General features: G+C 60.1%; 51 protein-coding genes and 1 pseudogene (1 of these 52 running past the window's edge). 32 read left to right on the top strand and 20 right to left on the bottom strand.

The features are described 5' to 3' along the window. The 3 genes in view from ACZ495_RS00500 to ACZ495_RS00490 are tightly spaced (at most 60 nt apart) and all read left to right on the top strand, a layout consistent with a single transcriptional unit that may run on beyond the window. Positions 1 to 750: the final stretch of a hypothetical protein gene (locus ACZ495_RS00500; RefSeq protein WP_464262458.1), read on the top strand. The gene continues 2,313 nt to the left of window position 1, outside the view; 750 of the gene's 3,063 nt are visible here — the last part of the coding sequence; its start codon lies off the left edge, out of view; its stop codon occupies positions 748 to 750. Between the two features lie 60 nt (positions 751 to 810). Next, positions 811 to 1,185 (top strand): hypothetical protein, encoded by a 375-nt coding sequence (locus ACZ495_RS00495; protein ID WP_296986296.1) that lies wholly within the window; start codon positions 811 to 813, stop codon positions 1,183 to 1,185. Next, positions 1,158 to 1,802 carry a GntT/GntP/DsdX family permease gene (locus tag ACZ495_RS00490; RefSeq protein WP_464262457.1) on the top strand — a complete coding sequence of 215 codons (645 nt, stop codon included), beginning with the start codon at positions 1,158 to 1,160 and terminating at the stop codon, positions 1,800 to 1,802. Before ACZ495_RS00495 ends, ACZ495_RS00490 begins: the two co-directional genes overlap by 28 nt. Here the strand turns inward: ACZ495_RS00490 and ACZ495_RS00485 are convergent. Beyond that, positions 1,799 to 2,739 (bottom strand): annotated as a pseudogene (locus ACZ495_RS00485) (IS481 family transposase). The gene ACZ495_RS00490 and the pseudogene ACZ495_RS00485 sit on opposite strands and share 4 nt — an antisense overlap. Before the next feature lie 491 nt (positions 2,740 to 3,230). Between ACZ495_RS00485 and ACZ495_RS00480 the strand changes: the two are divergent. After that, positions 3,231 to 4,397 carry a glycerate kinase gene (locus tag ACZ495_RS00480; protein ID WP_464262456.1) on the top strand — a complete coding sequence of 389 codons (1,167 nt, stop codon included), beginning with the start codon at positions 3,231 to 3,233 and terminating at the stop codon, positions 4,395 to 4,397. Next, on the top strand, positions 4,394 to 4,696 hold the full coding sequence (locus tag ACZ495_RS00475; protein WP_012625481.1) for a hypothetical protein: 303 nt from the start codon (positions 4,394 to 4,396) through the stop codon (positions 4,694 to 4,696). The genes ACZ495_RS00480 and ACZ495_RS00475 overlap by 4 nt, the downstream gene beginning before the upstream one ends. A 358-nt stretch (positions 4,697 to 5,054) precedes the next feature. Here ACZ495_RS00475 and ACZ495_RS00470 read toward each other — a convergent pair whose 3' ends face one another. From ACZ495_RS00470 to ACZ495_RS00425, 10 genes are all read right to left on the bottom strand, one after another. Continuing rightward, positions 5,055 to 5,696: a TetR/AcrR family transcriptional regulator gene (locus ACZ495_RS00470; protein WP_072311959.1), complete on the bottom strand. Its 642-nt coding sequence runs from the start codon at positions 5,694 to 5,696 to the stop codon at positions 5,055 to 5,057. Positions 5,697 to 5,768: 72 nt separating this feature from the next. Then, positions 5,769 to 6,479 carry a DUF134 domain-containing protein gene (locus ACZ495_RS00465; protein WP_072311958.1) on the bottom strand — a complete coding sequence of 237 codons (711 nt, stop codon included), beginning with the start codon at positions 6,477 to 6,479 and terminating at the stop codon, positions 5,769 to 5,771. A gap of 370 nt (positions 6,480 to 6,849) precedes the next feature. After that, positions 6,850 to 7,230: a NifB/NifX family molybdenum-iron cluster-binding protein gene (locus ACZ495_RS00460; RefSeq protein WP_464262455.1), complete on the bottom strand. Its 381-nt coding sequence runs from the start codon at positions 7,228 to 7,230 to the stop codon at positions 6,850 to 6,852. Positions 7,231 to 7,243: 13 nt separating this feature from the next. Next, complete coding sequence (locus ACZ495_RS00455) at positions 7,244 to 8,164, bottom strand: ATP-binding protein (RefSeq protein WP_464262454.1); 921 nt, start codon at positions 8,162 to 8,164, stop codon at positions 7,244 to 7,246. Continuing rightward, positions 8,152 to 9,207 (bottom strand): nucleotide-binding protein, encoded by a 1,056-nt coding sequence (locus ACZ495_RS00450; RefSeq protein ID WP_012625486.1) that lies wholly within the window; start codon positions 9,205 to 9,207, stop codon positions 8,152 to 8,154. The genes ACZ495_RS00455 and ACZ495_RS00450 overlap by 13 nt, the downstream gene beginning before the upstream one ends. 6 nt (positions 9,208 to 9,213) lie before the next feature. Beyond that, positions 9,214 to 9,564, bottom strand: a complete 351-nt coding sequence (locus ACZ495_RS00445; protein ID WP_012625487.1) for a NifB/NifX family molybdenum-iron cluster-binding protein — start codon at positions 9,562 to 9,564, stop codon at positions 9,214 to 9,216. Positions 9,565 to 9,762: 198 nt separating this feature from the next. Further along, a complete protein-coding gene (gene amrB, locus ACZ495_RS00440; protein WP_072311955.1) occupies positions 9,763 to 10,659 on the bottom strand; it encodes an AmmeMemoRadiSam system protein B in 897 nt (298 codons plus the stop codon). A 270-nt stretch (positions 10,660 to 10,929) separates the two neighbouring features. Beyond that, complete coding sequence (locus ACZ495_RS00435; RefSeq protein ID WP_394027166.1) at positions 10,930 to 12,396, bottom strand: NAD-dependent succinate-semialdehyde dehydrogenase; 1,467 nt, start codon at positions 12,394 to 12,396, stop codon at positions 10,930 to 10,932. A 29-nt stretch (positions 12,397 to 12,425) separates the two neighbouring features. Beyond that, positions 12,426 to 13,688 carry a dihydroorotase gene (locus ACZ495_RS00430; RefSeq protein WP_407844026.1) on the bottom strand — a complete coding sequence of 421 codons (1,263 nt, stop codon included), beginning with the start codon at positions 13,686 to 13,688 and terminating at the stop codon, positions 12,426 to 12,428. Then, on the bottom strand, positions 13,685 to 14,641 hold the full coding sequence (locus tag ACZ495_RS00425; RefSeq protein ID WP_012625491.1) for an aspartate carbamoyltransferase catalytic subunit: 957 nt from the start codon (positions 14,639 to 14,641) through the stop codon (positions 13,685 to 13,687). Before ACZ495_RS00425 ends, ACZ495_RS00430 begins: the two co-directional genes overlap by 4 nt. A 387-nt stretch (positions 14,642 to 15,028) precedes the next feature. On the opposite strand from ACZ495_RS00425, the gene ACZ495_RS00420 reads away from it, so the two are divergent. The 4 genes from ACZ495_RS00420 to ACZ495_RS00405 all read left to right on the top strand — a co-directional run bounded on the left by ACZ495_RS00420 (position 15,029) and on the right by ACZ495_RS00405 (position 19,044). Next, positions 15,029 to 15,826, top strand: coding sequence for a sulfite exporter TauE/SafE family protein (locus ACZ495_RS00420; RefSeq protein WP_012625492.1), 798 nt, complete (start codon positions 15,029 to 15,031; stop codon positions 15,824 to 15,826). 26 nt (positions 15,827 to 15,852) lie between these two features. After that, entirely contained in the window at positions 15,853 to 16,719 is an 867-nt protein-coding gene (locus ACZ495_RS00415; RefSeq protein ID WP_012625493.1) for a YitT family protein, read from the top strand. Positions 16,720 to 16,727: 8 nt separating this feature from the next. Further along, on the top strand, positions 16,728 to 18,026 hold the full coding sequence (locus ACZ495_RS00410; RefSeq protein ID WP_464262453.1) for an amidohydrolase family protein: 1,299 nt from the start codon (positions 16,728 to 16,730) through the stop codon (positions 18,024 to 18,026). Between the two features lie 679 nt (positions 18,027 to 18,705). Beyond that, positions 18,706 to 19,044, top strand: coding sequence for an Hpt domain-containing protein (locus tag ACZ495_RS00405; protein WP_012625495.1), 339 nt, complete (start codon positions 18,706 to 18,708; stop codon positions 19,042 to 19,044). A 368-nt stretch (positions 19,045 to 19,412) separates the two neighbouring features. On the opposite strand, the gene ACZ495_RS00400 is transcribed toward ACZ495_RS00405, so the two are convergent. Continuing rightward, on the bottom strand, positions 19,413 to 21,782 hold the full coding sequence (locus tag ACZ495_RS00400) for a heavy metal translocating P-type ATPase (protein ID WP_464262452.1): 2,370 nt from the start codon (positions 21,780 to 21,782) through the stop codon (positions 19,413 to 19,415). Between the two features lie 162 nt (positions 21,783 to 21,944). On the opposite strand from ACZ495_RS00400, the gene ACZ495_RS00395 reads away from it, so the two are divergent. The 11 genes from ACZ495_RS00395 (at position 21,945) to ACZ495_RS00345 (ending at position 35,076) form a co-directional block, all read left to right on the top strand. Continuing rightward, complete coding sequence (locus ACZ495_RS00395; RefSeq protein ID WP_012625497.1) at positions 21,945 to 22,142, top strand: heavy-metal-associated domain-containing protein; 198 nt, start codon at positions 21,945 to 21,947, stop codon at positions 22,140 to 22,142. Between the two features lie 478 nt (positions 22,143 to 22,620). Continuing rightward, positions 22,621 to 24,009, top strand: a complete 1,389-nt coding sequence (locus ACZ495_RS00390) for a M14 family metallopeptidase (RefSeq protein WP_464262451.1) — start codon at positions 22,621 to 22,623, stop codon at positions 24,007 to 24,009. A 122-nt stretch (positions 24,010 to 24,131) separates the two neighbouring features. Then, positions 24,132 to 25,130: an NAD(P)H-dependent glycerol-3-phosphate dehydrogenase gene (locus ACZ495_RS00385; RefSeq protein WP_012625499.1), complete on the top strand. Its 999-nt coding sequence runs from the start codon at positions 24,132 to 24,134 to the stop codon at positions 25,128 to 25,130. A gap of 877 nt (positions 25,131 to 26,007) precedes the next feature. Then, a complete protein-coding gene (locus tag ACZ495_RS00380) occupies positions 26,008 to 29,745 on the top strand; it encodes a complex I subunit 5 family protein (RefSeq protein WP_072311456.1) in 3,738 nt (1,245 codons plus the stop codon). Then, positions 29,742 to 30,713 carry a respiratory chain complex I subunit 1 family protein gene (locus ACZ495_RS00375; protein ID WP_012625501.1) on the top strand — a complete coding sequence of 324 codons (972 nt, stop codon included), beginning with the start codon at positions 29,742 to 29,744 and terminating at the stop codon, positions 30,711 to 30,713. The genes ACZ495_RS00380 and ACZ495_RS00375 overlap by 4 nt, the downstream gene beginning before the upstream one ends. 25 nt (positions 30,714 to 30,738) lie before the next feature. Continuing rightward, the gene (locus ACZ495_RS00370) at positions 30,739 to 31,173 is read left to right on the top strand and encodes an NADH-quinone oxidoreductase subunit B family protein (RefSeq protein ID WP_041724975.1); all 435 of its coding nucleotides are present in this window, start codon (positions 30,739 to 30,741) and stop codon (positions 31,171 to 31,173) included. Between the two features lies 1 nt (position 31,174). Next, complete coding sequence (locus ACZ495_RS00365; RefSeq protein WP_012625503.1) at positions 31,175 to 31,753, top strand: 4Fe-4S binding protein; 579 nt, start codon at positions 31,175 to 31,177, stop codon at positions 31,751 to 31,753. A 22-nt stretch (positions 31,754 to 31,775) separates the two neighbouring features. Beyond that, on the top strand, positions 31,776 to 32,312 hold the full coding sequence (locus ACZ495_RS00360; protein ID WP_012625504.1) for an NADH-quinone oxidoreductase subunit C: 537 nt from the start codon (positions 31,776 to 31,778) through the stop codon (positions 32,310 to 32,312). Further along, on the top strand, positions 32,309 to 33,391 hold the full coding sequence (locus ACZ495_RS00355) for a hydrogenase large subunit (protein ID WP_012625505.1): 1,083 nt from the start codon (positions 32,309 to 32,311) through the stop codon (positions 33,389 to 33,391). Before ACZ495_RS00360 ends, ACZ495_RS00355 begins: the two co-directional genes overlap by 4 nt. Positions 33,392 to 33,539: 148 nt before the next feature. After that, a complete protein-coding gene (locus tag ACZ495_RS00350) occupies positions 33,540 to 33,923 on the top strand; it encodes a hydrogenase maturation nickel metallochaperone HypA/HybF (RefSeq protein ID WP_012625506.1) in 384 nt (127 codons plus the stop codon). Beyond that, positions 33,916 to 35,076, top strand: coding sequence for a 4Fe-4S dicluster domain-containing protein (locus ACZ495_RS00345; protein WP_232088678.1), 1,161 nt, complete (start codon positions 33,916 to 33,918; stop codon positions 35,074 to 35,076). The genes ACZ495_RS00350 and ACZ495_RS00345 overlap by 8 nt, the downstream gene beginning before the upstream one ends. A gap of 146 nt (positions 35,077 to 35,222) precedes the next feature. Here ACZ495_RS00345 and ACZ495_RS00340 read toward each other — a convergent pair whose 3' ends face one another. From ACZ495_RS00340 to ACZ495_RS00330, 3 genes are read right to left on the bottom strand one after another with little or no spacing between them, the layout of a single operon-like run. Then, positions 35,223 to 36,263, bottom strand: a complete 1,041-nt coding sequence (locus ACZ495_RS00340) for an SEL1-like repeat protein (protein ID WP_012625508.1) — start codon at positions 36,261 to 36,263, stop codon at positions 35,223 to 35,225. A 3-nt stretch (positions 36,264 to 36,266) separates the two neighbouring features. Then, positions 36,267 to 38,000, bottom strand: coding sequence for an LIC12162 family transferase (locus tag ACZ495_RS00335; protein WP_464262450.1), 1,734 nt, complete (start codon positions 37,998 to 38,000; stop codon positions 36,267 to 36,269). A gap of 2 nt (positions 38,001 to 38,002) precedes the next feature. Next, positions 38,003 to 39,073, bottom strand: coding sequence for an N-acetylneuraminate synthase family protein (locus ACZ495_RS00330; protein ID WP_012625510.1), 1,071 nt, complete (start codon positions 39,071 to 39,073; stop codon positions 38,003 to 38,005). Between the two features lie 273 nt (positions 39,074 to 39,346). On the opposite strand from ACZ495_RS00330, the gene ACZ495_RS00325 reads away from it, so the two are divergent. The 3 genes from ACZ495_RS00325 to ACZ495_RS00315 all read left to right on the top strand — a co-directional run bounded on the left by ACZ495_RS00325 (position 39,347) and on the right by ACZ495_RS00315 (position 42,200). After that, the gene (locus ACZ495_RS00325; RefSeq protein ID WP_296984857.1) at positions 39,347 to 40,252 is read left to right on the top strand and encodes a DMT family transporter; all 906 of its coding nucleotides are present in this window, start codon (positions 39,347 to 39,349) and stop codon (positions 40,250 to 40,252) included. Positions 40,253 to 40,285: 33 nt separating this feature from the next. Next, the gene (locus tag ACZ495_RS00320) at positions 40,286 to 40,915 is read left to right on the top strand and encodes an XTP/dITP diphosphatase (RefSeq protein WP_012625512.1); all 630 of its coding nucleotides are present in this window, start codon (positions 40,286 to 40,288) and stop codon (positions 40,913 to 40,915) included. A gap of 316 nt (positions 40,916 to 41,231) precedes the next feature. Continuing rightward, a complete protein-coding gene (locus ACZ495_RS00315; protein ID WP_464262449.1) occupies positions 41,232 to 42,200 on the top strand; it encodes an ABC transporter ATP-binding protein in 969 nt (322 codons plus the stop codon). Positions 42,201 to 42,434: 234 nt separating this feature from the next. Here the strand turns inward: ACZ495_RS00315 and yedF are convergent, their stop codons facing one another. Next, entirely contained in the window at positions 42,435 to 43,064 is a 630-nt protein-coding gene (gene yedF / locus ACZ495_RS00310; protein ID WP_072311462.1) for a sulfurtransferase-like selenium metabolism protein YedF, read from the bottom strand. Positions 43,065 to 43,164: 100 nt separating this feature from the next. Here yedF and ACZ495_RS00305 point away from each other — a divergent pair, with 100 nt between their 5' ends. Then, the gene (locus ACZ495_RS00305; RefSeq protein ID WP_012625515.1) at positions 43,165 to 44,844 is read left to right on the top strand and encodes a bacteriohemerythrin; all 1,680 of its coding nucleotides are present in this window, start codon (positions 43,165 to 43,167) and stop codon (positions 44,842 to 44,844) included. Positions 44,845 to 45,286: 442 nt separating this feature from the next. Here ACZ495_RS00305 and ACZ495_RS00300 read toward each other — a convergent pair whose 3' ends face one another. The 3 genes from ACZ495_RS00300 to pdxS all read right to left on the bottom strand — a co-directional run bounded on the left by ACZ495_RS00300 (position 45,287) and on the right by pdxS (position 47,417). Further along, a complete protein-coding gene (locus ACZ495_RS00300) occupies positions 45,287 to 45,679 on the bottom strand; it encodes a TraR/DksA C4-type zinc finger protein (RefSeq protein ID WP_157735131.1) in 393 nt (130 codons plus the stop codon). Between the two features lie 280 nt (positions 45,680 to 45,959). Further along, complete coding sequence (pdxT, locus tag ACZ495_RS00295; protein WP_012625517.1) at positions 45,960 to 46,535, bottom strand: pyridoxal 5'-phosphate synthase glutaminase subunit PdxT; 576 nt, start codon at positions 46,533 to 46,535, stop codon at positions 45,960 to 45,962. Then, positions 46,536 to 47,417, bottom strand: a complete 882-nt coding sequence (pdxS, locus tag ACZ495_RS00290) for a pyridoxal 5'-phosphate synthase lyase subunit PdxS (protein WP_012625518.1) — start codon at positions 47,415 to 47,417, stop codon at positions 46,536 to 46,538. A 203-nt stretch (positions 47,418 to 47,620) separates the two neighbouring features. Between pdxS and ACZ495_RS00285 the strand changes: the two genes are divergently transcribed. The 7 genes from ACZ495_RS00285 (at position 47,621) to ilvC (ending at position 53,404) form a co-directional block, all read left to right on the top strand. After that, the gene (locus tag ACZ495_RS00285) at positions 47,621 to 48,457 is read left to right on the top strand and encodes a hypothetical protein (RefSeq protein WP_096152601.1); all 837 of its coding nucleotides are present in this window, start codon (positions 47,621 to 47,623) and stop codon (positions 48,455 to 48,457) included. Then, the gene (locus tag ACZ495_RS00280) at positions 48,454 to 49,119 is read left to right on the top strand and encodes an HAD family hydrolase (protein ID WP_394027154.1); all 666 of its coding nucleotides are present in this window, start codon (positions 48,454 to 48,456) and stop codon (positions 49,117 to 49,119) included. Before ACZ495_RS00285 ends, ACZ495_RS00280 begins: the two co-directional genes overlap by 4 nt. A 66-nt stretch (positions 49,120 to 49,185) precedes the next feature. Then, positions 49,186 to 49,488: a YggT family protein gene (locus tag ACZ495_RS00275; protein WP_464262448.1), complete on the top strand. Its 303-nt coding sequence runs from the start codon at positions 49,186 to 49,188 to the stop codon at positions 49,486 to 49,488. A gap of 54 nt (positions 49,489 to 49,542) precedes the next feature. Then, on the top strand, positions 49,543 to 49,773 hold the full coding sequence (locus tag ACZ495_RS00270) for a YdcH family protein (RefSeq protein WP_012625522.1): 231 nt from the start codon (positions 49,543 to 49,545) through the stop codon (positions 49,771 to 49,773). A 21-nt stretch (positions 49,774 to 49,794) separates the two neighbouring features. Beyond that, positions 49,795 to 51,486, top strand: a complete 1,692-nt coding sequence (gene ilvB / locus ACZ495_RS00265; protein ID WP_464262447.1) for a biosynthetic-type acetolactate synthase large subunit — start codon at positions 49,795 to 49,797, stop codon at positions 51,484 to 51,486. Positions 51,487 to 51,496: 10 nt separating this feature from the next. Continuing rightward, the gene (gene ilvN / locus ACZ495_RS00260; RefSeq protein ID WP_012625524.1) at positions 51,497 to 51,988 is read left to right on the top strand and encodes an acetolactate synthase small subunit; all 492 of its coding nucleotides are present in this window, start codon (positions 51,497 to 51,499) and stop codon (positions 51,986 to 51,988) included. Between the two features lie 414 nt (positions 51,989 to 52,402). Then, positions 52,403 to 53,404, top strand: a complete 1,002-nt coding sequence (ilvC, locus tag ACZ495_RS00255) for a ketol-acid reductoisomerase (protein ID WP_012625525.1) — start codon at positions 52,403 to 52,405, stop codon at positions 53,402 to 53,404. 247 nt (positions 53,405 to 53,651) lie between these two features. Here ilvC and ACZ495_RS00250 read toward each other — a convergent pair whose 3' ends face one another. Beyond that, on the bottom strand, positions 53,652 to 53,945 hold the full coding sequence (locus ACZ495_RS00250; protein WP_464262909.1) for a hypothetical protein: 294 nt from the start codon (positions 53,943 to 53,945) through the stop codon (positions 53,652 to 53,654). 108 nt (positions 53,946 to 54,053) lie between these two features. Between ACZ495_RS00250 and ACZ495_RS00245 the strand changes: the two genes are divergently transcribed. After that, positions 54,054 to 56,330, top strand: a complete 2,277-nt coding sequence (locus ACZ495_RS00245) for a hypothetical protein (protein ID WP_464262446.1) — start codon at positions 54,054 to 54,056, stop codon at positions 56,328 to 56,330. The last annotated feature ends 491 nt before the right edge of the window (positions 56,331 to 56,821 follow it).

The raw sequence follows: 56,821 nt of genomic DNA, 5'->3' as shown, positions 1-56,821 counted from the left end.
CTGATGGGCATAACCGTGCAGGACAATGCGGTCATGGTCTATACGGTCATTGCCCTTGTAAACAGCATCTATATTTCCGGGCACAACATCTTCCGGGGCCTGCCCAAGGAGGCTGTGGTCGGCAACCTGTTCCGCAGCGCCCTGTCCATACCGCTGTCCATGCTGCTCGGGCACGCGCTTCTGCAGTTTTTCATTTTCCTGCAACTGCCGGATCCCATGATACTGCTGCAAAACTGCGCGGCCATTGTGTCCAAGTGCTCTTCAGATCTCGTGGCGGCCGTTATTGAGGGCTTTGCCGACCGCAACCATTACCTGCGCATGCGGCAAAGCGATTACGACAGCAAATTTGCCCAGATTTTCAAAAGCCTCGCCACCCAGGAACTGCTTTTTCCCCACCGCAACCTGGCAAAAATGCTGCAACATCCCCAGGAATACTGGAAAAAGCTCTATAAAAATGACCCTGTAGCGGCAAAACAGGCCCTGGAGCACATGCTGGACATGATGTACATGTGGTACTTCAAGCCCCGCGCCAGGCAGGTTTTCTGGCAAAAAATCAATAGCATCCCGCCAGAAGAAAAGCAGGGCATCCTGGCCTTGCATTCGCTGCTGCGCCTTGAGCGCGAAATTACCACCCAGCTTTTGCAGGGTTTGCTTGGCAAGGATTTTTCCCGTGTGCTGACCTTTTATCTGCAAAAAAACAGGGAATACCTGCATGAACTGAAGGAGGCCAGATTCCGCGCAGCCGCCTGACAGAAATCCCGGAGCCGGCCGACCACAAAAACAAAAATTAACAAAACATCGTATACCCGCGTGCAGATGGAAGCACTGCACCTTGCCCACCCCTGCCACCTCGTCCACATGAACGTGCGTAACATTCTTGAAGGAGCCGCCGGGGCGGCCGAAGAATGCACGCGTGTGCTTGAAGCCGTATGCACACCCCCGGCGGGCGCCACGGTTCTCGGCATCTGCACGGCAGCCAGCAAGGAAGACGTCTTTTCCCTGGACGACATGTCACGCCCGATGAACCTGACGCATGCGGAAATTTCGTTGCGCATAAACAACGCCATCGCTGATGTGACCGACCGCTTACCGGAGCCTATGCAGACACCGAGCCGCGCAAGGAATCGGAACTGCCCCCCTTCGGCAGCACCCTTTTTGTGGTTCTGCTGCCGCTTCTGCTCATGATTGCCAAAACCGTTGTGGAACTGAGCATCGACAAGCAGAATCCCCCCGCCTATATGACCTATGTGAACTTTATCGGCACACCCATGATAGCCCTGTTCATCTCGGCGGTGGTGGCCTATTTTGTACTGGGCCGCGCTCGCGGATTCAACTGGGACCAGCTCGGCCGCTTCAGCGAATCCGGCATGGCTCCCTTGGCGTCCATCATGCTTGTTATCGGCGCTGCCGGAGCGCTCAACCAGATTATCACCGACAGCGGCGTGGGCCTTGTGCTCAAGCAGGTGCTTACCAGCCTTCAGGTAAGCCCCCTCATTCTGGCCTGGATTATTGCCATTACACTTCGTTTTGCCCTCGGCAGTGCCACCGTGGCCATGATGACAGCGGCAGGCCTTATCCTGCCGGTGCTCAGCGCCAATCCCCAGCTTGATCCGGCACTCATGGCCATCGTCATCGGCGCAGGGGCCATCGGCGCTTCGCAGGTGACGGACTCCGGCTTCTGGTTCGTCAAAGAATCACTCGACATTCCCATGGCTTCCATGTATGCTACCTACACGGCGGGTACTACCATCGCCGCAGTGCTCGGCCTGGGCGGCACACTGCTGTTACAGATGTTCCTCTAGATGTAGAGTGTCAACACGTTGTTCACCCTCCTAGCCTTGAAGCTGGAGGTTTTCTGCCAAGAGCCGAGTGTGGTCGCAAGAAATTATACCGATGCGTCCATATCGACAGATAAGCTGTTCTTTTCCATGAGTGGGTATACGTTTCGGCGTATGCCCACTCATTCAATGCTGTTCGAATGAAGCGTTCTGCCTTGCCGTTGGTTTGTGGTCTATAAGGCCGTGTGCGTTTATGCGTTATTCCAAACTCACGGCAAGCGTCTCGAAATTTCCAAGACCTATAGCAAGCGCCATTGTCCGTCAGAATTCGTTCTACTTTGATGCCGTGCGAAGCATACCACGCGATGGCAAACCACAAAAACTCTATGGCAGATTCCGCCGTTTCATCCGGCAGTACTGCCGTATACGCGGCCCTGGAAGCGTCATCCACACATACATGTAAATATTCCCAACCTGGTCGACGCCGACGGACTTGCCGTGTCCCCGTCTTCCTATGACCAACTCCATCAATCTTGCCGAGACGCTTGATGTCCAGATGAAGCATCTGCCCCGGCTTCGCCCATTGATAACGCTGTACCGGCTCTTTTTCTTCCAAAGAAGAAAGCCGGGAGCAGCCGAGTCTGCGCAAGGCACGAAACACAGTGCTGCGGCACAGGCCAAGGCGTAATGCGATTGCGTCGCCAGTCTGTCGCTTTTTCCGCAACTCAAAAATTCTGGAAACGTCCAGCTCCGTCAGCCGATTTCTGCAATGTCGAGGCCGGGAAGAGGCGTCTGCTAAAGAAGCAAGACCTCCTTCACGGTATCGCTTCATCCATTTTCTGGCGGTTCGCAGGCTTACTCCAAATCCTGCCGCCACCGTAGCGGCAGGATTGTCCAGCATCCGCTGTATCATTTCTTCTCGACCTCTTGCGGTCAGTTTGGCATTCTTATGGCTGTTCACCTTCTCCCTCGATCGGTTTGCTGTTGTCTGTTAACTCCAGCTTTACCGACTTGGGGGAGGGTGAACAACCTATTGGAACACTACATCTAGGCATCCCGGCCTTGAGATCATACATTTTCAAGGCTGTTACGGCGCTCACTGTGGCGTTTACGCCTTTATGGCGAACACCGGCCCGGCACATGCCACCCGCTCCAGACCGGATTTCACGGCTGTGGAAGCCATACGGCAGCATGTCCGGCCAACGCGGGCTTTTTTCCCGGGCAGAAACCCTTTCTGCCCGGGAGCCTGCCCTTGAAGCAACAGGGCATCAGGCCGGAGCCGAACGCCCTGTGACGGTCAACTGTTTCTTTTCAGGGTATATCAGTGCTGCCCGCCCTGATGCATGAAAAATCCCGGCGGTGCGCTGCGCGGCAATGCCCGCGGAATTGCGCAGACGGATCCGGCTGCGCCAGGCGGCTGTCTCAAGCGTAACATGCCATAAGGAGCATTGCATGAAAATCGTCATTGCGCCGGATTCATACAAGGAATGCCTGTCGGCCCTGCAAGTCGCCACACTTATAGAGTCGGGCTTTCGCGAGATATTTCCCGGTGCCGACTACATCAAGGTTCCCGTGGCTGACGGCGGCGAAGGCACGGTGGAAGCTATGGTGGAAGCAACCCGGGGAACCCTTGTGCCGGTGACGGTCAGGGGCCCCCTCGGCGAAGCCGTGGAAGCTTTTTACGGCCTTACGGGCGATGGCGGCACGGCCGTCATTGAAATGGCCACGGCCAGCGGCCTGGGGCTTGTGCCGCCGGAACAGCGCAATCCCCTGCGCACCACAAGCTACGGCACAGGCGAACTCATACGCTCGGCTCTGGATGCCGGGGCGCGCAGATTCATCCTCGGCATCGGCGGCAGTGCCACCAATGAGGGCGGCGCAGGCATGCTTCAGGCGCTCGGTGTGCGGCTGCTCGATAAGCAGGGCCAAGAAATCGAACCTACGGGACTCGGACTCGGCAAGCTTGCGCGCATAGACCTGTCCGGTATTGATCCGCGCCTGAAGGACACCGTCATTGACGTGGCCTGTGACGTAGATAACCCCCTTTGCGGCCCGCGCGGCGCATCGGCCATTTTTGGCCCGCAAAAAGGTGCCACACCCGAAATGGTACAGCAGCTTGACGGCTACCTGCAAAATTTCGCAGCCATAACCCTCCGTGACCTTGGCATTGATATGGCCCATATCTCCGGTGCCGGAGCCGCCGGTGGCATGGGCGGCGGCATGTACGCCTTTTTGCGCGGGCGCCTGCGCCCGGGCAGCGAAATTGTCACCGAAGCCGTGGGGCTTGACGCGCTTGTCAGGGATGCGGACCTTGTCATCACCGGCGAAGGCCGTATTGACGGGCAGACAGCTTTTGGCAAGGCCCCGGTGGGCGTGGCCCGCGTGGCAAAGCGCTACGGCAGGCCCGTAATCGCCATCGGCGGTTCCCTGCGCCATGACGCCCATGTGGTGCATGAGCACGGCATTGACGCCATTTTCAGCGTACTCTACCGCCCATGCAGCATTGGCGAAGCCCTGGCTGAAGGCACGGACAATCTGCGCACGGCTGCGCGCAATGTTGCCGCCGCCATATCCGTGGGCGGCGGGCTTGGCTCTGTGGCAACGCGGGCGGGCAGATGATCGCCGCCTACCTTGCCAGCTGGCGCAGCCACCCGGTGTTCAACATCCTGTTTGTCTGCGCCATGGCCTTTTCCTGGGCCATATACGCGCTTCTGCACCTCAAGGGTATTCCCTGGGGTTCGCAACAGGCCAATATTTTTGTATTTGTCATTGCGGCCCTGTGCTTTGTCTTTATTTTTGTTTTGCCCCGCTATGCGTTCCGCCCGGTGGCCGTACACTATTTCATCATGGTGGGAACCCTGCTGCCCTCACTGGCCAACGGGCAGGAACTCATGCGCCAGAGCGGGCTGTTCAACTAGAACATTTCAACGTTGAAAACATTCTTAAGGGGTAGACACGCCCGTTACGACGCGCAACAGCGCAGATACACTGCGCTCAGGCTGCCGCCAAACGCCTGCCCGCACAGCCCTCAGGACAAATTCAAAGCAAGGCTGACCCAAGACAGTTCACTTTGAAATGCCTGCCGGGCAGCAAACATCGCTGCCGTCTTCGCCGTAAATGGTCTGGGCCGCGCATGTGCGGCGGCATGGCACAAATAAAAACAGCAGAGGCGGAACAGTCCGGGCAGCTTGCCCCGCTGTTCCGCCTCTGCGTATTTTGTTGCGTCTCCAGAGCAAGTTAACTTTTAAATCGCTCTGGCGGCTGCGTGAGCATCTGTTACCCGGCTGCAAGCAGCGGGACCAGCACCTGGCCCAGTTTTTTGCGAAACTCCTTCTGGTCCAGATCATTTTTCTGATTGCCGCGCAGCAGGCTCACGACTATTGCCGCCCCGGTCAGAAGCGAAAAAACCGCATCTGCTCTGGCGGCAGCACCGGGGCCAGTCAATCGCCGCGCCAGTCCCTTACGTCTTTTTTCAAAAAAATCGGCTATAATATCAGAAACTTCCTGATCAAGCGCCGAAAAAAGGATTATGCGAAACTCGTCCAGCCACTGGCTATGTTCTCCTTCATGCACAATGCTGTTCAATGCCTGATCCAGCAGATCAGCCACGTCGTCCTCCACGTCTCTCGGAGGTATCAGTTCACTAAGGGATTCCACTACGGCCACAAAAAGCTTCTTCTTGGAGCCGAAGTATCTGTTGATAAGCGTGGCATTGACCCCGGCCTTGGCCGCTATTTCCCGTGTGCCCACGCTTTCGTAGTTATTGTTGGCAAAGAGGCCACGCGCCGCCAGCAGTATTCTCTGCCTGGTCCGGGCCGCGTTGCGGGTTTGCCTGCCCTGATCCGCCACAAAGGGGGAATGTTCGGAAGGTATGGCGGTTACAGGGGCCTTGCCGTCAGTTTTCACGGTGTTGCTCATGGCGTCCCTGCACTCGATTATGATGACCGGAAAAGGCGGAAGCCATGCCCGGCCATGCGTGCGTAGAAAAATCTATTCTTCCGGCGCGCACCCGCCCTGGCACAGGTGTTCTGTGCCGAAAGCCGCCAGCCTGCCGGCGGCAAAAGCATCAAGACAGGAGCCGACACTGGGCAGCCCCGCATTGTGATATACTGCGATGCCCGCAGCCTGCATGGCCTGAAGCGGGCGCAAGCCCATACCGCCTGCCAGCAGAACCGTCACTCCCAGACGCGACAAAAGCTGCACGGGGCCACCGCAGTCGCCCGGCATGTGCCCCAAACTGGTCCGCACCGCAACATGCCCGACCTTGCCGTTTTCAACCCTGGCCAGCGTATAGGCAGAACAACGCCCGAAATGGGGATGCGGCGCGGATTCAAGGCCGCCCTGCCCCTGTGATGGTACGGCCACGAGCACACCTTCGGCATCCGGAACCGGCGCTGCATCCTCCGGGGCGTCCACCGCGCATACGCCGCCCTCAATGCGCAGGGCAAGCCCGTCCACCAGGGCCTCGGCCACACAACGTCTCGCGCGGCGCAAAAGTCTGCCGAAGGTATGTCGTGAAACGCCCATGTGCGCGGCGGCCTCATCCATGTTCAGACCTTCATAGTCGGCCAGGCGCAAGGCCTCCAGGCCATCCAAAGGCAGGATGGTTTCTTCAAGATCGGTCAGGGGTACACCCTTGGGCTTGAAATAACTGTTCTTGGGAAGGGCGCTGACACGGCGGCAATGACAGGGTCTGGGCATAAAATTTTAATCTTCCAGTGCTGAGACTGTTTACTGGTAGCTCTTATACACAAGGTAGGACATGGTGTGGCTATCGTCAAGGGAAGGTAAAGCGGCAGAACGTATTGCGCGGAACCGGTGGGGTAAACCGGTTCCGCGCATGGTCACCGCCGCAGGCTTTCAGCCTGCGGAGCGGTAAGACGGATGAGTGATCCTGCTCCGGCAAGGCTCAAGGGCTGTTGTGCCGGGAACAGCCCGTTCCTGAAACAGCTCCTGCTTTATGCCCGGGACGCCTGTGAAACAGGGGGCTGACAACTTTTTTCTGTCCATTGCCCGGGCTTGCCGCACCGGCGGAAATAACGCCGGCAAGAGCCTTGCAGACGGCAACGGCCTAGTGCTCGCAGCCGCCGCAGGTCTGGTCCAGATTGAAACGGTTGAGCTTGTTCTGCAGAAAAGCCTCCACAGCCTGCCCCACGGTGGCGCAGTTGCCCGCAAAAAAGACCTCTATGTTCATCTGGTTAAAGCCCGCGAGGGGGCGCATGCCCATGCCGCCCGCCAGCAGGGCCGTGACGCCGTGACCGGCAAGATACTGCACCGGCGCAAGGCAGCCTCCCTGCTGATGCGGCACAGCCGCCAGGGTGGACTGGACCGTCACAGCCCCGTTTTCTATTTCAACAATAGTGTAGATGGCGCAGTGCCCAAAGTGCATGCCCATGCCTGCGTCCATGCCGCCGGGAAGTTCGGAAGGAATCGCCAGAACTGTCTTGCTCATTGTACTACATCCTTTACAGGGTTTTTATGGTGCTGTTTGTATTGCGCCGGGTAGCCGCATCCGCCGCCCCGGCAATGCGCCGCCAGATGCGGGCAAGTTCATCAGCAAGGGGCGAGTCACGCTCGGTCAGCGCCTCGCCGCGCGCCATGGCCTGTACCACAAGCGGACTGAAAGGCAGCCGGCCTGCCACAGTACGGCCCATGCTCGCGGCCTCAGCCTCCAGGGCGTCGGCTTCGTGGGTATTGAGGTCGGCCTTGTTGATGATGATCGCCACAGGTATGCGAAAATGCCTGCACAGATCAGCCACACGGCCGAAATCGTGACGCCCGGACGGTGTTGGCTCAACCACGGCCACGGCCAGGCTGGCCCCTGAAAGAGAGCTGATCACAGGGCAGCCCACACCGGGCGAACCATCACAAAGCACAAGGTCGCTGCCTTCACTCCGGGCTGTTTCGCGCGCCTGCTGTTTGAGCAGGCTCACCAGGCGGCCCGAATTTTCCTGACCGGGATCAAGCTGGGCATGCACAAAAGAACCGAACCGCGTGTGACTCAGATACCATGTGCCGCAGTGGCGCTGCGGAAATTCTACAGCTCCGGCCGGACAAAGCTTGTGGCATACGCCGCAGCCTTCGCAATCAAGAGCGTCTATATGATAGAACTCCCCTTCCCGGCTTACGGCCCCAAACCGGCACAAATCCATACAGCGGCCGCACAACGTACAGGCCTGCCGGTTGATGACAGCCGTATTGCCGGAAATGAAAGCCTGCTCCTTACGTACCTGGGGCTTGAAGATAATGTGCAGGTCAGGCACATCCACATCCAGGTCGCACAGCACGGGCTTTTCGCCCCCGCGTGCAGCCAGCGCCGCCAGCGAAGCGCAGACCGTGGTTTTTCCTGTTCCGCCCTTGCCGCTGATAACAACTATTTCGCGCACGGCTTTCCCCCTCTGCCGGCGGATTCGCCGCAAATTCCGGAAACCTGCGCTCCTTCTGCGCGGCCTTGCGTTGCGGCAGCCCATCGCCGCAGGTCTTTGCCAAGAGTTTCAAACCGCCGCCGCCAGGCCGGTGCACCGGCACTCTGCCCCACAGGCGGCAACTGCCCGCGCGCGTAATCTTCGGCAGCCTGACGGTCAAAAGGCAGGCGGGCCAGCAGTGGCAGAGCTTTTTCCGCGCAGTAGCTGTCAAGAATTTCATCGCCGGACTCGTTGCCCGGCATGCCCACGCGGTTCATCACCACAGCCAGCGGCATGCCCAGATGGCTGAATGCCTGATGGGCCAGCGTAAAATCATACATGCCAAAAGGGGTTGATTCGGCCACCAGCACAAGAACGTCCGCCAGGCGGGCTGTGGTCATGGCCGGACAGCTCACGCCGGGAGGCGCGTCTATCAGAACATCCGGCAGCACATCTGAAGGCGTCTCCGGCGGCACGGCAGCCGAAGCGGAGTCCGTAACGGGAGCGGATACGGCACTCACGCCCGACGGAGCGCCCAACCGGGCATCAAGCGCTTTTTCGAGTGCGCGCAGCAGGGGCGGCGACATGGCTTCACCCACACGGCTTCTGCCCATGAGCAGGGTATTTTCCCAACCCTGGGCCACGCCCCACACACCGTACTGCAGGCTGCCAAGTTCGCGCCGCCCTTCGTCCAGCGCGCCGGACGGGCATACTGCAAAACAGCCGCCACAGCCGTGGCACATGTCTGAAAAAATGACTGGCTTGCCGCCAAGGATCGCAATGGCCTTATAGGCGCACATTTCTCCACAGGCTCCGCAGGCCGTGCACTTTTCCTTGTTCAACTCAGGCACGGGCAAAAAAACGCTCTCGGGCGCTGTCAGTTGCGGGCGCAGGAAAAGATGCAGGTTGGGCGCCTCCACATCCGCGTCCACCAACATGCAGGAGGCGGGCCATGTTACAGCCAGTGAGGCCGCTACCGTGGTTTTTCCCGCGCCCCCCTTGCCGCTGGCAAAAGCAATACGCATGCCGCCCTACCTGTTGGGAGCCTGGGCCGGGCTGGCCGCCCCACTTGTATATATACGTACGGCTTCGCCTACGCTGCGGCCGTCCATATCCTGGTACACTTCCATCCCCGCAGCCTGGAGCGCCGCAAAGGCTTTAGGGCCTACATAGCCGCTGAGCACGGCTTTGACTCCAAGGGCAGAAAGGCGCTCCGCCGTCTGGATGCCCGCACCCTGAGCCATGACCTGCGATTCCCCGTTATCCACATATTCCGGCTGCGCACTGCCTGTATCCACAACCACAAAGCCCGCAGCACGCCCGAACCGGGGATCGACCTGCGCATCCAGGCCCGGGCCTTCACTCGAAACGGCAACTTTCATAGTCCGCTCCTTTGCGCGGCAGAACCGCGCTTTTTTGTTTTGCTCAAACGAGCATAATATTCAAGCAGCGGATGTCAAGAAAAAATCACGGCCGGTGCAACAAAAAGCGTCCCTGCGTGCGGCATGCCGCACGCAGGGACGCTTGTACAAAACACACGGCGGATTATGCCCGCAAAAACATTTCTGCCAGAAACAGGGTTACGCCAGCCCGAAACGCAGCCCCGCGTAGCCGACCACCCGGCTGGTATCGCCGGATGCGGCCGCCGAGGTATCGTACAACGCCAGCTCGGCCCAGGGGCTGCCCATGGCGTGCGCTGTAAACAGGGCCAGTGCCATGGCCCCTGCACCGCACATGGTGATGCTTTCACGCTCCACCACGGTCAGCAGCCCATCGGGATCGCAGGCAAGCACCTGGGCAAGGGCGAGGGCATCTTTGTGCAGGGTCAGTTCCTGGCTCTGATAATGGTTCAGGTCAGAACTGACAACGATGCCGACACTGTGCCCCTCCGCCTCGAATGCCTGTATGACCCGCGCCAGGGCAAGGCCCGCTGCACGCAGGGCATCCGGGCTGCGCGTACCCACACATACGGGTACAATGCTGCGCCCGGACTCGCGGGGCAAGGGCAGGCTTTGCAAAAACGGCAGCAATACCTCAATGGAGTGCTCGCTCACATGGCAAAGCTCGTCTTCAAAAAAACCTCCGGCAGCCTGCACCAGCGCCTGTCCAAGCTTCTCGTCCACCACAACCGGCCCCAGGGGGGTCAGCCAGTGCCCGCCGGTCCAGACGCCCAGCGCTCGCCCCTGTCCGGTATGGTTCGGGCACAGGATAAAAAGCCGTTCGGGCAGATTGGCTCCGGCTGTGGAGCCGTCCCAGGCGCTGGTCAGTGTGCCGCCAATAACGCGCCCGCAGTAGACATAACCGGCGTGAGGCAGCATAAGCCCCAGCAGGCGTGCGTTTGCCTCACGCGGTATTTCACCGGGGACAAGGTTTTCAGGCACACCCCCGGACATAAGCCACATGCGGATTTCTTTTTTCAACTGTTCGGCATCAGCAGGATAAAAACGTCCCGCCGCGATGGGGTGTCGTATGCTCATGGCTGCTCCCGGAATTTGGCGTATATAAAGAACGCTGCGAACCCTGCGATCAGGGCAGGCCGGGTATTGGTGCCCGGTATTTCCGCGCGCTGCCGCCGTATCAAAACACTTTATAACATAATCTATGGACCCTTTAGAGCACATTTACAGGTTTTTTGAAAGACCCTTTTCTGCGGCCACCTCGCCGGCGTCCCGGCCGCTCCCCCCGGCAACTGTCTGCTGCCGGGGGAAGAAGCCTGAAATATGGTGCAGGAATGGTTGCAGGCCGGATTATGCCTGCGTAAGACCGCCCAGCAGGGCGTAATGTGTTTCCATATATTCCAGCAAACCTTCCCGGCCGCCCTCACGGCCGAGCCCGCTGCCCTTGACGCCGCCAAAAGGCGTTTCGGCCGAGGCCAGCGCCGCATCGTTGATGCCGACCATGCCGAAATGCAAGCCCTGCCAGAGCCGCCACACACGCGCCATATCCCGTGTGCAGACGTAGGACGCCAGCCCGTATTCCGTATCGTTGGCAAGGGCAATGGCTTCCTCTTCGCTTTCAAAAGACATGACGGCCGCTACAGGCCCGAAGATTTCTTCGCGGAAAATACGCATCTCGGGGCGCAATCCCGTGAGGAGCGTAGGTTCATAAAAATTTCCCCCAAGGCTGTGGGGCTGCCCGCCCGTCACGCGGCATGCGCCCTTTTCCTGCGCATCACGCACAAGCGCATCCACATGTGCCACGGCCCCGGCGTCAATGAGCGGTCCCATTGTGGTATCGGCTTTCAGACCGTCCCCCACATGCAGCCCGCGTATGCCGTGCAGCAGACGGCGTACAAAGGCATCAAGAACGTCCTTGTGCACCAGAAAGCGGTTGGCGCAGATGCAGGTTTGCCCGGCATTGCGAAACTTGTTGCCCATGGCCATGGCTGCGGCCTGGTCCAGGTCTGCGTCGTCAAAGACGATAAAGGGCGCGTTGCCGCCGAGTTCCAGCGATACGCGCTTGAGGGTGGGGCCGCACTGGGCGGCGAGCTTTCTGCCCACAGGTGTGGAGCCTGTAAAGCTGAGTTTGCGCACAAGCGGACTTGAAGTAATAACTGCGCCGATGGCCCCGGCATTGCCCGTAATGACGTTGAACACCCCGGCGGGAATGCCCACCCGCACTGCCAGTTCCGCCAGGGCCAGCGCGCTGTACGGCGTAGCGCCGGCGGGCTTGACAATAGCCGTGCAGCCCGCGGCCAGAGCCGGAGCCACCTTGCGGGGTATCATGGACATGGGGAAGTTCCACGGCGTAATGGCCGCCGCCACCCCAAGGGGAGCGTGCCGGGTCAGCGCCTGAGTGCCGTGGCGGAACGTGGGTACAACCTCACCGCTTACCCGTCGCGCCTCTTCGGCATACCAGGGAAAGTAGGATGCACCCTGAAGGATCTCTGCCCTTGCCTCGGCCAGCGGCTTGCCTTCTTCAAGAGTAAGCAGCCGGGCCAGGTCTTCAAGGTTGGCATGTATGGCCTGTTCCCAAGCGTGCAGATAGGCTCCGCGCTCCTGCGGACTTTTGGCCTGCCAGATCTCAAACGCCGCATGCGCGGACTCCACGGCATGCCGGGCCTCGGCCTCGCCGCAGTTGGGCACATGGCCGAGCAGCTTGCCGTTGGCCGGATTGGTGACTTCTATAACGCTTTTATCCGCCGCATCGCACCACTGCCCGTTGATCAGGCAGTGGGGACGAAAGAGGCTTTTATCCTGCAATATCCGGTGCATGTAAACCCCCGTTGCGGCGCGGGCGGGGGTCAGAAGAGCTGTTTGCCCTCCATCCAGTGATGCTTGACGCGCCCGCGCAGTGTCTGCCCCAGAAAGGGCGTGTTCAGGCTTTTGGAATACATGGTTTCCCGTGAGGCAACCCATGTTTCGTCCGGGTCAAACAAAAAGAAGTCTGCCGGGTCGCCGGGGATAAACCCGTTCCACGGCAAAGCGAAAATTTCGCCCGGGCGGCGGCACCACAGGCGGTGCGCATCGGCCTCGGCCAACACGCCTTCGCACACAAGCCCCCAGGTAAGGCTCAGGGCCAGATCAAGGCCGGTAAAACCGCAGGGTGCTTCGTCCAGGGTACCGTCCTTTTCATGGGCCGCATGGGGCGCATGGTCGGTAACAAGAATATCCACAACACCCGTTTTCACAGCGTCACGCAGGGCATCGCGGTCGCGCGCCGTGCGCAGGGGCGGACTGACCTTGGCCTGGGTACTGTAGTTCTCAAGTGCGTGCTCGTCCAGCAGCAGGTAATGCGGGCAGGTTTCTGCGCTGACCTTGACGCCGCGCGCCTTGGCCCAGCGGATGATGTCCACCGTCAGTTCCGCCGAAACATGCGCAATATGCACCGGAATATCAAGATACTCTGCAAGCATGATGTCGCGGGCGGCCTGTACGGCCTCACCGGCGGCGGGCTGCCCCTTGAGGCCCAGCAGGCCGCTGGTATGCCCTTCGTGCATGATCCAGCCACGGGCCAGGTGCGGGTCTTCACAATGGTCAATGAGTACAAGCCCCAGATCCGCCCCATATTCCATGATACGGCGCACAAGCTCGGCATTTTCCAGCGGGCGGCCGTCATTGGAAACAGCTACGCAGCCGGCCTCCTTGAGTTCGGCCAGGGGAGCCATCATTTCTCCCTTGAGACCCACGGTGGCGGCGGCCACAGGGAACAGGCGCGGGCCGTGCGGATGGCTCCGGCGGGCCTTGTCCAGCATGTGGCGGGTAACGCTTGCCGTATCGTTGACGGGCTTTGTATTGGCCATGCACATGACACCGCCAAAACCGCCGCGCGCGGCAGCCTCAAGGCCCGAGGCCACGTCTTCCTTATACTCAAAGCCGGGTTCGCGCAGGTGTACGTGGGCGTCGATAAGGCTCGGCATGAGCACAAGGCCGTGCGCGTCAAAAATCTCGCAGCCTTCGGGGGGCGTGTGATGCCCCGCAGGGGTCATGGTCGTAATTTTTCCGCCGGTCACCAGAAGGTCCACCGGGGCTTCCAGGTGGCGGGCATTTTTGATGCAAAGCCTCATGCGCGTCCTCCATCATTGCGCGTGGCCAGAAGATACAGCACTGCCATGCGCGTGGCCACGCCCGCAGCCACCTGATCAAGCACCAGGCTTGCGGGGGCATCAGCCATATCGTCTGAAATTTCCAGTCCCCGGTTCATGGGACCGGGGTGCAGCACACCGGCGCCGGGCCGGGCCAGCGCCATGTGTTCAAGGCCAAGGCAGAAGCGCCGCGAATATTCGGCCAGATCGGGCAAAAGCCCGGCCTGCTGACGCTCCAGTTGCAAACGCAGGCACATTACGGCGTCCACATCGCGCACCGCCTGTCTCAGATCGGTATATACCTCCACCGGCCAGTGGTCCACCCCGGCAGGCAGCAGGGTGCGCGGAGCGCACACCCGTATGCGTACGCCAAGGCTGGTAAGCAGGTGGATATTGGAACGCGCCACCCGGCTGTGTGCGATATCGCCCAGAATAAGCAGGGTACGGCCCTCAAAGGAATTCGCCCACGCTTCACGCAGGCTGAAGCAGTCCAGCAGCGCCTGTGTGGGATGGGCATGCCAGCCATCGCCGCCGTTCACCACGCCGCAGGGCAGCAGGTCTGCCACATAGCGAGCCGCGCCGCTGCTGGAATGACGCATGACAATGACATCCGGCGACATGGCCTGAAGTGTCAGGGCCGTATCCTTGAGGCTTTCGCCCTTGTTGAGGCTTGAGCCGCTCTTGCCCAGCGCAAACGTGTCTGCCGAAAGGCGCTTGCCCGCCACATCAAAGGAAGTTTTGGTGCGTGTGCTGTTTTCCACAAAAAAAAGCACCACGGTCTTGCCCTTGAGAGTGGGCACCTTTTTGACCGGGCGGCTGTTTATTTCCTGAAAGCTGGCGGCCAGATCAAGCAGATGCAGGGTATCCGCCCTGCTCAGCTGCGTTACATCCAGCAGGTCCTTGTGCGGCCAATGGTAGCGATTGTCGGTATTCATGGCAGTGCTGTGTAAAAGGTAAAAAAAAGCCCCGCTTTTCAACGGGGAACGACGGGTACGGCTGCGGCCCTGAACGGCGGAAACTTCAAAAAATCCGGCAGACCGGGCGCTGGAAAAAACGCCCGCCCTGAACCACACGTTTCGGGAGCGACAGACATCATGTCTTTTATGTAGGCGCGCCGGGGTGCTTTGTAAAGCAAAAAGTCTGTTGACGCCCGCAGGGCCATTGTCTAGTTAGAAGAAGGCCATACCACCGGGCGCGCCCGAAAGGCGCTTGCCCGGCCTTTTTCGGCGATTTGCCCGGCCCGGCTTGCCGCCTTTTTGTCAGGGCCGTTTTTTCGTATTTGTTTTCAGTATGTTCCGGAAATTTTCAGGAGGATGCGACCAATGCTTACAACGCTTGTGATCTATCTTGCCTGTGGCGCGGTGGCTGGTGTGCTGGCCGGGCTTCTGGGCGTGGGGGGCGGCATTGTGCTGGTCCCCATGATGGTGGCTATTTTTCCCACCGTGGGCGTTCCGGCGGAATATGTGCAGCAGATGGCGCTCGGCACGTCGCTTGCCTCCATCATGATCACATCCATTTCCAGCGCCCGCGCCCATAACAAGCGCGGGGCCGTACACTGGGACATCTTCCGCAATATTACCCCGGGCATTCTTCTGGGTACGTTCGCAGGCGGGCTTATTGCCACACACATGCCCACCCTGGCGCTCAAGGTCATCTTCATCTGCTTTCTTGTTGTGGTGGCGGCGCAGATGCTTTCCGGCTACCGCCCCCCGGCCACACGTAGCATGCCGGGCTTTGCGGGCACATCAGGCGTGGGCCTGGGCATAGGACTTCTTTCAAGCTTTGTGGGCATTGGCGGCGGCACTATTTCCGTACCTTTCATGACTACATGCAACGTTCCCCTGCACCATGCCGTGGGTACTTCGGCCGCCATCGGCTTTCCCATCGCCGTGGCGGGCACGCTTGGCTATATTGTAGGCGGCTGGGGGCGTCCCGACCTGCCTTCAATGGCTCTGGGGTTTGTAAACCTGTGGGCGCTGCTCGGCATTGCTTCGGCCAGCTTTCTTACCGCACCCCTGGGGGTAAAACTGTCGCACGCCCTGCCCGCCGACAAGCTCAAGCGCGGCTTTGCCTGCTTTCTGATCATTGTGGCGGCCAGGATGGCCTGGGGATTGCTGTAACCATAAATTGCTGTCAGGATGGCGGTATGAAACTTTATACCTACAACCACAAGCTGGCCGAATCCGTCTGGTGGAACCTGCTCTGGCTGACTCTCGGCGGCCTGCTCATGACCATCTGCGTGCAAAGCGTGGCCGCACCCCACGACTTTCTCGCCGGGGGCATCATGGGCGTGGCCCTGCTGACCAACTACTGGACAGGGACGCTCACCCCCCTTGTCTGGTACGCACTGCTCTGCGCGCCGGTGTATATTTTCGGCTGGTTTTTTGTGGGAAAGCGCTTTCTGCTCTATACGGCGTACGGGACCCTGTGCACCACGGTTTTCGGCTTTTTTATCGACTTTACCATCCCCGTACAGGACGACCTCTACGCCGCGGTTGTAGGCGGCGTACTGCACGGCACGGCCTGTGGCATGATGCTGCGTACCCTGGGCAGCGGCGGCGGCACTGACGTTATCGCCGTGGTGCTCAAAGACCGCTGGAATTTTTCTATCGGCCAGTTCAATGTCATTTTCAACGGTCTGCTTTTTCTGCTTGGCGCGTACCGCCTGCCCCTGGACCTTATCGTGGCGTCAATGATCATGATGTTCATCTCATCCAGCGCCCTTGAGTACGTGCTGGGCATGTTCAACAGGCGCAAGCTGGTCATGGTCATCTCCGACCACGGCGAAGAAATCAGCGAGGCCATTCTGGTAACGGAACGCTTCGGGGCGACCATGTTGCGCGGCAAGGGAGCCTACTCCGGCTCAGACCGCGAAATCCTGCTCACCGTCACCACCAACATCGCCCTCAAGCGACTGGAAAACCTGGTGTACAGCATTGACCCCAATGCCCTCTTTATTGTTGAAAATACCTTCTATGTCTCCGGCGGGCAGTTTGCCCGGCGCGGGCGGTAGGAACACGCATGCACCCCAAGGGGCCTTCAGATTTACCTACAGGTTCACGAGCGGCCTTCGCGCAACCTCAAAACGGAAACGCCGACGGCCGTGCGGATCAGTTCGCCGGGCCTGCGCTGGCGATCAGGGCCAGAAGCATTGTGCCCCTGGCGGGCGAAGGCCCGTCCAGAGGGGCGCGGCTGTTTGCGCCCCTGAAAAAGATCGACAATGCCGTGCTTATCGTGCGTGGCGGCCTGGTGGAAGAGGTGCGCCCCTGGTCTGCCGCTGCGGCGCCCGCCGGAGCTGTCGTGCGCGATGTGGGCGCTGTGTGCCTGGCCCCGGCCTGCGTCAACGCGCACACGCATCTTGAACTCTCGCATCTTGCCGGGCGCACGGTATGGGGCAAAGGTTTCACCGCATGGCTGCAAAGCCTCGTTCCTTTGCTGCCTGAAGCCCCCGATGCGCAGGCTGTGGAAAATGCCTGCGCTCATCTGGCCGGAACCGGCACCCTGTACGCGGGTAATATTACCGGCTCGTTGCCGGGCGGCACGCTTCTGGCTGACGCCGCCTGCCGGGAAACGGGCATTGCCGCAAGCCATTTTTGCGAATGGTTCGGTTTTGGCGCGCCCTTTGCCGACGGTATCCGCCCCTGGCCGCCCCGCTGCCGCCAGGTTCTGCAGGACGATCCCTTTCTGGCAGCCCGATGCGCCCCCGGCGGGCATGCCCTTTATTCCACCGGGGCTGACATCTTGACTGCCGCCAGGCAGAACTGCGCCCGCATGGGCCGTATTTTCAGCTTTCATCTGGCGGAATCCCCCGATGAGACGCAGATGCTGGTCACGGGTGACGGCCCCTTGCGCCATTTCTACGAAAAGGCGGTCCTGCCCGAAGACTGGCAGGCCCCCGGCCTGCGCCCCCTGGCCTACGCCGTCAAGCTGGGGCTTCTCGGCACGGGTACCCTTGCTGTACACGGTACGCAGCTTGACGCCCAGGAAGTGGAGGTGCTGGCCGCCAGCGGCACGGCCCTGTGCCTGTGCCCGCGCTCCAACCGCAATCTTGACCTTGGCGTGCCGCCGGTGCGCGACCTGCTTGAAAGCGGCTGCCTGCTCTGCCTCGGTACGGACGGTCTGACCAGCAACCGCGACCTGGATGTGCGGCAGGAAGCCGTATGGCTGCGTGACAACCTTGACGTTCCACCCGAAGCCCTGGTGCGCCTCATGACTGTCAACGGCGCTGCTGCCCTCAACCTGCTCCCCAGTGGCGCAGGCCGTCTGGAACCCGGCAGTCCGGCGGCATTCTGCGTATTGCCCGAAGCCCTCGTCTATTAGAGCACCTTACCTTGAAAATGCTTTGGCGACTGCGTGAACAGCGCCCGCCGCGAAGGCGCAAGCCCAGTGTATTTGCGCGACTAGAGCAATAACGCTTCAAATGACTGTTTAACGGTCGGCAAAGCCGCCCTACAAGCATTTGGCGACAAGGATTTGTCTCCAACTCCTTGTAGAGCATTTCATACTTGAAATGCTCTAAGCGCAGGAGCTGGCGCGTAGCAATACTTGAGCGTATATATTTTCAAAGGTAAAATGCTATAACACACATCAAATGCAGCCTTTCCCCGGCAAACTGCTCCACGCTTACCGCGCAGTTTCGTTAAGCGCATACATGTTCCTCTGCGTACCACCCTCCGGCGTCTTTGTTTTCCGCACACACAGCGGCTGTTTTTTCTCCCACCAGACCAGCCGGAAAAAACGGCAACCGGCATTGCCCGCCTCTTTCACCCAATGAGATCCGAAGCGCCCCTGCGGCAGCCGTCTGCCCCGGATGCGGGGCATGCGCTCCTTTGCAACAATCGGCACTTTATGCCAATAAAATTATTGTCATGCGCAAGCCTAACTGGCAGTATTTGACCACACCAATTCTGCTTGTCTGAAGTCTCAAGGGACCATTGCCCCGCGCTGTGGCCCTGACGGCATCTGCCGTCTGTTATCAACCCGCGCCAAGAAGGAAACCATGACCGAGGAATTACTGGACTGGAAGGACGCCATGAGCCGTGTGCTCAACAAGCGTGACCTTTACGTCAAGCTGCTGGGCAAATTTATTGAAACGGAACGCGACACTCCCGACAGGGTGGCTGTGGCTCTCAAGAACGGCAATGCCGATGAAGCCAGACAACTGGTGCACAGCACCAAGGGGGCAGCGGCCAACCTGGGGGCCAAGGCGCTGGCCGCCGCCGCGCTGGAGCTTGAAATGGCCATCAGGGCCGGGGCGGACACGGGCCGCGCCCTCAGCCACTTCAGCACCACCGTCATGGAAACCCTGGTAACCATGCACGCCTTCATGACCCAGTAGTTCCGAAATTTTCTGATTTCGCTCCGGATAGTTAGTAAATAAAAAACGCCCCCCCCGGCCGATGCCGGCCGGGGGGGGGCGCAAGCCCATGATTTTGTCCGTCAATGCCCCAGCCGCGTTTCATAACCGCAGCTATGGCACCTGGTCTTCTAGCGCAGTTAACGCTTTAAACGGTTGCCTGGCGACAGATCACCGCTGCTGTCTTCGTCCGTAATTTCTTTTGCCGTAACGGTCAAAGCAGGCCCGCCTTGCAACCATTTCACGGCGCGTAATTTAAAAAAAAGCCCCGCAGTGCATGCCAGCTTTTTCAAAGTTGTCATGCTGCCGTATTACGGTGCGCTGCACCCTCATGCGGCATCAGCGCACATTTAAACTTTTTCAAAACTAGAATGCTCTATCTTGAAAAAACGCAGTCTCAAGGCGTTGGTCACCACGGACACTGACGACAGGGCCATGGCCGTACCCGCTATCATGGGCGAAAGCATGGGGCCGCCAAAAACATGTAAAAGACCGGCCGCCACGGGCAGGCCCAGCACGTTGTAGCCAAATGCCCAAAAGAGATTCTGCCGGATATTGCGCATGGTGGAACGCGAAAGCGCCAGCGCGGTAAGTACGGCCTCCATGCCGCCGCGCATCAGCACGATGTCTCCGGCCTCGGCGCTCACATCCACGCCTGTTCCCACAGCCATGCCCACATTTGCCAGGGCCAGCGCCGGGGCATCGTTGATACCGTCACCCACCATGCCTACCACATGCCCCTCCTCCTGCAGACGACGCACATAATCGGCCTTTTCTGCGGGCAGCAGACCGGCCGCCACTTCATCCACACCTACCTGCGCGGCCACAGCCCGGGCCGTGCGCTCATTGTCGCCCGTAAGCATGACAACGCGCACGCCCATTTCACGCAGACGCGCCACCACTGAGGGCGATTCCGGTCGTATGCCGTCCGCTAGCGCCAATATGCCAGCCAGACGGTTTTCTCCGCCCCGGTCAAGAGCCAGCAGCAAGGGAGTCTGTCCGGCCTCGGCCAGCACGGCCAGCCGGTCCACAACATCCCGGGAAACCTCAAGGCCGCACTCCTTCATAAAAGCGCGATTGCCCACGGCCACCCGGCAGCCCTGCCCATCGGCAAATACCCGTCCTGCGATGCCCATGCCGGGCGTCACCACCACGTCCTCTACACGACGGGCGGGCAGGTTACGGTCATGGCCCGCCTTGATAAGGGCCTGGGCCAGCGGATGCTCGGAACGCGCCTCAAGGGCGGCGGCCAGACTCAGAAGACCGTTTTCGTCAAGCTCTCCGGCCCCCTCCAGCAGGGTCACCCCGGTGAGTACGGGCTTGCCCGTAGTCAGGGTTCCGGTCTTGTCCACGGCAAGCACATTGATATGCCCGGCCTGCTCCAGAGCGGAGCCGTTCTTGATGAGCACGCCAAGCTGCGCGCCGCGCCCGGTTCCCACCATGATGGACATGGGCGTGGCGAGACCCATGGCGCAGGGGCAGGCCATAACCAGCACGGCCACAAAGACCGTCAGCGGCGTGGTAACCGGTTCGGAACTGAACACCAGCCATGCCAGCGCCGCCAGTACCGCGTATATCATGACCGCAGGAACGAAATAATAACTCACCCTGTCCGCCAGGCGGGCAATGGGAGCCTTGCTGCCCTGAGCCTCGCGCACCAGACGGATAATGCGCGCAAGGCGCGTATTACGGCCCACCGCATCGGCCCGCAGGGTAAGCGAGCCTTCACCGTTAACACTGCCCGCCACCAGTTTGTCTCCCGGCCCCACTGCCACAGGAATGGACTCGCCCGTAAGCAGTGAAAGGTCCACGGCGCTCTTGCCGGTAAGCACCTCGCCATCCACAGGCACACGACCACCGGGGCGCAACAGCAGGTGATCACCCGCCTTGACCTCAGACAGGGGCACTTCGCGCGGCGGCTGGGCCTCATCCGCAGAGTCAAGCCGCAGGGCCGTTTCAGGGGTAAGGCTCATGAGCGCGCCCATGGCATCGCCAGCCTTGCGCTTTGCCGTGGCCTCAAGAAACTGCCCCAGCTCTATCATGGTCAGCAGCACGGCCCCGGATTCATAATAAAGATTCATGGCCCGTTCCACCGGGTCCAGCCCCATGAGGCCCAGCACCGTGTTCACCAGGCTGTAAAGAAAAGCCGCGCCCGTACCCACGGCCACAAGGCTGTCCATGGCCGGAGCCTTGCGCAGCAGCGCGCGGATGCCGTCCACATAAAAGTGGCGTCCAAGCCAGACTATGGGCAGGCTGAGAAAAAGCTGCACCAGCATAAAGGCGCGCGGCGAAGCGTGCGGATCAAGCCAGCCGGGCAAGTCAAGGCCCACCATATGCCCCATGGATACAACAAGCAGAGGCACGGCGAAGCAGGCCATGGGCACAAGCCTGCGCAAACGGTGGCGCGAATCTTTAATGGCCCTTGCCCTGCCTTCGGCAAATTCGGTCGAGGCGTCATCGTCGCTGGCAGGGGTGGCACTGAAGCCGAGCGTGGCGACCCGCCCCATGATCTGGTGCTGCACCTCGTCCTCACGGCCGGGGCTGGCCCACACTTCTGCCTTGGCGGTGGCAAGGTTGACGCTGATTTTTTCCACCCCGTCCATGCGGCCTACCACGCGCTCGATGCGCGAAGAGCAGGCAGCGCAGTGCATGCCGCCAATATCAAACTGCAGGGGGCATGCCCCTTCAGCGGCGTCCTTACCAGCAATGGCCTCGCTCATATTCGTCCTCCAGCCCTTTCTGTTCCGGGCACAGCACGGCGCTGCACAGAGCACCCCGCCTGTCCGACCCAGGTTTGTTTTGCCGTGGCTTGTCATTTGCCATGACCGCGCGTAAACTTGCACCACATTGAAATTGAAAACTGTTTCCCCAAGGAGGATATGATGAAAAGCCTGAAAGTCAATGGTATGAGCTGCGGACACTGCAAGGCCGCTGTGGAAGAAGCGGCGGGCAAGGTTGCCGGCATAAAAAATCCGCTGGTGGACCTGGACGAAAAAGTCTTGCGCTATGAAGAGGACGGCCCCGTGGATATGGACGCCCTGCGCACGGCCATCAGCAATATCGGTTTTGACCCGGAATAGGCCCCGCCTGAGCCTTTTCGGCAATGCGCGGCGGCTCTGCGCCGGTTTTTTCAGCAGAAAAGACCGGCGCGGGCTGCGCACCCGGACAGGCACAACGTCACTTCGCCTCAAGCCCCATCATCTTGCCGTTCGCGCCTGCATGGCGTACATGTAGCCCGCTATGCCCGCACCGCCGCGAAAAAATTCCGGCCGGTTCGCCACAGGCCGCGAGGGCAAAAAAACGCAACGGCATGACATGTCCGGGCAGAGACCGCGGCATGCCGTCATCCGCGCGAAACAGGCCGGGCCGCAATGGCCGAAACCGCGCCGGACAGGCACCACGGCCCGAGGTAGTGCAGCGGCCATAACCTACAGGCAGACCGTCCGGACAACCATGCGCCCAAACCGTACCGCCATGCAAGTATACAGACCTTTCTCACAAGCACACAAGAGGCACAGGGGCCTGTCCACGGCACAGCAATGTATCTGCAGCCTGCTGATGTGTTGCGCCCTGCTCAGCCTGGCGGCCGCCGCGCGGGCGCAGGATGCCTTTTCTCTGGATTTTACCGTGGTGCACCTGGGAGGCGGGCCGCGCACGGTGCTGGTTGTGGGTGGCATACAGGGAGATGAGCCGGGCGGCTTCTCGGCCGCAAGCCTGCTGACCACCCACTATACCGTGGAAAACGGCAGTGTATGGGTAGTGCCCAACCTCAATTTTCCCAGTATCATCAAGCGGTCGCGCGGGCTGCATGGCGACATGAACCGCAAGTTCGCCCGCCTTGACCACAGTGACCCGGAGTATGTCACCGTTCGACGCATACAGGATATCATTGACCACCCCGATGTGGCCCTGGTGCTGAACCTGCATGACGGCAGCGGCTACTATCGCCATCAATACGAGAACAGGCTGCGCAATCCCGCGCGCTGGGGCCAGTCGGTTATCATTGACCAGGCCAGCCTGCCCGGCGCATTCATGAGTTCTCTGGGCGCGATGGCCGACGAAGCCGTGGCCGCCGCCAACGCGGGGCTTCTGGCCCCCGACCACCGCCTGCATGTGCGCAATACCAATACGGCGGCGGGCGACCGCGAAATGGAAAAAAGCCTTTCCTACTATGCCGTGCGGCAAGGCAAGGCGGCCTTCGGCCTTGAAGCCAGCAAGGAATTTTCTGTGGAACTGCGTGCCTATTACCATCTGCTGATGGTGGAATCCTTTTTGCGGCAGGCAGGGGTGGACTTCAGCCGCTCGTTTTCCCTTACACCCCAGGGCGTACGCCAGGCGCTTCAGGACGATCTGGCCGTATCTTTTGCCGACAACCGGGTCTTTCTGCCCCTGGAAGACGTCCGGCCTGCCATAAACTATTTGCCCCTGCCCAGAAGCGCTCCGGCCCGCGCCGTGCCGACCAAGCCCATCATGGCAGTACTGCCCTGTGCCAAAGGCCATGAAGGCCAGTACTGCGTCCACTACGGCAATCGCATGATTACCCTCATCCGCCCCGAATGGCGTGAAGTGGACGACAGCCTTGGCGCAGCTCCGGTGCGCGTGGACGGGCAGGACACCCTGGTCCCATTCGGGCAGATCGTTTATGCAAAAGACAGCCTGCTGGTGCACCCTCTTGAGGGCTACAGGGTCAACGCCATCGGCTTTGAGAACGGGCAGCCCGACGAAACGGGTGTGGAACTGCGCCGCAAAGACTTCATGCCGCGTTTTTCGGTGGACAGACAGGCCCGGATATTCCGGGTAGAAGTTTACCGGGGTCAGCTTTTCAGCGGCATGTTTCTGGTCTGCTTTGGTGATGGAGACCGGAAACGCCCAAGCGGATCGCACACCGTCCGCAACGCCGCGCCGCTGCCTGCTGTTCCCGGGCCGGAGTCTGCCCTGGGCTTTTAAGCTGTGCCCCACAATTCCCTGACTGCTGCACCTCCGGGCGCTGCCCGGAAGGGGGGCTTTCCCGGGCAGCAAATCGGCATTTTTACGTTGAACTGCTTTATAAAGACAAGTACAGGAAAAACATGGCTGATAAAATATCCGTCTGTGTAGCCGGGGGCGGCAGTTGGGGCACGGCCCTCGGGCATCTGCTGGCCCGTGGTGGACACGATGTCAGCATATGGCTGCGCGATGATGCTGTGGCCCGGACCATCAACCGGAAACACGAAAATCCGCGCTACCTGCCCGGCCTGCCGCTTGATCCTCGCCTCGCGGCCACAACAGACCCGGCCGTGCTCGCCCGGCCTCTGGTGGTGCTTGCTGTTCCCTGCCAGCAGTTGCGCCCCTGGCTTGCCGGTCATGCCTGCCATTTTCAGCCGGGCGTAACCCTCGTCAATGCTGCCAAAGGCATAGAAACAGGCTCTCTGGCAACCTGCGCCGAAATAACGGCTCAGGAACTGGGCGGCCTCAACCCGCGCTACGCGGTTCTGTCCGGCCCGTCCTTTGCCGCTGACGTGCTGCGCGACCTGCCCACGGCCGTTGTGCTGGCTTCGTATGACGAAGCTTTGGGCCGTTACCTGCGCGGCGTCTTTTCCGGCCCTGCCTTTCGCTGCTATTCCAGCACGGATGTGGTTGGAGTGGAAATGGGCGGCGCGCTCAAAAACGTCATGGCCATTGCGGCAGGCACATGCGACGGTCTGGGTCTTGGAGCCAACAGCCGCGCTGCGCTCGTCACCCGCGGGCTGGCGGAAATGAGCCGCCTTGGTGTCGCGCGCGGCGCGCAAGCGCACACCTTTATGGGCCTTTCCGGATTGGGAGACCTTACCCTGACCTGCACCGACGACCTTTCACGAAACCGCCAGGTGGGGCTGCGGCTTGGTCGGGGAGAAAAGCTCGAGCATATCACGCAAAGCCTCGGCATGGTGGCCGAAGGCGTAAAAACCACTGCCGCCATCCATGAGATGGCGCAAAAGCTCCAGGTGGAGGCCCCGCTGACCAGGGCTGTTTACGGCATCCTTTACAAGGAAATGGCCCCGCCCACCGTGCTGAGCGACCTGATGGCCAGGGACCTGCGCGAAGAATAGCCCCCACACCCAGCCCGCACTTCAGTTTCCTCCGGGTACACCCTGCGTGTTTTTGCAGGCGAAGCAGTCTGACGTTAAAATACATTCGACGGCTGCGCCAAAGCACACGCCAACAACTGCTATTGCCCCAAGGGGCATGAAAAAAGCCGCGCCGTCATGCAGTTGTGCGATTCAACGCCGCAGTCCGCCGCAACATACCGGGAATAGACATCCCCGAAACAACACGCTCTGAGGAGCGGCCCGCTTCCGCAACACCTCCAGCCCGCCTGTTGCGTCACCTGCACGCTCACATCTGGATTCTTGCCGGAAAACTTCAGTAACACAAAAACATTGCTGAAGAATCAAAAAAACGCACCGCCATCGCCCAATAAATCACATATTGAGTTCCGCCACAAAACCATTCGCGCTGATAATTTTTTTCAGTAGCACGATATTCATAAAAACGCCTTCTTAACCAATGGTAGCTTGCAACACATCCAGACAGATAAAAAGCGGGGCGTGAGCGCAATCATTTAAAGACATAAACAATTCAAAAACTGTTTGTGCGTACAACTAACATAGCGCAAGTATAGACTGAATGCACAGTCAACACACAATTTTATACAATTTAAACATACGTCACATCACTGTGAATTATTGCACACACTGCAAGTTTACGGGAAAAACCTGCGCCACACCTGTGCAATTTAACGTAACCTCTATTTTTTTGGTGGAATAATCAGCACTTGCGCAGAGTAGCGAAGTGCGATAAGGCTGGTAACACTCTTTTTACTATTTTTTTCACGATACGGTATGGATGTGATACCATGTCAGGAGAGAGCATAGTCGGGGCAAGCACGGGGCTGGCCCGGAAGACCCGCAAACTACGGGGCGAATTATGACGGAATCATTGTTCTCGGCTGGCGGCCTGCTGGTGCCGCTTCTGGTGGGCATGGCCCTTATGCTGTATGCCGCGGCTCAGGCCGTGCGCCAGCGCAAGGACCCGCGACGCCTGATCCTCTGGGGCGCCCTGCATGATGCAGGCATTGTTTGCCTGGGGCTTGGGGCGGGAACCGCCGCCGGCGCCACCGGCTTATGGCTCTTCATACTCTTCCAGGCAGCCGCGCGCGGACTGGCCTGGACGGCTCTGGCCCGGCTCTCTTCGGCCTGCCATACAGGCACTGCCTGTAGCCGCGGGTCCGTCACACTGGCCGACCTCGGCGGCTCCGGGCAGCGCCACCCCTGGACGGCGGCACTATTCGCCCTGGGCCTGCTGGCCTCAGTGGGCGGCTCGCCGTTTCTCTTGCCTGAAGCCCGCCTTTTCATCAATGCGGCGGTGCTTGAAGCCATACCCGGCGGGCTTGTGGCCCTGCTGGTCATGGCCCTGGCCACCACCATTTTCATCTGGCTGTATGTTGACGCCGTGCGCCGCGTGGCGCTGGAAGATGCGTCGGAAGACACGCACACGGCCCTTGGCCCCATGCGCGGCAGCAGCCTGCCGGTGCTGGCCCTGGCTGCGGCTGTGGCCCTCATGGGCCTTCTGCGCGGTCCGCTGACCGGGCTTATCGGCGGCCAGTACGGATTTGCCGCGCCCCATGCGGCCGTGCATCCGGCCTACTGGTGCTATTACCTCGGCGCCTTTATCGCCGGGGGGGCTTTTCTGGCCCGCCTGCGGCAGGCGCCAGTGGTGGGCACGGCATTCGCGGCCCTGGCCTTTGTTCTGGCCCTTGCCATTGAAGCCGGCCCCACAGCCAAACTGTTTTTGATCATGACCAGCCTGGTGGCCCTGGTGGTCTGCGTATACTCGCAGGGCTACATCCACGGGCGCCATCAGGGGCGCTACTGGTTCTTCCTGCTGCTCACCTTCGCCTCGCTGGCCGGCATAGTCTCAAGCTCTGATGCTCCAGGCCTGTATGGCTACTGGGAGCTCATGACCTTCGCCTCCTACTTTCTGGTGGTACACGAAGGACGCCGCAGCGCGTTTGACGCCGGCCTCAAATACTACATAATGTGCGCGGGCGGCGCGCTTTTCATGCTGCCCGGCCTGCTCATGCTCGGTCAGGGTTTTGTACCCACGCCGGTGGTGCAGGCAGCTTTTGTGCTCTGCCTGGCGGGATTTGGCGTCAAGGCCGGCCTTGTGCCTCTGCATTCCTGGTTGCCCGACGCCCATCCGGCCGCGCCTTCTTCGGTTTCGGCCCCCCTGTCGGGCATCATAACCAAGATGGGCATCTTCGGCATTGTGGCCGTGCTGCTCATGCGGCCCATGGTCAGCAGCCTGCCGGGCCTGTTCGGGCTTTCCTGGCTCGGCACGGGCCTGGTCTTCACGGGTGCCGCCACCCTCATCCTGGGCGAGGTCATGGCCTTGCGGCAGGACGACATCAAGCGCATGCTGGCTTATTCCACACTGGGACAGATCGGTGAAATCGCGCTGGTGCTCGGCATCGGCACGTGGCTTTCCACAACCGGCGCGCTGTGGCACATGTTCAACCACGCCATAATGAAGGACCTGCTCTTCCTCGGCGCAGGCGCGCTCATCCTGCGCAGCGGCAGCCGCAAACTTGCCGACCTGCGCGGCCTGGGCCGCCAGATGCCCTTCACCGTGGCCTGCATGGGCATTGGCCTTGTGAGCATTATGGGGCTGCCGCCCTTTGGTGCGTTTTACAGCAAATTCCTGATGATACAGGCCGCCACAGAGGCCGGGCAACTCTGGCTGGCCGCCCTTATTCTCGGCGGATCACTGGTGGGCCTTGTGTACTACACACGCATCCTCAAGACCTTGGTCTTTGAGGAACGCCCCGACTACCTGCCCAAAGCCACCGAAGCGCCCCTGACCATGCGTCTCGGCATGGGAGCACTTGCCGCCCTGTGTCTGCTGCTTGGCCTTGCGCCGCAACTGCCCATGCAGATTGTGGTTCCCGTAGCCAGCCTTGCCTTCGTACCCAACCCCTCCGACGCATCGGTGCTGCTGGCCATGAACGTGAGCTGGCCCATATATGTGGTCGTCCCCGTATTTGGCGCGCTTTTGCCTGCCCTATTCCACAAGAACCGCATCATGGCGGGCAAAACCAGCGTGGGAGTACTGCTTGCCACCGCCCTGCTGGTGATCCTGTTCGGGCGCGGTCTGGACACGCTCTCTTTCTGCTTTGCCCTTATCGTCCCCCTGCTTGGCGCGGTCAATATGGCCTATGCACTGGGCTATATGGAACACAGCCATCGGCAGTGGCGCTTCTACTGCGCCTTTACCGCCATGTGCGGCGGTCTGGTGGGCATGGCGGCCAGCCAGTACCTGCTGAGCTTCTTCCTGTTCTGGGAAATCATGAGTTCGTGGACGCTGTACCTGGCCATTGCCCACGAAGGCGACAAGGCATCCCTGCGTGAGGCCTTCAAATACTTTATCTTCAACGTGTTCGGCGCGGGCTTCATCTTTGTGGGCCTGTGCGTTATCGGACCCTTTACCCCCTTCAGCACCCTGCTGCTGGAAGGCATGGCTCCCAGCCTGTCGCCGGGCGCGGCCTGGCTTGGCATGGCCCTGCTGGCCGCCGGTTTTGTCATGAAGGCCGCCCAGCTGCCGTTCCGCATTGACTGGCAGATGCACCCGGCCCTTGCCCCGACCCCCGTGTCCGGCTACATCTCTTCGGTTCTGCTGAAGAGCGCCATACTGGGGCTTATCAAGCTGTTCATGCTGCTCGGCGGCGGTTTCGCCCTCGCCGGGGTTCTGGGCGGGTTTGAACAAGGCTCCATCAGCGTGGCCGTCATGTGGATAGGCGGTATCACCATCATCATGGCCGCCCTTCAGGCGCTGCGCAGCAACGGCATCAAGCTGATATTCATCTACTCGACGGTCAGCCAGCTCGGCTACATGGTCCTCGCCGTGGCAGCAGGCGGCGCGCTTGGTTACGCGGGCGGCATGTTGCACGTCATCAACCACGTTTTCTTCAAAGACCTGCTCTTCCTTGTCTGCGGCGCAGTCATGTTTGCCAGCCACAAGGAAACACTGGACGACCTGGGCGGTATCGGGCGCAAGATGCCCTTTACCCTGGCCATGTTCGCCATTGCCGGGCTTTCGGTGGTGGGTGTTCCCCCCACCAGCGGCTTCTCGTCCAAATGGCTTATCTACCATGCCCTCATGGAAGCCGGTCAGCCCTTCCTGGCGCTGCTTTCCCTCATCGGCAGCGTGCTGACCATGGCCTATATAGCCAAGTTCCTGCACGCGGCCTTTCTGGGCCAGCCCGCCCGCGACCTTGACGAAATCAGGGAAGTGCCGCGCATCATGCGTGTACCCATGGGCATTCTGGCCGCAGGTTGTCTGCTTACGGGCATATTCCCCGGCCTTGCACTCGGGCCCATCAATTCGGTGCTGTTTGAATACGGCTTCATGCCTCTGAACGTGGGCCTTTCCGGCGTGCTTTCAGGCGCGGGAGCCTGGAACGCCACGGGCATGTTCGTGATGATGGCCCTGGCTTTCGCGGGCGGCTGCTGGTTTGTGAAGCGCTTTACCCGCCTGCGCGAAATCGACGTGCACACCTGCGGCCTGCCGCCCGAAACGGCCACCAGCCGCATGACGCCTTCCAGCATTTACGGCGGCCTCACGCGCCTTCTCGGCAGTGAGCGCGCGCCCAAGGAGAACCGCTCATGAGCGATACCCTGCTTGCCATACTGCATATGTGCGTCTTCCCCGGCGGGGCCTTTGCCCTCATGGTGGCCATGTTCTTCAAAGGACTGGACCGCCGGGTAGAAGCCCGCCTGCAACGCCGCGTGGGGCCGCCCCTGGTGCAGCCCTGGCTGGACATTGCAAAGCTGCTGACCAAGGAAACCATGATTCCCCGTACCGCCTGCCGCCCGGCATTTTTGCTGGCCCCGGTTTTCGGCTTCACGGGCATGGCCGTTTGTGCCGCCTTTATCCCCATCTCGGGCGTATATAACGGCCTGTTCAACATGGGTGACCTGCTGGTGATCTTTTACCTGCTGCCCATTCCGGCCATGGCCATCATGCTTGGCGGCTCGGCCTCAAGCTCGCCCTTCGGCGCAGTGGGCTTTTCACGCGAAATGACCCTTATGTTCGCCTATGAAACGCCTCTGCTCATGATTCTGCTGGCTGTAGCCATGCTGACAGGCAAAACCCTTGCGGGCGGAGCCTGGGGCGCGGAATTCTCGCTTTACAAAATCGTGGCCCTGCAGCAGCAGGCCGGATCTTTCGGCTTTAACCCGTCCATGATACCGGCGTTTCTGGCCTATCTGATCTTTCTGCCCGGCACTATGGGGGTTGTGCCCTTTGACATCCCCGAGGCCGAAACAGAAATCATCGAAGGCCCGCTGCTGGAATACGGCGGCCCGCTGCTGGCGCTTTTTCAGATAACGTCGGCTCTCAAAACCTTCGTTGTTCTGGGGCTGGGGGTTGCGCTTTTCTTTCCCGGCACCATATCTGAATGGTGGCCCATCAATCTCTTGTGGTTCCTGTTCAAGTGTTTCGCGCTCATGCTGGTTTCGCTCACCCTGGTCAAGTCGGCCACCGGGCGTTTCCGCATTGACCAGGCGTTTCGCTTTTATGTGACTGTGCCCACAGCCCTTGCGCTGTGCAGCCTGATACTGGTCTGGGTGATGTAAGGAGGCCGCCGTGTCGCTTGACAATATGCTTAAAAAACTTTCCGTGCGTTCGCCGTGGCTGTTCCGCATCAATGCCGGTTCCTGCAACGGCTGTGACGTGGAACTGGCCACCACGGCCTGTATTCCGCGCTATGACGTGGAACGCCTCGGTTGCCGCTACTGCGGCAGCCCGCGCCATGCCGATATTGTGCTTATTACCGGCCCCCTTACCACAAGGGTGCGCGACCGTGTGTTGCGCGTGTGGGATGAAATTCCCGAACCCAAGGTCACGGTGGCCGTGGGCATATGCCCCATATCCGGCGGGGTCTTCCGCGAAGGGTACTCCATTGAAGGCCCCATTGACCGCTACCTGCCCGTGGATGTGAACGTACCCGGCTGCCCCCCGCGCCCCCAGGCCATACTTGAAGGCGTAGTGCTGGCCCGGTCCATCTGGCTGAAAAAACTGGGCGTGGAGGAATAATATGGCGGGCTTTCTTAAAGTTTTATTCCGCAACCTGCTTGAAGGCCCCAGCACCGATCCTTTTCCTCTGGGCGAAACCTTCACCCCCGAGCGCCTGCGCGGCAGGGCCGTTGTTGACCCGGACCTGTGCATGGGCTGCGGCATCTGCCGTCACTCCTGCGCTGCGGGGGCCATCCATATCGGCCAGTTGCCCGACAGTTCAGGCTTTACCATAACCATCTGGCAAAACTCGTGCTGCCTGTGTGCCTCGTGCCGCCACTACTGCCCCACCGGGGCCATGAGCATCAGCACAGACTGGCATTCGGCGCACGCCCAGACCGAAAAATATAAAAGGCTTGAGCAGCACACCATCAAGTATGAACCGTGCGCCCAGTGCGGCGAGCTTATGCGGCCCATACCCAAGGCACTGGCTGAAAAGCTTTATGCCTGGAACGACGAGATCGACCCCGAGCTGACACGCAGGCTCTGTCCCAAATGCCGTCAGATTGAAGACGCCAAGCGCAACGCCTGCCTGCTGCCGGAACCGGGCGAAACCCCGGTGGAAAAGGCCGTAACCTCGGCGGCTCCCACAAAAGATTAGCGGTCTGCACCGCGGAGAACATATGCAAGAGACCATTAACGGCAACGCCAAAGTCATCGAGGACCTTTCCGCCCTCTGCACCGAGGCCGACGCCATCCACCACAGTACCGACAGTTTCGGCAATGCCTTCCACTGGTTCCGGCTGGGTACGCCGCGCATGCTCACCCGCGGCGCGGAAATACTGCGCCAGGCCGATGCCCGTCTGGCCATGGTGACGGCCTATAACCGCCGCCAGCTCAGCGAGCCCATGCAGGAAGTGTGTTACCACTTTGAACTGGATGGTGTTGTTTACAACATGACCGTGACCCTTAACGGCGAGTGGCCCACCGTACCCTCCATCACGCCGCTCTTTGCCAACGCGGACTGGCACGAACGGGAAATGATGGAACTTTACGGCATTCAGGTCACGGGGCAGCCCAATCCCCGCCGGCTCTTTCTTGATGAAGAGCTGGACGCGGGCATTCTCAACGAAGCCGTGCCTCTTTCCATCATGATGAACGGCGCCTGTACCACCGACCTGTGGGAACGCATCCTCAAGGATAAGGAGAACCAGTCATGACCAGCACCTTCACCATGCCTCTCGGGCCGGTACACGTGGCCCTTGAGGAACCGGTATACTTCCACCTGACGGTGGACGGTGAAACCGTGCGTCACGTGGAACTGACCTCCGGCCATGTGCACCGCGGCATGGAGGCCATGGCCACCCAGCGCAACCTGGTCAAAAACGTCACGCTTACCGAACGCGTGTGCTCCCTGTGCTCCAACAGCCACTCCTTCACCTACAGCATGGTGGTGGAAAACGTGCTGGGCATCACCATCCCCGACCGCGCGCGCTATTTGCGCGTAGTGGCGGAAGAAATCAAGCGTATCGCCTCGCACCTGTTCAACACTGCCATTCAGGCGCACATCATCGGCTTCAAGTCGCTGTTCATGCACGTCATGGAAGTGCGTGAAATGATGCAGGACCTGAAAGAAACCGTTTACGGCAACCGCATGAACCTGGCTGCGAACTGCATTGGCGGCGTAAAATACAATGTCAATGCGGAGCTGCTGGACTACATGCGCAAAATGCTGGACAAGGTGGAGCCGCAGGTGGACGAAATCCGCGAGATTTACGACACCAACAGCATGGTTCTGGCCCGTACCAAGGGCCTTGGCGTGCTGCCCAAGGAAGACGCCATCCGCCTTGGCGTGGTTGGCCCTGTGGCGCGCGGCTCCGGCCTGCAGCTGGACGTGCGCAAGGACTCGCCTTACGCCGCCTATCCTGATGTGGAATTTAAAACCATTGTGGAACAGAGCGGCTGCATCCACGCCCGCACTATGGTGCGCATGCACGAAGTGCTCGAATCCTTCAGCATCATCCGCCAGTGCATCGCGCGCATGCCCGAAGGCGAGGTAACGGCCCCCATGCGCCAGATACGCACGGCCGAGGCCTGCGCCCGCTCTGAAGCGCCGCGCGGCGAGGTTTTCTACTATATCCGCACCAATGAGACGGACATACCCTCGCGCCTCAAGTGGCGTGTGCCTTCCTACATGAACTGGGAGGCTCTGGGCGTGATGATGCGTGACTGCAAGGTGGCCGATGTGGCCCTGATCACCAACAGTATCGACCCCTGCGTGTCCTGCACGGAACGCTAGGGCAGTACGGCGATGCATGCCGGATGCTGCCGGAAGAACGGATTTTTCCGCGCGGAACGCCCCTGCGGCGTTCCGCCGGATAAAAACCGGCCCGGCGCACGGCAACAGCCGCCCCATGCCACAAACGTCGAAGCGGCGGACAAAGCCCATGCATGAAGCGAGTCTGGTTCAGGGCCTTCTGGACATCTGCCTGAAGTCTCTGAAAGATCACAACGAGGCGCACCCTGAAAACCAGGTAGAGCGCATACACAAGGTGGAATGCCAGCTTGGCCTTATCGCCTGCGTGGAGGCGCAAACCCTTACCGCCTGCTTTGAGCTTTTTGCGGAAGGAACCCCGGCCGAAGGAGCGCAATTGCTTTTGCATACAGCGCCCCTGCCCTGCCGCTGTACTGATTGCAGCCATGAATTCAGCCTGACGCAACGGCATTTCGTCTGTCCCAGTTGCGGCGGCGAGAACATCCACTTCAACGGGGGCCACGGACTTACCCTGATGGCCCTGCACGTTGCATCCGAGGAAACGGACCATGACTGAACATATCCAGGTCGTACCCGACAAATGCCGCGCCTGTCGCCGCTGTGAAGTGGCCTGTATTGCCGCCCACCACGGCATGAGTTTCAAAGAGGCCATGAAGCATCGCGATGAACTGGTATCGCGCGTGCAGGTGGTCAAGGCCGAAGGCTTCAAAACCACCGTGCGCTGTCACCAGTGCCCCCATGCTCCCTGCGTCAATGTGTGCCCCACCGGGGCGCTGCAACAGGATGAGCAGGGGCGCATCATCATGCGCGTCCAGTATTGCGTGGCCTGCAAAATGTGTATGGCGGCCTGCCCCTACGGAACCATCACTATGGAAACCATCGGCATGCCCACGGTAGACGGCGAAGACGGCGAAACCATCGCCCAGCGCGCCCGCCGCGAAGTAGCCGTGCGTTGCGACATGTGCCGCGCGTGGCGGATGGAAAACGGCAAACGCATTACCGCCTGCATGGAAGCCTGCCCCGCCCACGCCCTCTCGCTGGTGCTGGCCGACGGCACGGTTGTGGAAGCACCCAAGCCGGAAAAGAAGGCTGTGGCCGCCGCAGCCAGACCAGAGGCTCCCAAGGCTGAAACAACCCCGGAAAACGGCACACAAGCTGCCGCAGGCACCGAAACCGCAGCCGCAGAAAAAAGCATATCTGCCGCCAGTGAGCAAGAAATTTCCGTAACATCGGCCACGCCCGCTCCCCAGACGGCATCCGCCGCTGCGGCCGCACCCGTGGCGGAGAAAAAAGATCCTGCGCCCGAAGCCGAAAAGGCAGACGCCGCCGAAGCTGAAAAAATATCCGTCACCGAAACCGCCCCTACTGCAAAGGCAAAGGCCGATGAGCCTTCCGCCGGGCAGGTACAGGCGGATGAAACTCCCGCTGCGGAAAATGCAGAAGATGCCGCGTTCTCTCCCGCCGCAACGGCCAAAGACAAACCCGTAAGCGCTCCGAAAACCGCTCCCCAGGCCCCTGCCGAGCCTGCTGGATCCCATGCTGCCGCCAAGGTTGAAGAAGCCCAGCAAACTGTAAAATCCCCGGCCCCCGCGACAGCGGAAAAAAAGCCCGCAGCCGTAACAACGGTTGAAAAAAAATCCGCAGCCGCAGCAAAAAAACCTGCGGCGAAGGGCAGCAAAAAAACGGCAAAAAAGAGCGGCAAAAAATAGGGCAGGCCATCAGGGCTGCGGATGCCCTGAAAAATAGCGCTGCCCTGAAAAAACCAGAAAGGCGGACCAGCCCGCCCCCCAAATACACGAGGCCCGTTCGCATGCAGATGCGAACGGGCCTCGGCTTTCTGGCTGTATGGCAAATGCTACTGCTTTTTATCGCGCTTCTGTTGCCGGTTTGCCGGAGCGGCCTTGCGCGCCTGCTGCGGCTTGTTGTTCTGGGCGCGCACCACGGATCGGGCATCGGGGTCGCCATTCTTGGCGGCCAGATTGTACCAGCGGTTGGCCTCGCTCAGATTGCGCGGCACGCCGGTTCCCTGATCATACATGAGTCCCAGGCTGTACTGCGCGGCGGCCTCGTTCTGCTCCGCAGCCTTGCGGTACCAGTCCACGGCCTGGTTATAGTCCTGCGGCACGCCGCGGCCCTGTTCGTACATAAAGCCAAGGTTATACTGGGCTTCGGCATAGCCCTGTTCGGCAGCGCGTGTGTACCACTGCACGGCCTTGGCCGGGTCCTGGGCATAGCCCCGTCCCTCGGCGTACATGAATGCCAGATTGTTCTGCGCCTTGGGGTGATCTTGCTCCGCGGCTTTTTCAAACCAGTGGGCGGCTTTGGTGTCGCTCTGGTTTTCACCCTTGCTGTTCAGATAGGTCCAGCCCAGGGAATACTGGGCCGATGCAAGGCCCTGATTGGCGGCACGGCTGTACCAGTCAATGGCGGCGGCCTCATCCTTGCTGACGCCGCGCCCGTGGGCGTAGAGGTAACCAAGGTTGTACTGGGCCATGGCCAGCCCCTGTTCGGCCGCCTTGCGGAACCAGCGCGCGGCCTCACGGTAGTTGCGCGGCACACCGTCGCCCGAGGCCAAGGCTGTGGCCCAGGAGTTCATGGCGCTCACGTCGCCCTTTTCCGCAGCCAGGCGAAAAAACTCCGCCGCACGGGTGCGGTTTTTCTTCACGCCCTTGCCGTCCAGAATAAGACGGCCCATAACGTACAGGGCTTCAGCATTGCCGCCGTCAACAAGCGGCTTGAGCAGGCGCACGGCCTCATCGTAATCGTTTTTGCCCAGTGCCGTCTGCACTTGGCGCAGGCTTTCCCCATCATCAGCGCGGGCGTCGCCCTGTGACAGCCACAAAGGCGAAAGGCACAAAAATGCCAGAAAAACTATGATAACTAACCGGATTTTCATGTGTTATAAACTCTTCAACGTTGAGATCCAATAATGGTTTTCATCACCCTTGAGCGTAAGAGCCTGCAGGGCGCAAAAGGCGCGGCGGGCGTCCTGCACAGAAGTGCGGCTCCACCATGCGCGGGGGTCTTCCCACACCTCGGCAACCTTGGCGGCGGCCTCTTCAGGCGTGGCGTACAGTATGCCCGCCCTGACAAGCACGTCCAGCAGGGCGTCGCTTTGTGGGGTGACGGGCCACACATCGCGCCGCCAGAACAGAATGGTCGGCACGTTGGCGACCAGAGCCTCAAGGGTCGTGGTGCAGTTGTGGTCCACGACCAGCAGACGGCAGGCAAGCATCTGCGGCTGCAGAGGCCCCGTGGCCAGGCGCACCTGAGGCATGCGCTCCAGCAGCCAGTCCGCATCGCGCAGCGAGCCGGGCAACGGAAAATAGGGCCGATACAGGGAACTGCCCCGTATGCTCTTCTCCAGTGATTCAAAAAAGCGCAGCTTGTCTCGCCTGTAATCCACCAGCTGCAGCGGCGTAGGATGCGCGTCCAGCCGATAGCCATAGGCGGGCATTTCCGTCCCCACGAAGAGCAGGTTATGCCCGTCCTGGCCGTGCCAGAGCTTTTTTATGCGGGCCAACTGCGGATACGGCAGGGGGATAAAATTTCCCCGGCTGCTGCCGTGCTCGCTCCAGCCCCAGGTGGCAAAAGCATGCTGGCTGTACTCCACCACGGCCGTATCACAGGCGCAACGCACCTGGCCGTAATTGCCGCCATGCTGCACATACATGAGCCTGTGGCCTCGCCCGCGCCAAAGAGCGAGCTTTTGCCGGTATTCTGCATCCTCATAGGCCAGAATGCTGGCTACGCGCAGGCGTGGCGCCAGCATACCGGGCGAAAGGCGCTTCGGATGGTCCAGTTTTTTCAGGGAACGCGGCATCCCCGCACGAAAAAGCGCCATGACGTCGAGATGCTCCGGCAGTGCCGCGTCATATCCCGTGGCAGCCCTGCCATAGGATGAAAGCGGTTGCGAGCAGTCATGCCCCCGGCTTTTGTGCAGCAGGGCCAGCGAAAATCGCAGGCTCTGCCCGAGCCTGACGCCCTTGAGACGGGGAAAAGGCAGCCGCAGCATGGCATTGCGCAGTATGCCGCGCAAGCGCTCCTTGCCGGAAAGACATTTGGCCGCCCCATATTCGCGGTTTACAGGCTCAAGGTATTCCCAGGTCCAGTTTTGCGGCCATCCTTCATGAAAGAGCGCCTCAAACAGCCGCGAAAACAGCCAGTGATTAAAGGTATGGCCGAGCGCGCCGTGCAGGGCGAAGTCCGGCTCCGTGTGAAAGGTGAAGCGGCAGTCCGGTGGCAGCAGGGGTACGTGCAGGGCATCGTTGCCCCACACTTCGGCCATGCTTTTGACCCGGTCCCAGCGTTCCACTATCTGCGAAGCCATATTCACGGCCCACGGGGCCAGAAGAGTCTCCCAGTAGGTGGCGGGCAGCGAGGCGCTGTGCGGGCACAGTTCTGCCGCCAGCGGAGCGATGCTGTCTGCGCAGAGCGCCTTGGCACGCCGGCAGGCGCGCTCCATGGCGGGCACTTCCGCCAGCGGTTCGGGCGGAAAGGTAAAACGCCTGTCCCAGGCGGGGAAAAACTCCTCCTGCTCCACAAAGCACCAAGGCCCGGCAGGCCGGTGCGTTTCCGGTTCTGCCCCCCGGGGCATGCGCCCAAGAACGAGTATGCTGCGCCCGTGATCCATGATTAACCCTTGTGTCCGTTTTCCAGATCAGACCAGTGCAGCACCGTGTCTTCCGCCAGATCGTGGCGGGCGCGCATGCCCAGCACCTCGTCATAATTACGCGGCGAGATGCCGTGGGCCGGGCGCTTCCATGTCAGGTCGGCGGCGGTGACAGGCGTACCGGCAGGTATGGCCCGCGCCGTAACCAGAGAGCGTCGGGCATGCTGCCTGGCAGGTTCTTCTTCCGGCAGGGCGCGCAGGCTCAGGTCGCCCACACTAGCAAGAGTGGCGTTAAGCCTTTCAAAGAAACGACGCAGGTCATTCTTGTCCATAGCGTGGTAATGGTCATTACCCGGCAGGGACTTGTCGTGGGTAAAATGCTTCTCAAGCACTCGGGCGCCCAGCAGGGTGGCTGTTTCAAGAATATGCATGTCCCTGGGCAGGGTGTGGTCGGAATAGCCGATGGCATGCTGCGGAAAGTGGCGGGCGAGAGCCGGAATCATGCCCAGAGCCGCGTTTTCGTCTGCCGTGGGATAGTTGAGCACACAATGCAGCAGGGCAAGCTTGTTGCCTTTTGCCTCGATCCATTCCACAGCTTCGGCAATTTCGTGCAGGTGGGCCGCACCTGTGGAAAGCAGGATGGGCTTGTCGAAATCGCAGAGAATGCGGATAAAGGGCTTGTTAGTGATATCCGATGAGGAAATCTTGAACACATCCATAAGATCATTGAGAAAATGGGCTGATTCAACATCAAACGGCGTGGACATGAAGGCAATGCCCGCCGCATCACAGTATTTTTTGAGAGCTTCAAATTCATTTTTCCAGAACGAATCATGCTTTTTAAACAGCTCGTACTGGCTCCGGGTGGGTTCCTTGCTGGTGTCCCAGTAGGCCGGAGAATCCTTGGAGGCCAGGGTTCCCGCCTTGTAGGTCTGAAACTTGATGGCCTGCGCGCCGCCTTCGGCGGCTTCGTCAATGAGCCTGCGGGCAATGTCCATGCTGCCCTCATGGTTCACCCCGGCTTCGGCAATCACATAGGGGACGGGAATACACACTTCGGGGGCAGGAACAGCAAATATATCCATGAGTTTCATGCTCATTTCCTCACTGGTGAATTTTAGGGTTTCAGTATACTCCCTTGCCGGGCAAAAGAAAAGCAGCGCAGCGAGGCACAGCACATAATCATATTGAATAATTACAAATTTTTATATCCTCTCTGTCAACTACACATGTAATTCTTCGTTTTTACAACGTATGCACAACTTTGCCTTTGCGCCACACATGCACTATATTGATCAGCTGCCGCATGAACGGCGCCCGGTGTTTTATTCCGCTTACAGTGCAGTACGCCGCGTTTGGATACAACTATGCAAAAAAATGTAACGGGCTATGCCTCCGCCCTTCTGGCCGTCATCATCTGGTCTGGAAACTTTGTGGTTGCCCGGGCAGTGGCGGGGCTTATCCCCCCCTGGCAGTGCAACTTCTGGCGCTGGCTCATCGCCCTGATCATTCTGCTGCCCTTTGCCGGAAAGCACTGGCGCACTGACTGGCCCGCCATCAAAAAAAACTGGCGCGGGCTTTCTCTTTTGGGCATTCTTGGCGTCACCCTGCTCAATACCTTTCTGTACAAGGCCGGGCAGACCACGGAAAGCATCAATATGGCACTGCTGGTTCCCACGGCCCCGGTGGTTATCCTGATACTTTCACGCGTGCTCTACAACGAACCGATTTCTCCGCGCCGCATGGCGGGCGTGCTCGTGGTCCTTGCAGGGGTAGCCATACTGGTCAGCCGCGGCCAATGGGACCGGCTGGCCCACCTGCGCTTCAACGAAGGAGATCTGTGGGCCCTGGGCGGCGTACTGTGCTTCGGCCTCTATTCCCTGTTCATACGCCAGCGCAGTCCCGACATCTCGCCTATGGGCTTCAGCATAGCCACCTTTGCCCTGGGTTTGCTGTACTCCCTGCCCTTTACCGCCATTGAAGCCTTTATGCTGCCCCGGCCGCAGATGTCCGCCACGCTGGTCATAAGCGTGCTTTACGCAGGCATCGGCTGCTCGGCCCTGTCGTTCTGGCTGTGGACCGTTGCTGTGGACCGTATCGGCCCGGTACGGGCGGGCATGGTCTATTACAGTCTGCCTGTTTTCGCAGGCATTGCCGCAAGCATTGTGCTGCACGAGCGCGTGGCCCCGGCCCAGCTGGCAGGCGGCGCACTGGTTATCAGCGGCATCATCATCGCCACGCTGGTTCTGCCCCAGCACAGGGCAAAAGCCTGAAACCACCTGCGGCACAGCCGCCAAGGAGCATATATGAGTACACAGCCCATACGTATCGTGCTGGCGACCCACAATGCGGGGAAAGTACGCGAACTGGCCGACCCGCTGGCCCGATTCGGTGTGGAGGTACTGAGTCTTGAGGCCTTTCCTCACATTGGTGAAATTGAAGAAACCGGTGTAACTTTTGAAGAAAACGCCTGCATCAAGGCGCGTGAGGTAGCCCGCCTGACCGGCCTCGTGAGCATTGCCGACGATTCCGGCCTGGAGGTGGACGCCCTGGACGGCAAGCCCGGCGTCTATTCGGCCCGCTATTCCGACGACTGGCAAAGCCTGCCCGACGAAAGCCGGGATGACCGCAATATCCGCAAACTGCTGCACGAACTGGCGGATGTTCCGGAAAATAAAAGAGGTTGCCGCTTTGTGAGCTGCATGGCCTGCGTGCGGCCCGACGGCGCGGAAATGGTCGTTCGCGGCAACTGGGAAGGCACACTGCTTCATGCCCCGCGTGGCCAGAACGGCTTTGGTTATGACCCTGTCTTTTTTGATAAAGACATACAAAAAACCGCAGCAGAACTGACCAGGGACGAAAAAAATGCCCGCAGCCACAGGGGCAACGCCCTGCGCGCGCTTCTGGCAAAGTGGCAGAGCTTTATGGGCGCGTAACCGGCCATGCCCACAGCGGCATACGGCAGCGGTTTTTTGTTTTTCCACCCTTTTCTGTTAGAGCATACGCACCTTGAAATGCCTGCCCGACGGCGAAACAAGTTCGTCCTGCAAGCATTTGCAGCGAGGGTTTTCAAGGAAAGTCCGCGCAGGGCAGTGGACCATTTGCAGTGGTAACCTGCTCTGCTTCAGGACTGTTTTCTGGCGAAACTTGTGGCAAAAACAACACAGCGTTACAGTAGGCGTATGCTACTTCGGTCTCCGCCAAGGGCAAGGCCATACAGCATACGGTTAACATAAAAGGATTCTTTCAGAAATGCAGCCTCTGTTGCGCCTGGACAGCCTGTCCATCACATTCCAGACAGATGATGGCCCCCTGCCTGCCGTGCGGGATGTTAATCTCAGCCTGGAGCAGGGACGCATCACCTGCCTTGTCGGCGAATCCGGCTGCGGCAAAAGCCTGACAGCCCGGGCCATACTGCGCCTCATGCCGGATAACGCCCGGCTGGACGGCAGCATCATGCTGCACGGGCAGAACCTGCTGCAACTGCCCCCCCGCGAAATGCGGGCCATACGGGGGCGGCGTGTGGGCATGGTTTTTCAGGAGCCGATGACATCCCTCAATCCCGTGCTCAGGGTGGGGGAACAGGTGGCCGAACCCTTGCGCCTGCACCTCGGCATGAACCGGACAAAAGCCCGTGAAGAAGCCGTGGCCCTGCTGGCAGAAGTGGGCATTCCTTCGCCCGAAAGCCGTTATGCCGATTATCCGCATCAGCTTTCCGGCGGCATGCGACAAAGGGTGATGATCGCCATGGCCCTTGCCTGCCGCCCGGACCTGCTGCTGGCAGACGAGCCGACCACAGCGTTGGACGCCACCATCCAGGGGCAGATACTGCGCCTTATGCGTTCCCGCAGCCAGCAGCGCGGCATGGCGGTGCTGCTCATCACGCATGACCTGGGCGTAGCCGCCCAGATGGCCCACAACGTGGGCGTCATGTATGCCGGACGGCTTGTGGAACACGCCCCGGCGGAGGAGCTTTTTTCCCGCCCGCTGCACCCCTACACCCAGGGCCTGCTTCAGGCCGCCCCCAGCGCTCTTTCACGCGGGCTCAGCCGCCTGCCCACCATCCCGGGCAGCGTGCCTACCCTGCGCGCCATGCCTCAGGGCTGCCCTTTTCATCCCCGTTGCGGCAAAGCCATGCCCATATGCAGCGAAAAAATGCCCCCGGGCTTCGTTAGGGGTGAACGCCGGGCGGTCTGCTGGCTACACGAAAATCAGGCATAAACCCCGGCGCAGGCCCGAGGCTGCCCATATGCGGCCATGTTCTTGTGCCATGTCCCACCATGCCCGCAAAGCAGGTATGGCAAAAATCGGGTACAAGGCAGCGCCCGGACAGAATCACCAGAGATGCAGTCCGCGGCGATGTGAGCGCATGACTCGGACGAAAAAGGCGGCATGGGATCCATGCCGCCTTTTTCTGTTCTGCCGCCGCGATCCACGTCGGCCGGGCAATGCCGCTCAGGGCCTGATGACCTTACCCGCAAGATCAAGGCTGGTTACAATATCAAGCATGTTTGACGTTTCCCCCACGGCCTTGGCCTCCAGCAGGCCGTAATGCCCAAGACAGGCACCGCACACCAGAATGGAAACACCCGATGCCGCCAGCCGCTGCAGCGACTCAAGCGCCGGACCCGGTCGGGCCGCCAGCTTCACGCCACCGTTGACAAGCACCAGACGCCACAGACGTGGTCCCAGTTCCGGCAGTGTCGCCAGAAAATTTTCCATAAGTTTCGCACCCAGGGTGTCATCACCTCGCCCCAGGGTTTCTGTGGTCAGCAAAACAAGGGTCTGTGTACCCAGCCCTTCCTCTCCATCACTTTCTGCGGTGCGTGACAAAGCCGCCGGAGCAGCCCCGGCGGACAGCCCGCTTTCGGCGGTATGCAGTGCGGCCGTGATGCGCCAGCACTGGGGGGTTTCTTGTATAGCTTCAGATGTATAGCCGCGACTGTGAAGAAAACGCTGCACATTTTCCAGCGCAGGTGCATTGTCGACCACTACTTCCAGCGCCACGGCTCCTCCGTCAACGGCAGTGCGGCAACGGATGACCGGCTGGGGGCAGGCAAGTCCTCTGCAATCGAGAAGATCCATAATATCAACCTCTTTGCTGTTTTGCGGTTTTATTTACATTTCCTGCTGTTAAGAGTAATTATACTATTGCCGATAAGCAAGCAAACCAAGGCGGAAATATATGGGCATTATACTGCAACTCTTTATATTGTGTTCTCTCTGCGGCATGGTCTTTATGGAAAAACCGCAAGGCCTGCAATGGCTGCTGCCTGCCTTTGCCGCAGCCTGTGCCGTGGCGGATGCGCTCCTTTGGTTAAAACGCAGGGCCGGGGACAAAAAACTGCGGGAGCAGAGCGACGCTCTTTTTGCCGAAGGCGCCCCCGCCCGTGAAGGCGACGTGGCGGAACGGGCCGAATACTGCTTCAGCCACCTGCACGATGCCGAACAGGTTGTGGCGGAAGACGCCGAGGCCATCAAGGATATGCGCGCCATGGCCGAAGAGTTCAAAACGCGTCTGGCCAGTGTTGAAGAAGAAAAAAAGAAGCTGCACAACAAATCCGAGCGCGGGGCCATGGTCCTGCACAAGGCGCATACCGTGTGCAGCAATCTTTCCACCGAGGTACGCGATCTGGCGAGCCTGGTCGTCGAGGTAAGCAAGGGCGTTGAGTCGCAGCGCGCCAGCCTTACTGACACCAGCCGGGCCATGGAAGAGGTTTCACAGGCGGCTTTCGAATCTTCAACCAGGGTACAGGAACTTTCAGAAAGCGCCCAGCGCTCCAGCGCCAGTGCTGCCACAGGTGAACGCGAAGTGGAAGGCGCACTGTCTTCCATCGAAAAGCTCAAAGACATTATCGTGCAGCTCAAAACCGCCATGGCCGGACTGGGAGAAAAAGCCAGCAACATCGGTCATGTCATGGCAGTCATCAACGAAGTGGCCGACCAGACCAACCTGTTGGCCCTCAACGCCGCCATTGAAGCCGCCCGTGCCGGAGATGCCGGACGGGGTTTTGCCGTGGTGGCCGACGAGGTGCGCAAACTGGCCGAAAAAACCATGGGGGCCACCAAGGAAGTGGAAGAAGCCGTGCACGCCATCCAGGCTGAAACACAGATCAATGTGCAGACTGTGGACAGGGCCGCCCGCCTGAGCGTGGATGGTGCCGAACAGGCCGCGCGGGCCGGGGCCTTCATGCGTGATATTCTCCATGCCATGAACGAAACCGCCGATCATCTCCAGACCATAGCCAAAAGCGTCAAGGAGCAGTCCGAGCAAAGCGTCGGCACCAGCGGCACCATGGGCGAAATCCGCCACATATCGGAACAGACGGCCGCCAGCATGGAAACATTCATCGCGGCCCTGCTGAGTTTCCAGAGCGGCATGGAAGAACTGGACATGACCATCAACGCACTGGTTACCGGCGACTACGAGCAGGCCACCTCGGACAAGTTCGTCCAGTGGACGCCCAAGCTCGACCTGCATGTGGCCATGGTGGACAGGCAGCACCGGCTGTTGGTTGACTATATCAACGAGCTGTACACGGCCATGGCCCACAACCGCACTTCAGAAGACCTTCAGGCCATCCTGCGCAAGCTGCGCGACTATACGGCCACACACTTCGCAGATGAAGAAAAACTGTTTACCGCCACCGCCTATCTGGGCGCGGCGGAGCATATGAAAATACACAGAAAATTTGTAGCAAAACTGGACGAAGTGGAAGAGCAGCTCAAATCCGGCACTGCCACCGTGAGCATGGACCTGCTGACCTTCCTCAAGGACTGGCTCGTACAGCACATTATGGGTACAGACCCCACATACCTGCCCTACCTCAAAAAAGAAGACTTCGAGCAGGATCATGGCCGCTAGGCCGTTTACAGAGCATCCGATGCCATGACGCGGCGTGTTTTCCACAACAGCAGGAAACCCCGGCACGGTAATGCCGGGACTCACGCGCAAACCGGCCTGAGGCAGGCAAAAACAAAAAATCCCTTCCCTGAAAAACACGCCAAAACAGCCTTGCCGAAGTCTGCGGCAAGGCTGTTTTTTCTGTGGCGTTTCCGGTATGGCGAGCCTCAATGGCAGGGGCGGGATGGTCAGTGGTTACAAGCACACAACGCCCTACCGCCCTTTCCAGCGCGGTAAATCCACTCCGATGCCGGGGCATGAGCCGCGCCTGACGTCCGAGGCCGTCTGCCAGGCGGCGCAGGGGGGAGCACCGGCCCCGCCCCGACCTGACGGCTTCCGTTCCGGAGCCAAAGGGAGCATATCCGTATTGCCTTGCATACGGATATCCTGATATTTTGCGGCGTCAGCAGAACAGGGACCATGATTCTGTGCAGGTTCCACGCTGCACTGTCGCCGCCAGTGGAGCAGCCGCGCGCTCCTCCTGCTGCTGGCAAGAGAAGCAGCGCACAGTTCCCGGAGCGGCCACAAGGCGCTTCAGCGGGATATCCTCACCGCAATCGACACATTGGCGCGGGCCATTGTGCCGCAGAAGATGCAGCAACCGCTCAAGATCGTGGATGCGCTGAACACTGCGCCGGGCGCGGCAACAGGCAATATGCGCCGCCTCCATATGGCTGGCGGCGTCTGCTTCATCAGAAAAATGCTGGGCCTGAAAGCCTGCGCGCAACAGGGACATGCGCCGCAATTCGTCGACCAGTTCGGCCTGTATCCGTTTGAGCATGGTAGTATCGTGCATGGCTGCCTCCCCGGATTTACCGGCGGTTGAACCGTTGTTCATGAGGCAGTGTGCGCCCGTATTTGGGCGATAAGGTGCCGGGCATGTTACAACGTGCGGCGCATTGACGGCAAAATGGAGAAAAACGATAACGGGGAGAAACGCCAGAAGCGTTTCTCCCCGTTATATTGAAAACACGATTGCGGACTATCTTGCCGCATGTTCAAAGCATCCACATACCGGGCCTGCACGACGGCCTGTATGCCGCCGGAAGCCGCCCTTTCGGCAGGATGTTTTTGCCTCAGCTACCGCACATGCCCAGAAAGTAGCCATGCAGACGCGTATCCGGCGTCAGCTCAGGATGAAAGGACGTGGCCAGAATATTGTTCTGGCGCACCGCCACAGCCTGCCCCTTGACCTCGGCCAGCACCTTGACGCCCGGCCCCACGCCAGTGATGACAGGAGCACGGATGAAGACCGCCGGGACAGGTTCCGGCCCGATTTCCGGCATGGCGAGATCGGTTTCAAAGCTGTCAACCTGACGGCCGAAAGCGTTGCGCCGCACGGTGGCATCCAGCACGCCCAGCCGGGGCTGGTCCGAATTTTCAATAACGCGGCACAGCAGGATAAGTCCGGCGCAGCTGCCGTATACCGGCATGCCCTGCTCAATGCGCTCGCGTAACGGCTGCAGCATCTGCCACTCGTTGAGCAGTTTGCCCATGGTGGTGCTTTCGCCGCCCGGAATGATCATGGCGTCAATGCCGTCCATATCCTTGAGCTGGCGCACTTCGCGGGCCGCCACGCCCAAACGGGACACGGCGGCCACATGCTCACGAAAAGCCCCCTGAAGGGCCAGCACACCCACACAGCGGGCCATCTACCAGCCCCGCTCCTGCATGCGCTCACCAGAGGGAATGGTGGAAATTTCAATACCCACCATAGGTTCGCCAAGATCACGGGAGATTTCGGCCAGCAGGGCGAAATCCTTGTAGTTGGTCACGGCCTGCACAATGGCCCTGGCGCGCTTGGCCGGGTCGCCGGACTTGAAAATGCCGGAACCCACAAATACGCCGTCGCAACCAAGATGCATCATCATGGCGGCGTCAGCCGGGGTGGCGATGCCGCCGGCGGCAAAGTTGACCACGGGCAGGCGGCCTTCTTTGCGTACGAGCAGGCACAGTTCAAGAGGAGCGCCCATTTCTTTGGCAAAGTTGGGCACCTCGGCTTCGGGCAGGGCGCAGAGCATGCGCACTTCGTCCATCACCTGACGGCAATGGCGCACGGCTTCAACCACGTTGCCGGTTCCAGGCTCGCCCTTGGTGCGAATCATGGCCGCGCCTTCGGCGATACGGCGCAGGGCTTCGCCCAGATTGCGGCAGCCGCAGACAAAAGGCACGGTGAAATCGCGCTTGTCGATATGATACTTGTCGTCAGCGGGGGTGAGCACTTCGCTCTCGTCAATATAATCCACCCCCATAGACTCAAGAATACGCGCTTCCACAAAGTGGCCGATGCGCGCCTTGGCCATAACGGGAATGGTGGCTACTTCCATGATTTTTTTAACAATGGTGGGATCAGCCATGCGGGCCACGCCACCGGCAGCGCGAATGTCCGCAGGCACACGCTCCAGAGCCATTACGGCGCAAGCGCCAGCTTCTTCAGCGATTTTAGCCTGTTCGGGAGTGGTGACGTCCATGATCACGCCGCCTTTCAGCATTTCTGCAAGGCCTGTCTTCAGGCGAATGGTGCCCTGTTCCATTTCTTCTACTCCTTCTGAGCCGGGTCTGCCGGCGAGATGTTTGGCAGTCTACCGCTCACGCTGCGGCGTTGCTGGGATGCTTTATATGTCATAAGCGTTCGCCTGACAATACATTGCGCAAAGGTGAAACAGGTCCGGCCCGCCCCCGGCTTGCGCTCTCCCCCGGCTCTGAGTATGCTGTATTTTTCCAGAGGATGCCTATGATGACCACACCCAGTTTCTGTATAAGGCTGCCTTTTCTGCGCGGTTCCCTGACGGACAGGCACATGGCCCTGCCCGCGTCCCTGCTTTTGTGGCCCGGGCTGCCGCAACCGCCGCAGACGGGGGCGTACTGCCCGGCGGGCTATCCTTTTACCCCGCGCGAGGCCGCGGCCTGCCTTGAAGACCTGCGCCGCATGGGCGACGAGGCGCTTTCGGGCCTGCCTGTGGGGGCAGCCTCAACAGGTAATGCCCGCGCGGCCCGCCACGCTTCGGAAATGGCGCTGCTGCGCGAGTTCGGCAGCGCAGACAGCGAGGCTGCCCACAAGGCCGAAGCCGCCCGCAAACAGCGCATTGAGCAAGAGCAGGCGCACAAGGCCCTTATCTGGACGTGGCTTCAGGAAGAACGCATGGCCGAACTGGCAGACATGGCCCGCGCCCTGGCCCGCAAGTCCGAGTCTTTTACCCGCTCTCTCGGCGTGGAAGACGGCGAAACCCCGGGATTCGGCGCTTCTGAAGGGCATGCCGGAGCAGGTATTCTGGGTACGCCCGTCAGCCTCGACCTTGGCCTCATGCCTCCCTGGCGGCTGGTAACGGCCAATGCCATGTATTTTCTGCCCCCTGACCTGCCCATTCTGGCTGAAGGCCCCATGGCCGAAGATATCCAGGAAGAAGCGGAGTTCGGCCCGGCCCAAAAAGACACCTCGGCCCTGCCCGCAGACATGCCTGGACTGCTGCAGGCCCGTGCCCCGGCATGGCGGATTCTCGGCCGCAAACAACCCACCGGTTCTCCGCCTCTGGATGTCGAGCGCCTGTGGCTCGTATGGAGGCCCACATCATGAGTGTGCTGTTTCCCCACGGCCTTGCAGGAGTCATCTTTGACTGCGATGGCGTGATGATAGATTCGCGCGAATCCAACAATATTTTCTACAACCGCGTTCTTGAACACTTTGATTTACCGCCCATGACGCCGGAGCAGGAAGAATACTGCTTTATGGCTACAGCCGTACAGTCCCTGCTGCATATTGTGCCGCCACACCTTCACGGGCAGATAGAGTATGTAACACGCGAGGTGGTCAACTACCGGCGCGACATCTTGCCCATGCTGCGCCTGCAGCCGGGATTTACCGGATTTATTGATGACCTTCGCGACCGCCGTGTGCGCATGGCCGTGCATACCAACCGCAGGTTTGAGGGAATACAAACGGTTCTGGACATTTTCGGCCTGCCCACCTATTTTGATCCTGTGGTCGCGGCCGATACGGCAGCGCCCAAACCGTCTCCCGAAGGCACACGGCACATCTGTTCCGCCTGGGGAGTTTCGCCCGAAACCGTGCTTTTTGTGGGCGACAGCGAACATGACAAGGAAGCGGCCCGGGGGGCGGGCGTAGTATTTGCGGCATTTGGCAGCGGGGCTCTCCGGGGGCAGATAACAGTCACGGATTATGCAGGCCTGCACGCCGCGCTGGACCGGACTTTGCCGCCCCAAAAGGCCGAGGCGTGAGATCAGGCCCCGCCGGACCTCCCCGAACGTATTTTTTGACACAAAGACCGCCATTCTGGAGGGCGCATGATTGTTCTGGCCAATACCATGAGCGCCGTTGCCATGATTCTCGGCTCACTGCTGAACCTGTATTTCTGGATAGTCATCATCGCGGCCGTGCTTACCTGGGTGCGGCCCGACCCGTATAATCCCATAGTGCGCACCCTGCACGCCCTCACGGAACCCGTGTTTTACCGTGTGCGCAAGTGGCTGCCTTTTACCTACACCACCGGCATGGACTTTTCTCCGGTGGTGGTGCTGCTGAGCATTGAGCTTTTCAACCGCATTGTGGTTGCCTCTCTTGCCCAGTACGCGCTTGCCATTCAATAACCCTGGCTTCCTCGCGGGCTTCCGCGTTCGAACATCTAACAATGGAGATTTCTTATGGATCAGCATGAACTAGAACTACTAAACAAGTATGCGGCTACTGATCCGGAGCTGAAATCCCTTTGGGAAGATCACGTGCTCTACGAAAAGCAGGTAGAAAAGCTTGAAGGCAAAGCCTTCCGCACCCCTACCGAAGAACAGACCTTGAAGCAATTGAAAAAACAGAAGCTTGAAGGCAAAACCCAGCTCATGGCAATCCTCGACAGGATAAAAAAACAGGATTGCTAGCAGGCTGTTAAGGAGCCGGCTATGGAATGTACAGGTGCGCAGATTCTCCTTGAGTCCCTGAAGAGAGAAGGCGTTGACGTGCTGTTCGGGTATCCCGGCGGCGCTGTGATTGACATCTATGACGAACTGCCGCGACATCAAGAAATACGTCACGTGCTGGTACGACACGAACAAGGGGCTGTGCACGCGGCTGACGGCTATGCCCGCGCTTCCGGCAAGGTAGGCGCCTGCCTGGTAACCTCCGGTCCCGGAGCCACCAATACGGTGACGGGCATAGCCACAGCCTATTCCGATTCCATTCCTCTGGTAGTGATTACGGGGCAGGTTCCCACACAACTGATCGGCAACGATGCCTTTCAGGAAGTGGACATCGTGGGCATCACCCGGCCCTGCACCAAACACAATTTTCTGGTAAAGGACATCAGCAAGCTGGCCCTTACCATCCGTCAGGCTTTTTATCTGGCGCGCACGGGCCGCCCCGGCCCCGTACTCATTGACCTGCCCAAAGACGTCATGCAGGCCAAGGCCGAGTTCGTGTGGCCTGAAGAAGTCTACATGCGCAGCTACAACCCCACCTACAAGCCCAACCTCAACCAGTTGCGGCGCTCGGTAGAAGAGCTGGCCCGGGCGGAACGCCCGGTCATTCTGGCCGGGGGCGGGGTTATCATGTCCGATGCGGCCGAGGCCCTCACGAGCCTTGCGCGCAAGCTGCAGATTCCCGTCACCTGTTCGCTCATGGGCCTTGGGGCCTTTCCCGCCACCGACCCGCTGTGGCTCGGCATGGTCGGCATGCACGGAACCTATGCCGCCAATCTGGCCATCAACAATGCCGATGTGCTGGTATGCGTGGGCGCGCGCTTTGATGACCGCGTCACCGGAAAACTGGCGGGCTTCGCGCCCAAGGCGCGCATTGTGCATATTGATATCGACCCCACATCCATACGCAAGAATGTGGAAGTACACGTTCCTGTGGTGGGCGACTGCCGCCTGGCGCTTGAAGGCATGGGCGAAATCTGCAACGCCAAGCTTGAAGGCAAAGACTGGAGCAGCGAACACGCCGCGTGGCTTGAGGCCGTGGGCGAATGGAAGAAAAGCAAGCCTCTCTGCTACCAGAAAAACCACAACATCAAGCCGCAGGAAGTCATCCAGACCCTGTACGAGCTTTCCAACGACGATGCCATCATTGCCACCGAAGTGGGCCAGCACCAGATGTGGGTAGCCCAGTTCTATACGTTCACCAGGCCGCGCACCCTGCTCACCAGCGGGGGCCTCGGCACCATGGGGTACGGCTTTCCCGCGTCCATCGGCGCACAGTTTGCCTTTCCCCACAAAAAAGTCATCACCGTCGCGGGCGACGCCTCATTGCAGATGAACATTCAGGAGCTGGCTACCGTGGTTGCCAACAGGCTGCCCATCAAGGTGATCATCCTGAACAACCGCCATCTCGGCATGGTGCGCCAGTGGCAGGAGCTCTTTTACAACCAGAACTACAGCTCCACCAACATGGAGGCCCAGCCGGACTTTGTGAAGCTGGCCGAAGCCTACGGGGCCGAAGGCTACCGCATTGAAAAACCCGAAGACCTGCGTGCCACGCTTGAAAAGGCCCTTGCCACACCCAACCCGGCCTTTATCGACGTAGTGGTTGAACGCGAGGAAAACGTGTACCCCATCGTGCCTGCCGGCGCGGCGCTTGATGAAATGTTGCTGGTGTAAAGGAGGGGCTATGACCAAGACACATGTGCTTTCCGTGCTGGTGGAAAATGAACCCGGCGTGCTTTCCCGCGTGGCGGGGCTGTTCAGCGGGCGCGGCTTCAACATCCATTCGCTCAATGTGGCCCCGGCCCTGGAAGAAGGCGTTTCGCACATGACCATCACAACAGAAGGCGACAGCCTGATTTTAGAGCAGATAATGAAACAGCTGCATAAAATCGTGTCTGTCATCAAGGTGGTGGACTTTGCAGACATTGCCGCTGTCGAACGCGAAATGATGCTTGTCAAGGTGCAGGCTGAAGGCCCCATGCGGGGTGAAATTCTGCGCACCGTTGAAATATTCCGCTGCAAAGTGGTGGACGTAAGCCCCAATGAAATGACCATTGAGGCTACAGGCAATCAGGACAAGCTGGATGCCATCATCAATCTTTTACAGCGCTTCGGCATCAAGGAACTGGCGCGCACAGGCTCTGTGGCCATGCGTCGTTCCAAAAAGGCGGATTAGGGATTTTCACCCGTGAGCGGATTTTCATGAAAATATTTATCCGCTCTGCCGCCGCACACGTGCGATACGCCGCAACGCCGCGTAAGTGCAGAAAACACGCGTTTGCGCTGCACACGCCTTTGAGCCTTCGCGACGTTTCAAAGGCACTATGGTTCAGAACTGCCCGTTCCCGCGCCTGACGGCCCACAAGGCCCTCTCCGGCATGGGGCGGCGCAGGCCGCCTGCGCCCCTTATCCCCAGGGGCCGGCCCTGCGTGCAGGCAGTTCCGCTCCCGCACCTGCAGCCGCCTGACAGCGCGCTGCCGCCAGAGGGCGCAACAACGCCCGGCGCTTATGTCCAGGCCCCACGTTCTTTCCCACCGGTGGAAAGAAATACAATTTTGTTTAACCGTGAGTGATCTCAGAGGAAGTTCAGATGAAAGTTTATTACGATCAGGATGCCGACCTTAATCTCCTGAAGGATAAAACCGTCGCCATCATCGGTTACGGCAGCCAGGGCCACGCCCACGCCCAGAACCTGCGCGATTCCGGCGTCAAGGTTGTGGTGGGCCAGCGCCCCGGCGGCGCCAACTACGAACTGGCCAAGGAACACGGCTTCAATCCTGTTTCCGCCGCTGAAGCCGCCGCCCAGGCCGACCTGATTATGCTTCTGCTGCCCGACGAAGTGCAGGCTGCCGTTTACGAAAACGACATCAAGCCCAACCTTGCCAAGGGCAAGGCCCTGCTGTTCGCCCACGGCTTCAACATCCACTTCGGGCAGATCCAGCCGCCCAAGGATGTGGACGTGTTCCTCATCGCGCCCAAGGGACCGGGGCATCTGGTGCGCCGCACCTACACCGAGGGCGGCGGCGTACCCTGCCTCGTGGCCATTGAGCAGGACGCTACCGGAAAAGCCCTTCAGATGGCCCTGGCCTATGCCAAGGGTGTTGGCGGCGCGCGCTCCGGCGTGATTGAAACCACCTTCCGTGAAGAGACTGAAACCGACCTTTTCGGTGAACAGGCCGTGCTGTGCGGCGGTGTTTCCGCCCTGATCAAGGCCGGCTTTGAAACCCTGGTAGAAGCCGGTTACCAGCCCGAAATGGCCTACTTCGAATGCCTGCACGAAATGAAGCTTATCGTGGACCTCATGTACGAAGGCGGCCTTTCGCGCATGCGCTACTCCATCAGCAATACCGCTGAATACGGCGACTATGTCACCGGTCCCCGCCTTGTCACCGATGAAGTGAAAAAAGAAATGAAGGCCGTGCTCAAGGACATCCAGAGCGGCGTATTCGCGCGCAACTTCATTCTTGAAGCCCGCGCCAAGTACCCCATGTTCCTTACCACCCGCCGCAATGAATCCGAGCACCAGATCGAAAAGGTGGGCAAAGAGCTGCGCAGCATGATGCCCTGGCTCAAGAAAGACAAAAAAGACTAGAACGGATCAACTTTGAAATATGGAGTATTTCAAAGTTGCCATTCTGCCGGAAACTGCATTTTCCGGCAGAATCCACGCTGTGTTACGATGCGCTGTACGAAAGTGCAGCGTTAGCGCCTGTACACGTTATTCAAAGATAAAATGCGCTACAAGGATTTGGAGACAAATCCTTGTAGCCAAATGATTATAGGGCGGCTTTGCCGACCGTTAAGCAATCATTTGAAGCGCTAATTGCTCCAATGCCTGATCAGGCCACCTGCAAATAATCGGCCGCCCCTCCGGGCGGCCGATTATTTGCGCGGCATCCTGCCGTAAAATATTGCGGCGGGATGGTTGCAAACTCTTTTGTTCTTCCCACTTGCCCGGCGGTGCACGTACCGGCCCTTGCAACCGTGATGTATTGTGCAAAAAACATATATCCTGCAATGCCGTCCCACGTAAGCCTGCCATACAGCCTGCGGACAGGCAACGCCGTCACGCCCGAGCGCTGCATGTTTGCGTCTTTTCTCATAACCTGATACGAAAAACCGTGGCTTTGCACGTGTTTCGCTCCGGCTGGCACGGCCAGCGGCCACCATACCGCATACTGGCGACAAATCCCGCCCTTCCGGCCCCGAAGCCGATTGTTCCTAACCCCATGAGGTCGCGCATGGCTGCCCAAAACGCCCATGAAAATACAGAAGAAATCATCGACCTGACAGAACTTATCGAAAAAGGCGAGGTTCCGGCAACCGACGAGGCCGCCCCCGCTCCCACCGATGACGATCAGAGCGGTCTGCATTCGCACATGCGCAGCCTGAACGAAGAAGGCCGCCAGGCCGATGCGGAAATTGACGATCTGCTGGCGCAGATGGAAGCCAGGGACGATAGTGAAGACATTCCCGCCGAAGGCGAGATGCCACCCGCAGACACAGACAATATTGCGGCTCCGCAAGACGATGAGCCTGCTTTTTCAGGCACTGGCGTTGCGCCTGATGGTCATATTGTGGACCCCAACGAAAAGCTGCATATGCCCGGCATGGGAGACGTCGACAATCTTTTGAATTCTCTCGATATTCCACCACAGCCTCCGCAACGCTCCACGGCGACTCCGTCGCCCCGCAACACGGATGAAGCCGTGGACCAGATGCTGGACGGCCTGACGGGAGCCGCATGCCCCACCGCTGCCCGGCCTGAGACCGCTGCAAACGGCACACACGCCGACACGCCGGATGTGGATGAACTGCTGGCCGCCGGAACCGTGCCGGAGCCTGTTATTTCTGACGAACTGGAAGCCCTGCTCAGCGCAAGCGATCCCGCGGCATGGCACGCCGCTCCCGCCCATGCGGGCAAAGCCGCAAATGACGCTCCAGGCGCCGCAACCGAAGAACGCCCGACGGCACAGCCCGCACCGACGCCCCCCGGATCGCCGGCCGCTGCCCCGCAGGCAAGCGCCGCTTCCGGCAATGACGCTGCGCCCCTGCCGGACTCCGGCCCGGAAACAGACACGCCCTTCGATCCCGAAGCGCTTGCCGCAGACCTCGACACACTGCTGGCCGCCGTCAACCCCGCCCCGGACATTCCGGGCACGGGGCAACCCGCCGTTGCGAAGACCGGCGCCGAGGAACTGGACTTTGACCTGGATGCCCTGCTGGCCGCCGCGGATGCGGAAGAACGCGAAAGCGCGCACACAGTGGCAGAAAAGACGGACACCCCCGCAGGCAATACCGCGCAAGCTGCGGAGCAACCCGCAGCACAGCCCGAACAGGTTGCTCCGGCCGCCCCTGCGGCTACAAAAGAAGCTCCGCAAACGACAGAACTGCCTGTTACAGAGCCACCCGCACAGCCGGAAGCCACAGCCCAGCCCATGACGCAGGACGCGACCTCCGGCGCGCCCCAGGCCCCGCTTTCAGATCTGGATATTGACTCCCTGCTGGCCGAAGCCGCCGGAGGCGCAGCAGCCGCTACCGCCCCGCTCCCGGGCGTGACGGACGCGACGGACGCCGAAGCCCCGCCCGCCCGGCAGACGGAAGAAACGCTCCCCACCGAGCAGCCCCACATGGGCGTGAGCGAAGAAGGCGTGGATTCTCCTGACATTGCTGGCAATTATGACCATACAGAAACCATAGACACCATAGGCACAGCGGCGGCCACTGCAAATGCCGCGGAGGCCCCGGCCGAAACGCCCTATACGGAAAATACGGAAAAACCGGCAGCCACAGAGAGCACACATGTTGCCGATGCGGCCGATGCAGCAGCTGTAGCAGATCCTCCCCCTGCCCCGGTCGCCGACGTACTTGCTGAACGCCTGGACCAGTGCGAGGAACTGCTGCGCCAGGCCGAAGAGCGCGCGAGCGCTCTGGAGTCAGCCATGGCTGAAGCCCGTGAAGCGGCAGAACAGGCCCGCGCCCTTGCGGATGAAGCGCGCGAGGCAGCCGGCCTGGCCCAGGCAAGCGCCGAGGAAGCGCAAAATACGGCCCGCGCTGTTGGCAGAGATTCTGCCCGCGCTGTAGACGAGGCCCTGCAAGCAGCCCGCAATGCAGAAGAAACAGCCGGGGCCGCCATGCAGCAAGGCAGCGCCGGTCCGGATACTGCCGAGGCACTGGCCGAAGCCCTTTTTGAACCGGGCCATCCCCTGCACCAACGCTTCATGGACGCCATACAGGCTGCCGCTGCCCAAGCCGCGCAGCAGGCCGCACAATCGGCGCTTCAGGAGACTGCCGGGCAGGCTCCTGCTTCCGGCCCCAGCGAAGACCCCGCCCTGGCAGAGCGTCTGGACAATGCAGACCTGATGTTGCGCGGCACTTCAGCCCGCCTGGATTCCATAGAAGAACGGCTGGACGGTCTTGAACCCCGCTTCAACGAGCAGGTGGAAAAATCTGCGGCAGCCGCGGCAGCCCGCATATTACGCGAAGAAATCGCCCGTCTGCTGGAAAGCGAGGCATAGCAAAGAGATCTGCGCTCGGGCAAAAGAGCGGACAATCATTGGCAATGGCAATCTGCCTGGTGCGGTTTTTTGCAAAAATTCGCACCGTAAAGCGTGTCAGGCCTGCCGGGCATTTCCCTGGCGACAAGCGGTACGGGGAAAAATACCGCAAAGCCATGTCTGCAAGGCAGGCTTCAGCCGTTACGGTGGAAAGGAATCTGCAGGCAAAAGCAGCAGAGAGGCGCCACCTGCGTGCAGGCATTTCAAAGTGCCACGGCGTCAAGAGGGGCTGTGTCGCTAACCTGTGTTTTTGCCCTGTGCGAAAACACAGGTGCGGTCGGCTCCTGCCTGGCAAACCGTGCCGTCCTGGCGGCGGCAGGCTTGCCAAGCAGAGGCGGAACGCATATGCTCTTGCGCGATTTCTCCTGCATGGGACAGTTGCCCACCAAGTTCGCCGCATGCGGTTTTGTTCAAGACCAAAGCCTGGCGGGGTGGTGTATTTTTAGCGACCG

It is taken from the genome of Desulfovibrio sp. GTC20076, from assembly GCF_055385905.1.
This window is presented reverse-complemented; position numbering and strand designations above follow the sequence as displayed.

Excerpts from the sequence above, each read along its gene's own strand:
- ACZ495_RS00480 (WP_464262456.1), top strand. The coding sequence starts at position 3,231 with ATGAAAATCGTCATTGCGCCGGATTCATACAAGGAATGCCTGTCGGCC.
- ACZ495_RS00475 (WP_012625481.1), top strand. The coding sequence starts at position 4,394 with ATGATCGCCGCCTACCTTGCCAGCTGGCGCAGCCACCCGGTGTTCAAC.
- ACZ495_RS00470 (WP_072311959.1), bottom strand. The coding sequence starts at position 5,696 with ATGAGCAACACCGTGAAAACTGACGGCAAGGCCCCTGTAACCGCCATA.
- ACZ495_RS00465 (WP_072311958.1), bottom strand. The coding sequence starts at position 6,479 with ATGCCCAGACCCTGTCATTGCCGCCGTGTCAGCGCCCTTCCCAAGAAC.
- ACZ495_RS00460 (WP_464262455.1), bottom strand. The coding sequence starts at position 7,230 with ATGAGCAAGACAGTTCTGGCGATTCCTTCCGAACTTCCCGGCGGCATG.
- ACZ495_RS00450 (WP_012625486.1), bottom strand. The coding sequence starts at position 9,207 with ATGCGTATTGCTTTTGCCAGCGGCAAGGGGGGCGCGGGAAAAACCACG.
- ACZ495_RS00445 (WP_012625487.1), bottom strand. The coding sequence starts at position 9,564 with ATGAAAGTTGCCGTTTCGAGTGAAGGCCCGGGCCTGGATGCGCAGGTC.
- amrB (WP_072311955.1), bottom strand. The coding sequence starts at position 10,659 with ATGAGCATACGACACCCCATCGCGGCGGGACGTTTTTATCCTGCTGAT.
- ACZ495_RS00435 (WP_394027166.1), bottom strand. The coding sequence starts at position 12,396 with ATGCACCGGATATTGCAGGATAAAAGCCTCTTTCGTCCCCACTGCCTG.
- ACZ495_RS00430 (WP_407844026.1), bottom strand. The coding sequence starts at position 13,688 with ATGAGGCTTTGCATCAAAAATGCCCGCCACCTGGAAGCCCCGGTGGAC.
- ACZ495_RS00425 (WP_012625491.1), bottom strand. The coding sequence starts at position 14,641 with ATGAATACCGACAATCGCTACCATTGGCCGCACAAGGACCTGCTGGAT.
- ACZ495_RS00420 (WP_012625492.1), top strand. The coding sequence starts at position 15,029 with ATGCTTACAACGCTTGTGATCTATCTTGCCTGTGGCGCGGTGGCTGGT.
- ACZ495_RS00415 (WP_012625493.1), top strand. The coding sequence starts at position 15,853 with ATGAAACTTTATACCTACAACCACAAGCTGGCCGAATCCGTCTGGTGG.
- ACZ495_RS00410 (WP_464262453.1), top strand. The coding sequence starts at position 16,728 with ATGCACCCCAAGGGGCCTTCAGATTTACCTACAGGTTCACGAGCGGCC.
- ACZ495_RS00405 (WP_012625495.1), top strand. The coding sequence starts at position 18,706 with ATGACCGAGGAATTACTGGACTGGAAGGACGCCATGAGCCGTGTGCTC.
- ACZ495_RS00400 (WP_464262452.1), bottom strand. The coding sequence starts at position 21,782 with ATGAGCGAGGCCATTGCTGGTAAGGACGCCGCTGAAGGGGCATGCCCC.
- ACZ495_RS00395 (WP_012625497.1), top strand. The coding sequence starts at position 21,945 with ATGAAAAGCCTGAAAGTCAATGGTATGAGCTGCGGACACTGCAAGGCC.
- ACZ495_RS00390 (WP_464262451.1), top strand. The coding sequence starts at position 22,621 with ATGTGTTGCGCCCTGCTCAGCCTGGCGGCCGCCGCGCGGGCGCAGGAT.
- ACZ495_RS00385 (WP_012625499.1), top strand. The coding sequence starts at position 24,132 with ATGGCTGATAAAATATCCGTCTGTGTAGCCGGGGGCGGCAGTTGGGGC.
- ACZ495_RS00380 (WP_072311456.1), top strand. The coding sequence starts at position 26,008 with ATGACGGAATCATTGTTCTCGGCTGGCGGCCTGCTGGTGCCGCTTCTG.
- ACZ495_RS00375 (WP_012625501.1), top strand. The coding sequence starts at position 29,742 with ATGAGCGATACCCTGCTTGCCATACTGCATATGTGCGTCTTCCCCGGC.
- ACZ495_RS00370 (WP_041724975.1), top strand. The coding sequence starts at position 30,739 with ATGCTTAAAAAACTTTCCGTGCGTTCGCCGTGGCTGTTCCGCATCAAT.
- ACZ495_RS00365 (WP_012625503.1), top strand. The coding sequence starts at position 31,175 with ATGGCGGGCTTTCTTAAAGTTTTATTCCGCAACCTGCTTGAAGGCCCC.
- ACZ495_RS00360 (WP_012625504.1), top strand. The coding sequence starts at position 31,776 with ATGCAAGAGACCATTAACGGCAACGCCAAAGTCATCGAGGACCTTTCC.
- ACZ495_RS00355 (WP_012625505.1), top strand. The coding sequence starts at position 32,309 with ATGACCAGCACCTTCACCATGCCTCTCGGGCCGGTACACGTGGCCCTT.
- ACZ495_RS00350 (WP_012625506.1), top strand. The coding sequence starts at position 33,540 with ATGCATGAAGCGAGTCTGGTTCAGGGCCTTCTGGACATCTGCCTGAAG.
- ACZ495_RS00345 (WP_232088678.1), top strand. The coding sequence starts at position 33,916 with ATGACTGAACATATCCAGGTCGTACCCGACAAATGCCGCGCCTGTCGC.
- ACZ495_RS00340 (WP_012625508.1), bottom strand. The coding sequence starts at position 36,263 with ATGAAAATCCGGTTAGTTATCATAGTTTTTCTGGCATTTTTGTGCCTT.
- ACZ495_RS00335 (WP_464262450.1), bottom strand. The coding sequence starts at position 38,000 with ATGGATCACGGGCGCAGCATACTCGTTCTTGGGCGCATGCCCCGGGGG.
- ACZ495_RS00330 (WP_012625510.1), bottom strand. The coding sequence starts at position 39,073 with ATGAAACTCATGGATATATTTGCTGTTCCTGCCCCCGAAGTGTGTATT.
- ACZ495_RS00325 (WP_296984857.1), top strand. The coding sequence starts at position 39,347 with ATGCAAAAAAATGTAACGGGCTATGCCTCCGCCCTTCTGGCCGTCATC.
- ACZ495_RS00320 (WP_012625512.1), top strand. The coding sequence starts at position 40,286 with ATGAGTACACAGCCCATACGTATCGTGCTGGCGACCCACAATGCGGGG.
- ACZ495_RS00315 (WP_464262449.1), top strand. The coding sequence starts at position 41,232 with ATGCAGCCTCTGTTGCGCCTGGACAGCCTGTCCATCACATTCCAGACA.
- yedF (WP_072311462.1), bottom strand. The coding sequence starts at position 43,064 with ATGGATCTTCTCGATTGCAGAGGACTTGCCTGCCCCCAGCCGGTCATC.
- ACZ495_RS00305 (WP_012625515.1), top strand. The coding sequence starts at position 43,165 with ATGGGCATTATACTGCAACTCTTTATATTGTGTTCTCTCTGCGGCATG.
- ACZ495_RS00300 (WP_157735131.1), bottom strand. The coding sequence starts at position 45,679 with ATGCACGATACTACCATGCTCAAACGGATACAGGCCGAACTGGTCGAC.
- pdxT (WP_012625517.1), bottom strand. The coding sequence starts at position 46,535 with ATGGCCCGCTGTGTGGGTGTGCTGGCCCTTCAGGGGGCTTTTCGTGAG.
- pdxS (WP_012625518.1), bottom strand. The coding sequence starts at position 47,417 with ATGGAACAGGGCACCATTCGCCTGAAGACAGGCCTTGCAGAAATGCTG.
- ACZ495_RS00285 (WP_096152601.1), top strand. The coding sequence starts at position 47,621 with ATGACCACACCCAGTTTCTGTATAAGGCTGCCTTTTCTGCGCGGTTCC.
- ACZ495_RS00280 (WP_394027154.1), top strand. The coding sequence starts at position 48,454 with ATGAGTGTGCTGTTTCCCCACGGCCTTGCAGGAGTCATCTTTGACTGC.
- ACZ495_RS00275 (WP_464262448.1), top strand. The coding sequence starts at position 49,186 with ATGATTGTTCTGGCCAATACCATGAGCGCCGTTGCCATGATTCTCGGC.
- ACZ495_RS00270 (WP_012625522.1), top strand. The coding sequence starts at position 49,543 with ATGGATCAGCATGAACTAGAACTACTAAACAAGTATGCGGCTACTGAT.
- ilvB (WP_464262447.1), top strand. The coding sequence starts at position 49,795 with ATGGAATGTACAGGTGCGCAGATTCTCCTTGAGTCCCTGAAGAGAGAA.
- ilvN (WP_012625524.1), top strand. The coding sequence starts at position 51,497 with ATGACCAAGACACATGTGCTTTCCGTGCTGGTGGAAAATGAACCCGGC.
- ilvC (WP_012625525.1), top strand. The coding sequence starts at position 52,403 with ATGAAAGTTTATTACGATCAGGATGCCGACCTTAATCTCCTGAAGGAT.
- ACZ495_RS00245 (WP_464262446.1), top strand. The coding sequence starts at position 54,054 with ATGGCTGCCCAAAACGCCCATGAAAATACAGAAGAAATCATCGACCTG.